At 66.2% G+C, this 45,608-nt stretch carries 49 protein-coding genes, 1 tRNA gene and 1 pseudogene; 19 read left to right on the top strand and 32 right to left on the bottom strand.

Annotated elements, in window-relative coordinates; all coding sequences use genetic code 11:
- The 5 genes and pseudogenes from A9X01_RS25530 to A9X01_RS25510 form a co-directional block, all read right to left on the bottom strand.
- Positions 1-413 (bottom strand): annotated as a pseudogene (locus A9X01_RS25530) (oxidoreductase); the annotation flags it as partial.
- Between the two features lie 35 nt (positions 414-448).
- Positions 449-2,089: a dipeptide ABC transporter ATP-binding protein gene (locus tag A9X01_RS25525; RefSeq protein ID WP_065123383.1), complete on the bottom strand. Its 1,641-nt coding sequence runs from the start codon at positions 2,087-2,089 to the stop codon at positions 449-451.
- Positions 2,086-2,934, bottom strand: a complete 849-nt coding sequence (locus A9X01_RS25520) for an ABC transporter permease (RefSeq protein WP_065123377.1) — start codon at positions 2,932-2,934, stop codon at positions 2,086-2,088. The genes A9X01_RS25525 and A9X01_RS25520 overlap by 4 nt, the downstream gene beginning before the upstream one ends.
- A complete protein-coding gene (locus A9X01_RS25515) occupies positions 2,900-3,826 on the bottom strand; it encodes an ABC transporter permease (RefSeq protein ID WP_065123376.1) in 927 nt (308 codons plus the stop codon). The genes A9X01_RS25520 and A9X01_RS25515 overlap by 35 nt, the downstream gene beginning before the upstream one ends.
- 1 nt (position 3,827) lies before the next feature.
- Positions 3,828-5,453, bottom strand: coding sequence for a peptide ABC transporter substrate-binding protein (locus A9X01_RS25510; RefSeq protein WP_065123375.1), 1,626 nt, complete (start codon positions 5,451-5,453; stop codon positions 3,828-3,830).
- 78 nt (positions 5,454-5,531) lie between these two features.
- Between A9X01_RS25510 and acs the strand changes: the two genes are divergently transcribed.
- Positions 5,532-7,484, top strand: a complete 1,953-nt coding sequence (gene acs, locus A9X01_RS25505) for an acetate--CoA ligase (protein ID WP_065123374.1) — start codon at positions 5,532-5,534, stop codon at positions 7,482-7,484.
- Positions 7,485-7,491: 7 nt separating this feature from the next.
- Here the strand turns inward: acs and A9X01_RS25500 are convergent, their stop codons facing one another.
- The gene (locus tag A9X01_RS25500; protein ID WP_155772287.1) at positions 7,492-8,163 is read right to left on the bottom strand and encodes a S1 family peptidase; all 672 of its coding nucleotides are present in this window, start codon (positions 8,161-8,163) and stop codon (positions 7,492-7,494) included.
- A gap of 294 nt (positions 8,164-8,457) precedes the next feature.
- On the opposite strand from A9X01_RS25500, the gene A9X01_RS25495 reads away from it, so the two are divergent.
- Together A9X01_RS25495 and A9X01_RS25490 are read left to right on the top strand one after the other, a co-directional pair.
- Entirely contained in the window at positions 8,458-8,973 is a 516-nt protein-coding gene (locus A9X01_RS25495) for a phage holin family protein (RefSeq protein WP_065123373.1), read from the top strand.
- Positions 8,974-9,930 carry an alpha/beta fold hydrolase gene (locus A9X01_RS25490; protein ID WP_065123372.1) on the top strand — a complete coding sequence of 319 codons (957 nt, stop codon included), beginning with the start codon at positions 8,974-8,976 and terminating at the stop codon, positions 9,928-9,930.
- Here the strand turns inward: A9X01_RS25490 and marP are convergent.
- The 4 genes from marP to nth are packed head-to-tail and all read right to left on the bottom strand — an operon-like array spanning position 9,923 to position 13,319.
- Positions 9,923-11,116, bottom strand: coding sequence for an acid resistance serine protease MarP (gene marP / locus A9X01_RS25485; RefSeq protein ID WP_065123381.1), 1,194 nt, complete (start codon positions 11,114-11,116; stop codon positions 9,923-9,925). The genes A9X01_RS25490 and marP overlap by 8 nt on opposite strands.
- 5 nt (positions 11,117-11,121) lie before the next feature.
- Entirely contained in the window at positions 11,122-11,940 is an 819-nt protein-coding gene (locus tag A9X01_RS25480; RefSeq protein WP_065123371.1) for an NUDIX hydrolase, read from the bottom strand.
- A 24-nt stretch (positions 11,941-11,964) separates the two neighbouring features.
- On the bottom strand, positions 11,965-12,615 hold the full coding sequence (locus tag A9X01_RS25475) for a TlpA family protein disulfide reductase (protein ID WP_065123370.1): 651 nt from the start codon (positions 12,613-12,615) through the stop codon (positions 11,965-11,967).
- An 11-nt stretch (positions 12,616-12,626) separates the two neighbouring features.
- On the bottom strand, positions 12,627-13,319 hold the full coding sequence (gene nth / locus A9X01_RS25470; protein ID WP_155772286.1) for an endonuclease III: 693 nt from the start codon (positions 13,317-13,319) through the stop codon (positions 12,627-12,629).
- A 173-nt stretch (positions 13,320-13,492) separates the two neighbouring features.
- On the opposite strand from nth, the gene A9X01_RS25465 reads away from it, so the two are divergent.
- The 4 genes from A9X01_RS25465 (at position 13,493) to A9X01_RS25450 (ending at position 16,741) form a co-directional block, all read left to right on the top strand.
- Positions 13,493-13,888 (top strand): hypothetical protein, encoded by a 396-nt coding sequence (locus A9X01_RS25465; RefSeq protein ID WP_065123368.1) that lies wholly within the window; start codon positions 13,493-13,495, stop codon positions 13,886-13,888.
- Positions 13,889-13,985: 97 nt separating this feature from the next.
- Entirely contained in the window at positions 13,986-14,660 is a 675-nt protein-coding gene (gene crp / locus A9X01_RS25460; RefSeq protein ID WP_036362963.1) for a cAMP-activated global transcriptional regulator CRP, read from the top strand.
- Between the two features lie 209 nt (positions 14,661-14,869).
- Entirely contained in the window at positions 14,870-16,096 is a 1,227-nt protein-coding gene (locus A9X01_RS25455) for a TerC family protein (protein WP_065123367.1), read from the top strand.
- 15 nt (positions 16,097-16,111) lie between these two features.
- On the top strand, positions 16,112-16,741 hold the full coding sequence (locus A9X01_RS25450; protein WP_065123366.1) for a DedA family protein: 630 nt from the start codon (positions 16,112-16,114) through the stop codon (positions 16,739-16,741).
- Between the two features lie 4 nt (positions 16,742-16,745).
- On the opposite strand, the gene A9X01_RS25445 is transcribed toward A9X01_RS25450, so the two are convergent.
- From A9X01_RS25445 to A9X01_RS25410, 8 genes are all read right to left on the bottom strand, one after another.
- Positions 16,746-17,075 (bottom strand): cation:proton antiporter, encoded by a 330-nt coding sequence (locus A9X01_RS25445; protein ID WP_065123365.1) that lies wholly within the window; start codon positions 17,073-17,075, stop codon positions 16,746-16,748.
- The gene (locus tag A9X01_RS25440; RefSeq protein ID WP_216638942.1) at positions 17,072-17,350 is read right to left on the bottom strand and encodes a monovalent cation/H+ antiporter complex subunit F; all 279 of its coding nucleotides are present in this window, start codon (positions 17,348-17,350) and stop codon (positions 17,072-17,074) included. Before A9X01_RS25440 ends, A9X01_RS25445 begins: the two co-directional genes overlap by 4 nt.
- The gene (locus A9X01_RS25435) at positions 17,347-17,847 is read right to left on the bottom strand and encodes a Na+/H+ antiporter subunit E (protein ID WP_065123364.1); all 501 of its coding nucleotides are present in this window, start codon (positions 17,845-17,847) and stop codon (positions 17,347-17,349) included. The genes A9X01_RS25440 and A9X01_RS25435 overlap by 4 nt, the downstream gene beginning before the upstream one ends.
- Positions 17,844-19,235, bottom strand: coding sequence for a complex I subunit 5 family protein (locus tag A9X01_RS25430; RefSeq protein WP_065123363.1), 1,392 nt, complete (start codon positions 19,233-19,235; stop codon positions 17,844-17,846). The genes A9X01_RS25435 and A9X01_RS25430 overlap by 4 nt, the downstream gene beginning before the upstream one ends.
- Positions 19,235-19,621, bottom strand: coding sequence for a sodium:proton antiporter (locus tag A9X01_RS25425; protein WP_065123362.1), 387 nt, complete (start codon positions 19,619-19,621; stop codon positions 19,235-19,237). Before A9X01_RS25425 ends, A9X01_RS25430 begins: the two co-directional genes overlap by 1 nt.
- Positions 19,618-20,112 carry an MnhB domain-containing protein gene (locus tag A9X01_RS25420; RefSeq protein WP_155772285.1) on the bottom strand — a complete coding sequence of 165 codons (495 nt, stop codon included), beginning with the start codon at positions 20,110-20,112 and terminating at the stop codon, positions 19,618-19,620. The genes A9X01_RS25425 and A9X01_RS25420 overlap by 4 nt, the downstream gene beginning before the upstream one ends.
- Entirely contained in the window at positions 20,109-22,412 is a 2,304-nt protein-coding gene (mbhE, locus tag A9X01_RS25415; protein ID WP_065123360.1) for a hydrogen gas-evolving membrane-bound hydrogenase subunit E, read from the bottom strand. The genes A9X01_RS25420 and mbhE overlap by 4 nt, the downstream gene beginning before the upstream one ends.
- Before the next feature lie 64 nt (positions 22,413-22,476).
- Positions 22,477-23,817, bottom strand: a complete 1,341-nt coding sequence (locus A9X01_RS25410; RefSeq protein WP_172832608.1) for a DUF2254 family protein — start codon at positions 23,815-23,817, stop codon at positions 22,477-22,479.
- A 150-nt stretch (positions 23,818-23,967) separates the two neighbouring features.
- Here A9X01_RS25410 and A9X01_RS25405 point away from each other — a divergent pair, with 150 nt between their 5' ends.
- Entirely contained in the window at positions 23,968-24,411 is a 444-nt protein-coding gene (locus tag A9X01_RS25405; protein ID WP_065123359.1) for a GreA/GreB family elongation factor, read from the top strand.
- Here the strand turns inward: A9X01_RS25405 and A9X01_RS25400 are convergent.
- From A9X01_RS25400 to sp36, 3 genes are read right to left on the bottom strand one after another with little or no spacing between them, the layout of a single operon-like run.
- Complete coding sequence (locus A9X01_RS25400; protein ID WP_065123358.1) at positions 24,408-25,199, bottom strand: MBL fold metallo-hydrolase; 792 nt, start codon at positions 25,197-25,199, stop codon at positions 24,408-24,410. The two genes, A9X01_RS25405 and A9X01_RS25400, sit on opposite strands and share 4 nt — an antisense overlap.
- Positions 25,200-25,204: 5 nt before the next feature.
- Positions 25,205-25,660: a RidA family protein gene (locus A9X01_RS25395; protein ID WP_065123357.1), complete on the bottom strand. Its 456-nt coding sequence runs from the start codon at positions 25,658-25,660 to the stop codon at positions 25,205-25,207.
- 11 nt (positions 25,661-25,671) lie between these two features.
- Entirely contained in the window at positions 25,672-25,833 is a 162-nt protein-coding gene (gene sp36 / locus A9X01_RS30195) for a Sp36 family protein (RefSeq protein ID WP_099051178.1), read from the bottom strand.
- Between the two features lie 40 nt (positions 25,834-25,873).
- Here sp36 and bagA point away from each other — a divergent pair, with 40 nt between their 5' ends.
- Positions 25,874-26,896, top strand: coding sequence for an ATPase BagA (gene bagA / locus A9X01_RS25390; RefSeq protein ID WP_065123356.1), 1,023 nt, complete (start codon positions 25,874-25,876; stop codon positions 26,894-26,896).
- Positions 26,893-28,035: an ATPase BagB gene (bagB, locus tag A9X01_RS25385; protein WP_065123355.1), complete on the top strand. Its 1,143-nt coding sequence runs from the start codon at positions 26,893-26,895 to the stop codon at positions 28,033-28,035. The genes bagA and bagB overlap by 4 nt, the downstream gene beginning before the upstream one ends.
- A 497-nt stretch (positions 28,036-28,532) precedes the next feature.
- Here bagB and A9X01_RS25380 read toward each other — a convergent pair whose 3' ends face one another.
- Positions 28,533-28,883 (bottom strand): WhiB family transcriptional regulator, encoded by a 351-nt coding sequence (locus tag A9X01_RS25380; RefSeq protein WP_036362926.1) that lies wholly within the window; start codon positions 28,881-28,883, stop codon positions 28,533-28,535.
- Positions 28,884-29,243: 360 nt separating this feature from the next.
- Here A9X01_RS25380 and ponA2 point away from each other — a divergent pair, with 360 nt between their 5' ends.
- The 5 genes from ponA2 to A9X01_RS25355 all read left to right on the top strand — a co-directional run bounded on the left by ponA2 (position 29,244) and on the right by A9X01_RS25355 (position 36,247).
- Entirely contained in the window at positions 29,244-31,688 is a 2,445-nt protein-coding gene (gene ponA2, locus A9X01_RS25375; RefSeq protein ID WP_065123354.1) for a transglycosylase/D,D-transpeptidase PonA2, read from the top strand.
- 57 nt (positions 31,689-31,745) lie between these two features.
- On the top strand, positions 31,746-32,705 hold the full coding sequence (locus A9X01_RS25370) for a metallophosphoesterase (RefSeq protein WP_065123353.1): 960 nt from the start codon (positions 31,746-31,748) through the stop codon (positions 32,703-32,705).
- Entirely contained in the window at positions 32,702-33,817 is a 1,116-nt protein-coding gene (gene cds1, locus A9X01_RS25365; RefSeq protein WP_065123352.1) for an L-cysteine desulfhydrase Cds1, read from the top strand. The genes A9X01_RS25370 and cds1 overlap by 4 nt, the downstream gene beginning before the upstream one ends.
- Before the next feature lie 61 nt (positions 33,818-33,878).
- Positions 33,879-33,952 (top strand) — tRNA-Pro (locus A9X01_RS25360).
- A gap of 285 nt (positions 33,953-34,237) precedes the next feature.
- On the top strand, positions 34,238-36,247 hold the full coding sequence (locus A9X01_RS25355; protein WP_065123351.1) for a PE domain-containing protein: 2,010 nt from the start codon (positions 34,238-34,240) through the stop codon (positions 36,245-36,247).
- Between the two features lie 14 nt (positions 36,248-36,261).
- Here A9X01_RS25355 and A9X01_RS25350 read toward each other — a convergent pair whose 3' ends face one another.
- The 7 genes from A9X01_RS25350 to A9X01_RS25320 form a co-directional block, all read right to left on the bottom strand.
- On the bottom strand, positions 36,262-37,269 hold the full coding sequence (locus tag A9X01_RS25350; RefSeq protein WP_065123350.1) for a hypothetical protein: 1,008 nt from the start codon (positions 37,267-37,269) through the stop codon (positions 36,262-36,264).
- 10 nt (positions 37,270-37,279) lie between these two features.
- The gene (locus A9X01_RS25345) at positions 37,280-38,596 is read right to left on the bottom strand and encodes a Dyp-type peroxidase (protein ID WP_065123349.1); all 1,317 of its coding nucleotides are present in this window, start codon (positions 38,594-38,596) and stop codon (positions 37,280-37,282) included.
- A gap of 22 nt (positions 38,597-38,618) precedes the next feature.
- Positions 38,619-39,173 (bottom strand): hypothetical protein, encoded by a 555-nt coding sequence (locus A9X01_RS25340; RefSeq protein WP_065123348.1) that lies wholly within the window; start codon positions 39,171-39,173, stop codon positions 38,619-38,621.
- A gap of 140 nt (positions 39,174-39,313) precedes the next feature.
- Positions 39,314-39,469 (bottom strand): hypothetical protein, encoded by a 156-nt coding sequence (locus tag A9X01_RS25335; RefSeq protein ID WP_155772284.1) that lies wholly within the window; start codon positions 39,467-39,469, stop codon positions 39,314-39,316.
- Positions 39,470-39,570: 101 nt separating this feature from the next.
- On the bottom strand, positions 39,571-40,911 hold the full coding sequence (locus A9X01_RS25330) for a cytochrome P450 (RefSeq protein WP_253849392.1): 1,341 nt from the start codon (positions 40,909-40,911) through the stop codon (positions 39,571-39,573).
- 33 nt (positions 40,912-40,944) lie between these two features.
- Positions 40,945-41,244 (bottom strand): DUF4193 domain-containing protein, encoded by a 300-nt coding sequence (locus A9X01_RS25325; RefSeq protein WP_065123345.1) that lies wholly within the window; start codon positions 41,242-41,244, stop codon positions 40,945-40,947.
- Positions 41,245-41,359: 115 nt separating this feature from the next.
- Entirely contained in the window at positions 41,360-41,668 is a 309-nt protein-coding gene (locus A9X01_RS25320; RefSeq protein ID WP_065123344.1) for a hypothetical protein, read from the bottom strand.
- 138 nt (positions 41,669-41,806) lie between these two features.
- Between A9X01_RS25320 and A9X01_RS25315 the strand changes: the two genes are divergently transcribed.
- Both A9X01_RS25315 and A9X01_RS30735 read left to right on the top strand, forming a co-directional pair.
- Positions 41,807-42,346, top strand: a complete 540-nt coding sequence (locus A9X01_RS25315) for a cysteine hydrolase family protein (protein ID WP_065123343.1) — start codon at positions 41,807-41,809, stop codon at positions 42,344-42,346.
- A 37-nt stretch (positions 42,347-42,383) separates the two neighbouring features.
- Positions 42,384-42,554, top strand: a complete 171-nt coding sequence (locus A9X01_RS30735; protein WP_172830481.1) for a hypothetical protein — start codon at positions 42,384-42,386, stop codon at positions 42,552-42,554.
- Position 42,555: 1 nt separating this feature from the next.
- Here A9X01_RS30735 and A9X01_RS25310 read toward each other — a convergent pair whose 3' ends face one another.
- Both A9X01_RS25310 and A9X01_RS25305 read right to left on the bottom strand, forming a co-directional pair.
- Positions 42,556-43,317 carry an endonuclease/exonuclease/phosphatase family protein gene (locus A9X01_RS25310; RefSeq protein WP_065123342.1) on the bottom strand — a complete coding sequence of 254 codons (762 nt, stop codon included), beginning with the start codon at positions 43,315-43,317 and terminating at the stop codon, positions 42,556-42,558.
- Positions 43,314-44,261, bottom strand: coding sequence for an acyl-CoA dehydrogenase family protein (locus A9X01_RS25305; RefSeq protein ID WP_065123341.1), 948 nt, complete (start codon positions 44,259-44,261; stop codon positions 43,314-43,316). The genes A9X01_RS25310 and A9X01_RS25305 overlap by 4 nt, the downstream gene beginning before the upstream one ends.
- A 77-nt stretch (positions 44,262-44,338) precedes the next feature.
- Between A9X01_RS25305 and A9X01_RS25300 the strand changes: the two genes are divergently transcribed.
- Positions 44,339-44,959 carry a nucleotidyltransferase family protein gene (locus tag A9X01_RS25300; RefSeq protein ID WP_436405305.1) on the top strand — a complete coding sequence of 207 codons (621 nt, stop codon included), beginning with the start codon at positions 44,339-44,341 and terminating at the stop codon, positions 44,957-44,959.
- A 31-nt stretch (positions 44,960-44,990) separates the two neighbouring features.
- Complete coding sequence (locus A9X01_RS30730; protein WP_167659595.1) at positions 44,991-45,155, top strand: hypothetical protein; 165 nt, start codon at positions 44,991-44,993, stop codon at positions 45,153-45,155.
- Between the two features lie 7 nt (positions 45,156-45,162).
- Here the strand turns inward: A9X01_RS30730 and A9X01_RS25295 are convergent, their stop codons facing one another.
- Positions 45,163-45,420: a DUF7218 family protein gene (locus A9X01_RS25295; protein WP_065123378.1), complete on the bottom strand. Its 258-nt coding sequence runs from the start codon at positions 45,418-45,420 to the stop codon at positions 45,163-45,165.
- Positions 45,421-45,608: the final 188 nt, after the last annotated feature.

The raw sequence follows: 45,608 nt of genomic DNA, 5'->3' as shown, positions 1-45,608 counted from the left end.
GGCCGGGTCGCTATCTCGGCGAGCAGCTCCAGCCGCGGTGCGATCTGCGGGTCGCTGCGCGGACGGCCCAACCGCTCCTCGTCCACCTGGTCGGTCGCCGCCAGCACATGCAACCGCGCCAGCGCCTGCAGCGGCGCCTTCTGCCACACCGCGACCAACGGGCCGCCGCCACCCTCGAGCGCTTGGGCCACCCGCAGCGCCCCACCGAACACCGGGTCCTGAACACCCGCGGCATCGGCAACATCTTCCAGCCGCACCGGACCGCCGTCGAGCACCGAGGACGCCCGGGCCGCACGCAGCGACGCCTCGGCGGCGGTCACGGGCCAGCCACGCAGGTTGGCGCGATGGCGGTGGGCACGGCCCAGCGCTTCACGGGCCCGGTCGCTGGCTTCGGCCACGCCGGGCAGGTCCATCAGCGGCGCCAACGGGTCAGTCACAGGTTGCCAACCTAGCCGGGTGCCGCCGACGCCCCGGGAATGGCCTCCAGCAGCTGCCGGGTGTACTCGTGTCCGGGGCTGGTGAACACCGCTTCGGTGTCCGCGTGTTCGACCACCCGCCCGGCGCGCATCACCAGCACGTCGTCCGAGATCTGCCGAACCACCGCCAGATCGTGGCTGATGAACAGATACGTCAATCCGAAGGTGGCCTGCAGCTCGCCGAGCAAATCAAGGATCTGCGCCTGAACCAGGACATCAAGCGCGGAAACGGCCTCATCGCACACCAGCACGTCGGGTCGCAGCGCCAACGCTCGAGCGATCGCCACCCGCTGCCGCTGGCCACCCGAGAGCTCGTGCGGCAACCGGTCCAGCACCGACGACGGCAGCGCCACCTGGTCGATCAGGTCACGCACGGCCTGGTGGCGCTGGCGCCGGTCACCGATCCGGTGGATCCGCAGCGGTTCTTCGACGGCGCGCAGCACCGAATACCGGGGATCCAGGCTGCTGTAGGGATTTTGGAAGACTGGTTGAATTCGCCGGCGGAACGTCAGGGTCCGGTGCGTCGCGGCGACCTCCTGCCCGTCGAAAACCACCGAGCCCGAAGTCGGCGCCAGCAAGCCCAACACCATCCGGGCCACCGTCGACTTGCCCGAACCCGACTCCCCTACGATCGCCAGCGTGCTCGCCCGCCGCACCCGAAACGACACCCCGTCGACCGCGCGGAACTCCGAGCGCCGCCATGGCGCGCCGCGGGACTCCCGATAGGCCTTGGTGAGGTCCGTCGCCACCAGGATGTCGTTCGATACGGCGACGTGCTCGGCCGCCTGCGCCGCCACCCGCGACCGGATCTGGGCCGAGCGCTTGTTCCGGGCCACCAGCGACGGAGCCGCGGCGACCAACCGCCGGGTGTACTCGTGCTGTGGGTCGCGCAAGATCGTCTGCGCCGCACCGGATTCCACCACCACCCCGCGATGGACGACGACCACGGATTCGGCCCGTTCCGCCGCCAACGCCAGGTCATGGGTGATCAGCAGCAAGGCGGTCCCGGATTCGTCGGTGAGCCGTTGCAGATGGTTGAGGACCTGGCGTTGCACGGTGACGTCCAATGCCGAGGTGAGTTCGTCGGCGATCAGCAACCGCGGCCGTCCCGCCAGCCCGATCGCGATCAGCGCCCGCTGACACATGCCGCCGGAAAGCTCATGCGGGTACCGGCCGACCTGAGCTGCCGGGTCGGGCATGCCGACCTCGGCGAGCAACTCCAGCGTCCGTCGCCGCGCATCGCGCCCATCAGTGTTGACCCGCAACGCTTCCCGGATCTGAAAGCCGACCTTCCACACAGGATTGAGGTTGGTCATCGGGTCCTGAGGTACGTAGCCGATCTCCCGGCCCCGAAGCGACCGCAGTAGCCGCGCGTCCGCGGCGGCGATGTCACGACCGTCGAATACGACGCGGCCGCCGGTGATTCGACCGCCGGGCGACAGCAGCCCGAGAATCGCGGCCGCGGTGGTGGACTTCCCCGATCCGGATTCGCCGACGATGGCCACGGTCTGACCGGGAAGGACGGTCAGGTCCACCCCGCGTACCGCGGGCTCGTCGTTGCCGAACCTGACTTCCAAACCCTCGACCGACAGCAGCGGCCCCGAGCCGCTCATGCCCGCCACGCCCGCGATGCCGCATCCAGTCGGTCCCGCAGCGCGTCTCCCAGCATCATGAAGGCCAGCACCGTAATCGCCAGTGCGCCCGCGGGATAGAACAAGATCGGCGAGCCGGCCCGCAACCTCATCTGCGCGACGTTGATGTCCCCGCCCCAGGACACCACCGACGTCGGCAGCCCCACCCCGAGGTAGGACAGTGTCGCCTCGGTGACGATGAAGACACCCAGCGCGATGGTGGCCACCGCGATCACCGGACCGATGGCGTTGGGTAGCGCGTGGCGGATCAGGATCTGGAACGGACGCATCCCCAACGCCCGGGCCGCCAGGACATAGTCGCTGCCCCGCACCTCGAGCACCGAGCTGCGGGCGATCCTGGCCAGTTGGGGCCAGCCGAACAGCGCCAGGATGGCGATCACCGTCCACACCGTGCGGTGGCGCAGGACCTGCATCAGCACGATCGCGGCGAGCAGCAACGGCAGGCCGAAGAAGACGTCGGTGACTCGGGATACCAGCGCGTCGATCCAGCCTCCGTAGAAGCCGGCCAGGGCGCCCAGCACCCCGCCGACCACGAAGACGATCAGCGTCGCGTCGACCCCGACGACGACCGAAGCCCGGGCTCCGTAGATGGTCCGGGCATAGATGTCGTGGCCCTGCAGGTCGGTGCCGAACCAGTGCGCTGCCGACGGCGGCAGCAGGCTTTGCGCCGGGTCCGCATAGGTGGGGTCGACGCCGGTGAACAGTCCCGGGAACGCCGCGACAAGCAGGATCAGCAGGATCAACGCGCCGGCCACCAGGAATTTCAGACGTTCACGCATAACGGATCCGGGGGTCCAGCGCGGCATAGAGCAGGTCCACCAGGAGATTGGTCACCAGATAGATCAGCACGAGCACCGTCACGATCGATACCACCGTCGGCGCCTCCTGCCGTGTGACCGCTTGATAGAGCACGCCGCCGACACCGTGGATGTTGAAGATTCCTTCGGTCACGATCGCACCGCCCATCAGTGCCCCGAGATCGGCGCCGAGGAAGGTCACCACCGGTATCAGCGAGTTGCGCAGGATGTGCACCGTCACCACGCGCGGGCGCGACAACCCCTTTGCGGTCGCGGTGCGCACATAGTCGGCGTGCGCGTTGGCGGCCACCGCCGACCGGGTCAGCCGCACCACATAAGCAAATGACACCAGCCCCAACACAATCCCGGGCAGCAGCAGCCGCCCGAGCGTTGCCCGACCGCCGACCGTGACCGGTGCCAGCCCCAACCGGACCCCGAAAACGAATTGCGCCAGGAAACCGAGCACGAAGATCGGGATGGCGATGATGACCAATCCGGTGACCAGCACCGTCGCGTCGAAGATGCCGCCCTGGCGTAGCCCGGCGATCACACCGAACCCGATGCCCAGCACCGCTTCCACCACCAACGCGATCAGTGCCAGCCGGATAGTCACCGGAAAGGCATGGGCCAGAACGGCGCTGACCGGTAGACCCGAATACGCGCGTCCCAAGTCCCCGTGCAACAGGCCGCCCAGGTAGCGCAGATACTGCACCAGGAACGGGTCGTCGAGATGGTACTGAGCCCGCAGTTGCGCGGTCACCGCCGGGCTCAGCGGCCGGTCACCGGCGATCGCGGCCACCGGGTCCCCGGGCAACAGAAACACCATGGCGTAGATCAGCAGCGTGGCGCCCAGGAACACCGGCAACATCAGCGCGACCCGACGCAACACGTACCAGCCCATCTCAGACCTTCTCACCCTTGACGAGGTTCTCGTAGTCAGGAAGTCCGTTCCAGGTGGGCTTGACGTTGCTGACCGAAGTAGACCATCCGATCACGCTGATGTAGTACCACAACGGCACGGTAGGCATGTCGCGCAACAGGATTCGCTGGGCAACGTTGACCAGCACATCGGCCTCGCGCAGATTGGGCGCCGCCTCGGCCGCCGCCAGTGCGGCGTCGAATTCCGGGCTGGAGTAGCCCACATCGTTGGATCCGGCCCCGGTGACGTAGAGCGGCGCGAGAAACTCGATCATCGACGGATAGTCACCGATCCACCCCGCGCGGAATGCGGTGTCGATGGTGCGATTGGTGATCTGGGTGCGAAACCCTGCGAAGGTGGGATGCGGTGCCCCGACCGCGTCGATGCTCAGGACGTTCTTGATGCTGTTGGCAACCGCGTCCACCCACTCCTGGTGGCCGCTGTCTGCGTTGTAGGCAATGGCGTATCGTCCGGTCCACGGCGAGATCGCGTTGGCCTGCGCCCAAAGCTGCTGCGCCCGAGCCGGATTGAAGTCCAGCGCTGCGCTGCCCGGGATATTCGGGTCGAAGCCGGGCAGGGAGCTGGCGGTGAAGTCGCGGGCGGGAGTGCGGGTCTTGTTGAAGATCTGCTGACAAATCTGCGGCCGGTTGATGGCGGCGGAGATGGCCAGCCGGCGCAGCCGTCCCTCCTCGCCACCGAAATGCGGCAGCCGCAGCGGTGTGTCGAGCGATTGACTGACGGCGACGGGTGCGCTCAGGGCATTCTCACCGAGGTCGCGTTTGTAGATGGTCAGCGCGCTCGACGGAATCGTGTCCAGCACATCGAGATTGCCGGACAGCAGGTCGGCGTAGGCCGTGTCTAGGTTGCCGTAGAACTCGAAGCGAAGCCCTTTGTTGCGCGGTTGGCGGTTGCCGCGGTAGTCGGGATTGGTCACCAGGTCGATCTTGACGTTGTGTTCCCACGCCGGGCCGTCCGGGCCATCGGACAATTTGTAAGGGCCGTTGCCGATCGGGTGTTGACCGAACGCCGCCATGTCGCGAAATGCCGAGGGCGGCAGCGGATAGAACGCGCTGTGCCCCAGGCTCATCACGAAGTCGACGGTCGGCGCCTTGAGCCGGACGGTGAACTCGAGGTCGTTCACGACGTGCAGTCCGGACATTGTGGTCGGCTTGCCGTCGCCGGGTGGGCCGGCTACCTCGTCGAACCCGGCGATCGGGCTGAAGAAATTCTGCTGCAGCTGGGCATTGGCGCTGTCCGCCCCGTAATTCCAGGCGTCGACGAAGGAATGCGCGGTGACCGGGGAACCATCGGTGAACTTCCATCCCGGTTTGAGCACAACCCGGTAGTTGACGTTATCGGTGGTTTCGATGGCTTTCGCCAACTCCGGTGAGGGCTGGCCGGATGCGTCGTAGGACATCAGCCCGGCGAACACCCGGTCGAGGATGCGGCCGCCGTTGCTGTCGTTGGTACCGGTCGGGATCAGCGGATTGGGCGGTTCGGCCGCGTTGACCACCACTACGTCCGGGGTGAGCATGCCGCCGCCGCAGCCGGCCACCGGCACGACGGCCAGCGAGGCGGCCAACAGCAGGGCGGCCCACATCCGACGCATGACAGCGACCTTAATGTCGCGGACCGTCCGGTCGGCCTAACTCACACGGGCGGACGCCGACGCTTTAGTCTCGACAATGTGACTGACGCCACCGCCGAACAGCCGTCGTCCTACCCCCCGCCGGACCAGTTCGCCGAGCAGGCGAACGCCCGCCCCGAGTTGTATGAGCAGGCCGAGAAAGACCGGTTGGCATTCTGGGCCGAGCAGGCCGAGCTGCTGTCCTGGGAGACGCCGCATACCGAGGTGCTGGACTGGTCTGATGCGCCATTCGCCAAATGGTTCGTCGGCGGCAAACTCAACATCGCCTACAACTGCGTGGATCGGCACGTCGAAGCCGGCCACGGCGGCCGGGTGGCCATCCACTGGGAAGGCGAGCCTGAAGGGCACCAGCGCACCTTCACCTACGCCGACTTGCAGAAGGAGGTCAGCAAGGCGGCCAACGCGCTGACCGACCTCGGCCTGGTCGCCGGGGACCGGGTGGCCATCTACCTGCCGCTGATCCCCGAGGCGGTGATCGCGATGCTGGCGTGCGCGCGGTTGGGCGTGATGCACAGCGTGGTGTTCGGCGGTTTCACGGCGCACGCCCTGCAGTCCCGGATCGCGGATGCCCAGGCCAAGCTGCTGATCACCGCCGACGGCCAGTTCCGGCGGGGCAAGCCCGCCCCGCTGAAGGAGGCCGCCGACGAAGCGGTGTCGGTTCCGGACAGCCCGATCGAGCATGTGCTGGTGGTCCGGCGCACCGGTGTCGACGTGTCGTGGAACGACGACCGCGACCTGTGGTGGCACGAGGTGGTGGACTCGGCCTCGCCCGAGCACACCCCCGAGGCGTTCGACTCCGAGCACCCGCTGTTCCTGCTGTACACATCCGGCACCACCGGCAAGCCCAAGGGCATCGTGCACACCAGCGGCGGCTACCTGACGCAGTGCGTGTACACCATGCACACGATCTTCGACGTCAAGCCCGACAGCGACGTCTTCTGGTGCACCGCGGACATCGGTTGGGTCACCGGGCACACCTACGGCGTCTATGCCCCGCTTGCCAGCGGCATCACCGAAGTGCTCTACGAGGGCACCCCTAATACTCCGAGCGAGCACCGGCATTTCGAGATCATCGAAAGATACGGCGTGACAATCTATTACACGGCGCCGACGATGATCCGGACGTTCATGAAGTGGGGCCGGGAGATCCCGGACGCCCATGACCTGTCCAGCTTGCGACTGCTGGGTTCGGTCGGCGAGATCATCAACCCCGAGGCGTGGCGCTGGTACCGCGATGTCATCGGCGGCGGCAAAGTGCCCGTCGTCGACACCTGGTGGCAGACCGAGACCGGCGCCGCGATGATCTCGCCCCTGCCCGGCGTCAGCGCCGTCAAGCCCGGGTCGGCCATGGCGGCGCTGCCGGGCATCTCGGCCAAGATCGTTGACGACCACGGCGACCCGCTGCCACCCGACGAAGAGGGCGAAACCCACGTCACCGGCTACCTCGTGCTGGACCAGCCGTGGCCGGCGATGCTGCGCGGAATCTGGGGCGACCCGGAGCGGTACCGCAAGACGTACTGGTCGAAGTACTCGGAGAAGGGCTACTACTTCGCCGGGGACGGCGCGCGTTTCGATCCCGAGGGCGACATCTGGGTGTTGGGCCGCATCGACGACGTGATGAACGTGTCCGGGCACCGGATCTCGACCGCCGAGGTCGAGTCGGCGCTGGTCGGGCATTCCGGGGTCGCCGAGGCCGCCGTCGTCGGCGCCACCGACGAAACCACCGGGCAGGCCATTTGCGCGTTCGTCGTGCTGCGCAGCGACCACGACGCGACCGAGGGGACCGTCGACGAATTACGCTCCCAGGTCGCCCACGAGATCTCGCCCATCGCCAAGCCGCGGGAGATCCATATCGTGCCCGAACTGCCCAAGACCCGAAGCGGCAAGATCATGCGCCGGTTGTTGCGCGACGTCGCCGAGAACCGCGACTTGGGCGACACGTCGACGCTGCTGGATCCCAACGTCTTCGACGCGATCCGAGAGTCGAAGTAGCCGTCCGCTAAATCGGGACGAACCCCGACCCGGGGCGGTTCTTGCCGTTGATGTCGGCCAGCGCGGCGTTGATGGACATCACCACGGCCGGGGTGTGCAGCGGAATGTACTTGGTAATGCACGACGGCAGGCTGTCGCTGAAGGCTCCGTGGATCATCCCCACCAGCAGGTTGTCAACCGTCACGGGTGCCCCGGAGTCACCCGGGCCCCCGCAGACCTGCATCAGGATGCTGCCCGGGTCCTGGCCCGGCCCCCAGGTGACGCCGCACGAGTTGCCGGTGGTGCGGCCCTGCTTGCACGCCACCTGCCCGAAGGCCGGCTCCGGCCCGATGCCGTTGATGGCGAAGTTGTTGAAGTTGGCCACCGGCGTCACCTTGGCTGGATCGAACTTGATGACGGCGTAGTCCAGGCCGTCGTTGCCCGCGACCATGGTTCCCACCTGGCCCCGGTTCTCAGCGCCCTCGGCAGCGACGGGGGCACCCGGCCCCCCGCAGTGCGCGGAGCTGAAACCCACCAGGTCGCCGAACTTGTCGTGCCCTATCGCGGTCAGCGTGCACAGGGTGCCGGTGTTGACGACGATCCCGGCGCCGCCACCCAGCGGGATCTTGTCGTCCGCGGCAGCGGTGTTTGCGGGGAAGAACAGAAGACCCAGTAGTGCGGTGATGATGGCCGCACCTATGCCGCGATTGAGGCCGCGAAGCGCCTTCTGCAAAGTGGTACTCCCGTCAGATGGTCGAACCCCGAGCGGGGATCGAAAGGACGATGGGCCAGTCTAAAGGATCGCGGCCTGACATCCGCTGCCCGTTTCAAATGGCCGTGCACGTCAATTAACAGGTTGGTTCGGTGCCGTCGGGCCATGGTTCGGCTGGCCTCGTACAGCAACGGGTCACATGGCAACATGAACCGCGACGACGCGCACCAGTTGGGTTTGAAAGGGCGCTGAACGATGGCGCGAAACGGAGAGGGACCGTCTGTGAGCAAACCTGATCGGAAGAACGGTGTGCCGAGCACGCTGACTTCGATTCCGTTGGCCGATCCGCACGCCAGGGCTGGCGACCCGTCGGTCGGCGAGCTGATCAAGGACGTGACGGCGCAGATGTCGACGCTGGTGCGCGCCGAGGTCGAACTCGCTCGCGCCGAGATCACCCGCGACGTCAAGAAGGGACTCACCGGCAGCGTCTTCTTCATCTCCGCGCTGGTAGTGCTCTTCTACTCGACGTTCTTCCTCTTCTTCTTCCTCGCCGAATTGCTCGACAACTGGCTGTGGCGCTGGGCCGCGTTCCTGATCGTGTTCGGGATCATGGTGGTGGTGACCGTGCTGCTAGCGCTATTCGGCTTCTTGAAGGTGCGCCGGATCCGGGGGCCGCAGAAGACGATCGAGTCGGTCAAAGAGGCACGCACGGCCTTCACTCCGGGCCACGACAAGTCCGGCTCTCCCAAGGCGCTGCCCGCCGACACCAAGCCGGCCACCGACCCCTCGGGTTGGTAAATGCCGGCTCCAGATCCGTCGGTGGTCCGCATCGACGGGCCGTGGCGCCATCTGGATGTGCACGCCAATGGCATCCGCTTCCATGTCGTTGAGGCCTTGGCGGACGACGCCGGACCGGGGACCGGTCGGCCACTGGTCATGCTGCTGCACGGGTTCGGTTCGTTCTGGTGGTCCTGGCGGCATCAACTACAAGCCCTGACCGGAGCCAGGGTGGTCGCGGTCGACCTGCGCGGCTACGGCGGCACCGACAAACCGCCCCGCGGCTACGACGGTTGGACACTGGCCGGTGATACAGCGGGACTCATTCGCGCACTGGGACATTCATCCGCGACGCTGATCGGGCACGCGGACGGCGGGCTGGCCTGCTGGGCCACCGCGTTGCTGCATTCCCGACTCGTGCGTGCCATTGCCGTCATCAGCTCACCCCACCCCGCGGCGCTGCGACGATCCACCCTCAGCCGTCGTGACCAGAGCCGCGCACTCTTACCGACCCTGTTGCGCTATCAGGCGCCGCTGTGGCCGGAGCGGTTGCTTACCCGCAACGACGGCGCCGAGATCGAGCGTCTGGTCCGCGCCCGTAGTAGCGCCAAATGGTGTGCCACCGAGGACTTTTCACAAACCGTCAGCCATCTGCGGCGGGCCATCCGGATCCCCGGGGCGGCGCACTGCGCACTCGAGTATCAGCGGTGGGCGGTGCGCAGCCAGCTGCGCTCCGAGGGGCACCGGTTCATCAAATCGACGACTCAGCAACTCGGCGTGCCGCTGCTTCACATTCGTGGCGACGTCGACCCGTACGTGCTGGCCGCGCCGGTCGAACGCACGCAGCGCTACGCGCCGCACGGCCGCTACATATCCGTCTCCGGCGCAGGGCATTTCAGCCACGAAGAGGCACCGCAGGAAATCAACCGGCACCTGACGCGGTTCCTCGATCAGGTGCACAGGCCGCGGATCAGCTGACGCAGGCCCCGGTGTTCACCTGTTGGGTGGCACCGATCCGGGAGAGCTGGCCGGCCACCTCCTCGGCGGTCAACACGAAGCCGGTGTCCGCGTCGTCGACGGCGGCGCCGAAGACCACACCGAGCACACGGCCGTCGAGGTCGATCAAGGGTCCGCCCGAATCGCCTTGTTCCACATTGGCTCTGATGGTGTAGACGTCGCGGGTGACCGGCTGCGGGCTGCGGTAGATGTCAGGACCGCTGAGCTTGATGGCTTCGCGAATCCGGGCCGGGGTGGCCGTGAAATTACCCCCACCCGGATAACCCAGCACCACCACGTCGGTGCCTGTCTTTGCCGGGCTGTCGTCGAACACCAGCGGCGCCGAGGGCAACCCGGGCACCGCCAGGATCGCGATGTCCACCGCGGGGTCGTAGGACACCACGGTGGCGTCGAACTGCTTGCCGCTGGACTGGATTGACACACTGCTGGAACCCGCGACCACGTGCGCGTTGGTCATCACCCGCTCGGGCGAGATCACGAAGCCGCTGCCTTCGAGCACTTTCTGGCAGCTCGGCGCCAGGCTGCGGATCTTGACGACGCTGGGCGCGGCGGCGGCGACCACGGGGTTGTTGGCCAGCGCCGGGTCCGGCGAGGCGACCGGAATGACCGGGGTACGGCTGAACGGCTCCAGCACCGCCGGCAGGCCGGAGGTGTTCAGCAGCGCCGAGAGCCGTTTGGGCACCGACTTCAGCCAGGTGGGTGCCACCTCGTTCACCTCGGCCAGCACCCGTGAGCCGCGGACGGCGGCGGCCAACTCGGGCTGGTCCTTGGACTGGGTCAGTGGCGTCGCCAGCAACCACGCGGCGGTCAGCACCACCATCAGTTGTACGCCGACGCCGATGATCGAGTCGATCATGCGGATCGGGCGGTTACGGATCGCCCCACGTACCGCCCGCCCCAGCACTACGCCGGCGACCTCGCCGACCACCACCAGCGCGAGGATCAAAAACAACGCCGCGAACAGCTTGGCCCGGGGCGCGGCGATCTGGCTGACGATGTGCGGGGCCAGCAGCACCCCGGCAACCGCGCCGAGTAGCACACCGGCGAACGACAGCATCGAGCCCAGGGCGCCGGAACGCCAGCCGGAGATCGCGGCGATGAAGGCAACCGCCAATACGGCGATGTCCAGCCACTGCGACGGGGTCATCGAGTTCACAGCCCGCCCCGCAATCCGTCCGCGCTGCCCACCAGCACCATCGCGTCGTCCAGTTCACGGATGTCGTCGGTGTCCCAGGGCTGCGCCCAGCCGGCGACGTCGAGAACCGCGGAGATCACCTGGCCAGTGAAGCCCCATACCAGCATCTGGTTCAACAGAAACGCCGGTCCGGCCCAGCGGCGCCCCAGGGTGCCGCGGTACACCATCAGCCGATTGGCCGGGTTGATGAACGCGCGAACCGGAACGCGCGCCACCAGCGCAGTTTCGGCATCGTTGACGACGTCCACCGGTCCGGGATCCGGCGAGTAGGCCAACACCGGCACCACGTGGAAGCGCGACGGCGCGATGAAGGTGCGTTCCATGGTCGCCAGCGGATGCAACCTGGTCACGTCGATACCGGTTTCCTCGCGCGCTTCGCGAAGGGCCGTCGCGACGGGGCCGGCGTCGCCCGGATCGGAGGCGCCACCAGGGAAGGCGGCCTGGCCGGCGTGGTGGCGCAGGGTGGAGGCTCGCACCGTGAGCAGCAGGTCGGCGTCGTCGGGGACGCCGTCGCCGGCCGGCCCGGATTGTGGACCCGAGAAAAGCACCAGCACCGCGGCCTCGCGGCCGCCCTTGCTCAGGGACGACACCGATTTCGCGGCGGTCACCATCGCCAGCACATCCGCCGGAAGTCGGCGCCGGTACGCATCAGGAATCTGGTCGAGGTTGTCGACGAGCGGGCGCAACCAGGCCGGGCCGGCGTCAGGCGTCAGCGCGAACGTGTCCCGTTCGCGCGCGGTGCCCCCAGCACTCACCGGTACCTCACTTGCATGCATCGGCCCAACGACCGCCCCGATCGCTCACCCCGCCCCGTTTCCGACCGCCTCGGCGATCTCGTCGGCGCTGCCGAAGGCCCGCGGCAGGGTCTGCGCAACGCTACCGTCCGGCCGCAGTACCACCGTCGCGGGCATCACGTTAACCACTCGCAGGGCGCCGGCGATTCGACGCCGGCCGTCCTGCAGGGTGGGTAGCCGGACGCCCAGGTCGGCCAACCGCAGCAGTGCGGCCGTCTCGTTCTCGTCCTGATGCACCGTCACCACCATCACGTCGGATCCCACCCGACGTTGATACTCGGCCATCGCCGGCAGTTCGGCAGCGCACGGCGCGCACCAATACGCCCAGAAGTTGAGGAGGACCCTGCGTCCGGCCAGCGCCTTGGCCACGTCGACCGGCGTGCCGTCCGCCGCGCATTCCACCACGACCCCGTGCAGGGCCGCCGCGCCCGGCAGCGTTCCCGCACCGGGGCAGGGCGCCAGGTCGGCCCGCTGCCGGGGTTCGGCCAGCGCCTGGGGGGTGTCAGCGTCGCGGTGCTCGCGCGGCAATGGCGACTGGTTCGTCGCCTGGGGTGCCGCGTCGTCGTCACGCAGTTGTGCCACCAGCGCGACGATCAGCGCGACCACCACCGCCAGGACCGCAATGGTCCAGCGGGCCGGGCCGGAGAGCGCCTTCATCGCCGGCGCGGCTAGGCCTGTGGTTCGAGGCCGGCCAGCGCGAGCAGGTGATCGGTTTCCGGGCCTTGGACCAGGGCGGCGGCCAGCATCGGTTCGGTTGGGCCCAGACCAAAGGATGGGCAGTCTTTGGCTAGCACGCAGACCCCGCAGGCCGGCTTGCGGGCGTGGCAGACCCGGCGGCCGTGGAAGATCACCCGGTGGCTGAGCAGCGTCCACTCCTTGCGCTCGATCAGTTCGCCGACGGCGTGCTCGACCTTGACCGGGTCCTCCTCGGCCGTCCACCGCCAGCGTCGCACCAGCCGCCCGAAATGGGTGTCGACGGTGATGCCGGGGATGTCGAAGGCGTTGCCCAGGATGACGTTGGCGGTCTTCCGGCCGACGCCGGGCAGCGTCACCAGTTCGTCCATGGTTTTCGGCACCTGGCCGTCGAACCGCTCGACCAGCGCCTGCCCGAGGCCGATCAGCGAGGATGCCTTGTTGCGGTAGAAGCCGGTGGGCCGGATCAGGGCTTCCAGCTCTTCACGATCGGCCTGCGCGTAATCCAGTGCCGTGCGGTATTTCACGAACAGCGCCGGCGTGGTCAGATTCACCCGTTTGTCGGTGCTCTGCGCCGACAGGATCGTGGCGACCGCGAGTTCGAGCGGCGTGGTGAAGTCCAGTTCGCAGTAGACGTGCGGAAACGCCTGCGCCAGTAAGCGGTTCATTCTGCGCGCCCGACGCACCAGACCGGTGCGGGTCTCGCCGGCGAAACGCTTGGCGACGGCACTTGCGACAGTGGTTTCAGCTGGTACCGGCTTCGATTTCGCACGTCCGGACGACTTGGCCGCTGTCACCTACGACAGAGTACTGATTTCGTGATCTGGCTGAGACCTTGTCCATGTTTACTCTTTCTGTGTTGTGGTTGCTGGTGGCCTGCATTCCCGGGTTGCTGATGCTGGCGACGCTCGGGCTCGGGCGGCTGGAAACGGCGCTCGCCTACGACAGGGTGACGGCCAGCGACGTCGCGGAGTTTTTGGAGCAGGCCGAGCCGGTCGACGTCCGCACGCTGGCCCGCGAGGGCATGCCCGAGGCGCTCGAATATCTGCACCGTCGCCAGGCCCAGGAGTTGGCGGCCACCCCGCCGCCCAAGGAACTGACCGGTCGGCACCACGCCGACACGGTCTTTGCCACTGACGTGGTCGGCCGAATGGAAAAAGGTTTGCCGACTCGCGTCCGAATGCGGGCCCGCTCGAACACGCAATTTACGGTGAGTCGACACGTCAATCGTGTGTAGCGTTGGCAGGTCGTACCGATTGGCCTACCTTTAGACTCGTGTCGGCCGTCACACCTGACTGCCGGTAATCCTTCTTTTGGAAAGTTGAAGAGGCAACGTGGACGAGATCCTGGCAAGGGCAGGAATCTTCCAAGGGGTTGAGCCTAGTGCCGTCGCCGCGCTGACCAAGCAATTACAGCCCGTCGATTTCCCCCGCGGTCATACAGTTTTTGCCGAAGGTGAACCGGGTGACCGGCTATACATCATCGTCGCCGGCAAGGTGAAGATCGGCCGCCGGTCCCCGGACGGCCGGGAGAACCTGCTGACGATCATGGGTCCGTCGGACATGTTCGGCGAGCTGTCGATCTTCGACCCGGGGCCGCGCACCTCCAGCGCGACCACGATCACCGAGGTCAGGGCGGTTTCGATGGACCGCGACGCGCTGCGTGCGTGGATCGCCGACCGCCCGGAGATCGCCGAACAGCTGCTGCGGGTGCTCGCCCGACGACTGCGCCGCACCAACAACAACCTGGCCGACCTGATCTTCACCGACGTGCCAGGCCGGGTGGCCAAGCAGCTGCTTCAGCTCGCCCAGCGGTTCGGCACCCAGGAGGGCGGGGCGATGCGGGTCACGCACGACCTGACCCAGGAAGAGATCGCCCAGCTGGTCGGCGCGTCCCGGGAGACGGTGAACAAGGCCCTGGCCGACTTCGCACACCGCGGCTGGATCCGGCTCGAGGGCAAGAGTGTGCTGATCTCGGACTCCGAACGCCTGGCCCGCCGAGCGAGGTAACCAGCCGCTTCCCTCACGAACCGAACCTGGTTGCGGTTTTTGGCCCGCGATCACGCGGTGTGGTTTGGTTCGCGGAAATTGAGCGGAGCGAGCGAGGTAACGCTTCCAAGATCTGAGTTCGCCAAGCGCACGCCTACTGTGGCTGCAGAGCGGGTACCGACAGGTTAAGACCGCGCATGCAGCAGCACAGAAGGTGGCATACGTAGCGAATGAATGTCCCCACCTGGGTTTGGGCCCTCACCATGCTCGCCATCGCGGGTCTGCTGGCATTCGACTTCTTCTTCCATGTCCGTAAGGCGCACGTACCCAAGCTGCGCGAGGCCGCGGTCTGGTCCGCGCTGTATGTGGGCATTGCCGTGCTGTTCGGCGTCGGGGTGCTTGTTTTCGCCGGTAGCGACGCCGGCTCGGAGTACTTCGCCGGATACGTCACCGAGAAGGCGCTCTCCGTCGACAACCTGTTCGTCTTCCTGGTGATCATCGCCAGTTTCCGGGTGCCCCGCGAGGACCAGCAGAAAGTGCTGCTGTTCGGGATCGCGTTCGCCCTGATCGCCCGCACCGGCTTCATCTTCCTGGGCGCGGCCCTGATCAACGCCTTTGCCTGGATCTTCTACCTGTTCGGATTGATCTTGTTGCTCACCGCCGGGAGCATCCTCAAGAAGGACGACGATGACTCCCGCAAAGCCGACAACTTCGTGATCCGGGGGGCGAAGAAGGTCATCCGCACCACCGAGCACTACGACGGGGACAAGCTGTTCACCAGGGTGGATGGCAAGCGTGCGATGACACCGATGCTGTTGGTCATGGTCGCGCTCGGCGGGACCGACATCCTGTTCGCGCTCGACTCGATCCCCGCGATCTTCGGTCTCACCCAGCACGTCTACATCGTCTTCACCGCCACGGCGTTCTCGTTGCTGGGCCTGCGGCAGCTGTACTTCCTGATCGACGGTTTGCTGGACCGGCTCGTCTTCCTGTCCTACGGACTGGCAACCATTCTGGGCTTCATCGGTGTGAAGCTGATCCTGCACGCCCTGCACGAGAACAACGTCCCGTTCGTCAACGACGGCGAACCGGTGCGGGTGGCCGAGATCAGCACGACGCTCTCGCTGGTGGTGATCATCGGTGTGCTGCTGGTGACGGTCATCGCGTCGTTGCTAAGCAAGCGGGGCAAAGCCGAGACGGCGATCGCCAACGCGCGCCGACACGCGACCGCCTACCTGGACTCCGAGTACACCCACGATCCCGAGGAACGGGAGCGCATCTTCAAGAAGCTGCTCGCCGAACGCGACCAGATCATGGCGCTCGGCCCGAAATACCAGCAGCAGGTCCGCGGCGAACCGGCCCTGATCGAGTTGCTCGAACGCGCGGCGTCAAGCCACGACGAGGCCGTTGACCGCGGCGAAGCCGAGCAGTTCACCCGCAAGGGGCTGACTTCGTGATGCCGGTGGTGCGACATGTTTGACGCGCTGCTCGACGCTCTCGGGCATTCCTGGTGGGCGTACCCGCTGATATTCGGCTTCTGCACCCTCGATGCCATCCTGCCGATGTTGCCGAGCGAGACGGTGCTACTCACCGGCGGCATCCTGGCCGCCGACCACTCGATGATCCTGGCCTGGGTGATTGCGATGGGCGCGCTCGGCGGGTTCGTCGGCGACAACATCGCCTACCGCATCGGTCACTCCGCCGAGGGCTGGGCCCGACGTTGGATCACCCGGGGCGAGCGGGGTAAGCGTGGCCTGGCGTGGGCGGAGCGACAGTTGGAGCGTCACGGCGGCCCCGTGGTGGTGGTGGCGAGGTTTCTGCCCGGCGGACGCACGGCAACCACCATCGCCTGCGGAGTGCTGGAATTTCCGTATCGCCAGTTCGTGCTGTACGACGCGATCGGCGCCCTGCTGTGGGCGACGGTCAACACGCTGATCGGGTTCGTCGGCGGGCACGCCTTCGACGACCGACCGCTGCTGGCGTTCGCGGTCTCTTTCCTGGTGGCGCTGGCAATGGGCGGCGGGATCGAACTGGTCCGCTGGCTGCGCAGACGGACACGGGCAACGGAGCCGCAACAACCCGCAGAAACTCCGGTCGGTTAGCGGCCTACCGTTCGGAGTCCTCCGCCGTGTCGTCCGGTGGACGAACGTCCCCGCTTCGCCGCCGCACCGATTTGGCGATGGCGTGCCCCGACGACGGTGAACTCAGCACCATGAAAACGATGCCCAGCGCAGCGAAGGTGATGATGGTCGCGTTCTCGGTGGCGATCGAGGAAGCGAGCACGGCGATCACTCCAGGGCCGGTGGCCAGCCCCTGGGCGTGCAGCTGGCTGTTGGTGTCGGGCAAGCGCAGGACACCGTAGACGCTGATCGTGAACAGCACCAGGCCCGTCACCAGCAGAAGACCACCCAGGACGTCGAGCACCACAGAAATCATTCGAACGGCCCTCCCGAGCCCAGATAGCGGGCGGCTGCGACCGTGGCAACAAAGGAGAGCAGCGCCAGCGCCACCGCCGCATCCAGGTAGTAGGGCTGGTGGTGGTAGTAGCTCAGCAACGCCAGCAACGACACCACCAGGGCGGCCAGCAGGTCCAGGGCGAGGACGCGCTGGACCACGTCGCGGGCGCGCAGCAGCACCAATCCGCCGGCCACCAGCAGCAGCGTGTTCCACATCAGGCCGGCGACGAACAGGAAATTCAGCACGCCGGTCACGGGAACACGCTCCGCTGCGCGCGCCGGTAGGAGGCGGCTTGGGCGCGTCGGACGGCGTCCGGGTCGCGTGCGTCGAGCACGTGCAGGAGCAGTTCACCGGTCTTGTCGTCGACGGCGACGACGACGCTGTCCGGCGACAGACCGACCCGGATCGCCCACGCCGCAGCCGAGCTGGGGATATTCGGCTCAATCGGTACATTCACCAGGCCGGGCGTCATTGGCCGCAGACCAAGGCAGAATTGGGCCACGTGCCAACTCCCCTGGCACATGTCGACGGTGGTGAAGAAGATGAGCCCGGGCAGCCCCGCGAGCCGGCGGAGTGCGGATGTGCCCGGCGGGCGACCCGGGGGCGCATCGCGGCCTCGGATGGCGCCGCCGAACCCGACGATCAGCGACGCCAGCACCAGTCCGACGACGATGTCACCCGGCTTCAGGCTCGTCAGTGCCAGTAAATACACCGAGGTGAGCGTGGCCACGCGGGCCAGTGCGCCGGTCATCCCAACCTCCCGTTGAGCGCGTTGGCGGCGTCCTGGCTGAGCACCAGCAATGGCTCGGCCCACACCCCGATAGACAGGACCAGCACCGCCAGGGCGCCCACGAACAGTCGCGGCGGCAGCGGGCTGACACCGGCAACCCCGTCGCCGTCCGTCCGGACTTCGGAGACCCAGAACTTGCGCTGATAGATCTGGAACATATAGATCAGCGACAACACGCTGCCCACCACCAGCACCACCAGCAACGCAGGGTTGTGGACGGCGATGGCGGCCCGGAACAGCTCCAGTTTGGCGATGAAACCTACGGCCGGCGGCACGCCGGCGACGCTGAACGCCCCGATCACGAAGGCCGCGGCCACCAGGGGTCCACGCAGCCCCGCGGCCAGGAACAGCAATCCCTTGTTCAACGCATTGACCACGCTGTAGACCACCGCCGCGGACAGCCCGATCGGGCCGCCGACGCTAAGGGCGACGAGCACATAGCCGACCTGTCCGATGGCCGAGTACGCCAGCGTCTCGGCATCGTCGCCGCGGGACACCGCGAGCACCCCGCCGTACAGGATCGACGCCACCCCCAACAGCACCAAAGCGGTTGCAGCAAAACGCAATTCGTCAGAGAACAGTCCGGCACCGAAACGCAGCAGGCCGTAACTGCCGATGTTGGCCACCGCGCCGCTGAGGATCGCGGCCACGGCGGGACGGGTTCCGGCGTAGACCGTCGGCAACCAGAAGTGGAACGGGAACAGCCCGAGTTTGACGCTGAACGCGACGAAGAATCCGACCGCGACCAGCATCGCCGCATTGGCACCGACCGCGTTGATCCGCTCTGCGACATCGGCCATCGCCAGAGCGCCGGTGATCCGGTAGGTGCCGGCCACGGACAGCAGGAAGACGAACGAACCGAGCAGGTTGACCGAGGCGAAGATCAGCGCCGCGCGCAGTTGTCGGGGCTGTTGACCGTAGGTGGTCAGCGCATAGGAAGCGGTCATCGCTATCTCGAAGAAGACGTAGAAATTGAACACGTCACCGGTCAAGAACAGCCCGTTCAGTCCCGCGGCGAGCAGCACCACCAGGCCGGGGAAGGTGCGGGTATGCGCCCCGCACACGGCCTCGTTGGCCAGGGCCGCGATGAGCACCACCAGCGATACCAGCGCGAAAACTCCGCCCAGCGCGTCGGCGTGCAGCACGATGCCGATCCCGGCCGGCCAGCCACCGGTCACCACCTGCTGCGGGCCGTCGTGCACCACCTGGATCGTGAGGACCAGCAACACCACCAGGGTCGCGATCAGCGCTGTCACACCCAGCCAGGCGACCCCTCGCCGCCGGCCGTCGAGGGCGATCAGCACCGTGCCGGCAGCCCAGGGCACCAGCAGCGCCAGCGACAGTGCCATCACGTCATCTCGTTTCGGTCCAGCTGCTCGTCGTGCTTGAGGCTCTCCTCGTGCTCGGCCTCCTGCGCGGCCAATTCATCGCGTTGCACGGTCCCGAACACCACGACCACCCGATGCACCAGGGCAAGCAACAACGCCAGCGTGGCCAGGCCGATGACCAGCGCGGTCAGAACCAGCGCCTGGGGGACCGGGTCGCTGACCGGACCGCCCGTCCCCGGGCCGATCGGCGCTTTCCCTCGCGTCATGCTGGCCCCGATCAGCGCCACGACCGCGCACTGCGAGATCAGTGCGACACCGACCACGATGCGGATCAGGTCGTGCTGCAGCAGCAAATAGGCACCGGCACCGAACAATACGGCCGCCGTGACCGCGAAGGCGAGGTTCACCGCGCCTCCCCATTCTCGGTGCGGTCGACGTCCAGCTCCTCGATGTCTCGGTCGGAGTCGGGGTCTGGATCGGCGAGTTGATGCAGCAGCATGGTCAGCACGCCGATGACCAGCAGGAAAATCCCGATGTCGAACAGCAGCGGAGTGAACAGCTCCAGCGATCCGAAGTGCGCGACCGGCTGGCCGGCCGCGGGGCGGTGGCTGAACAACGGCTGGTTCCACAGCAACGGGAAGAACCCCACCGCCAACGACAGCAGCAAACCGCCGACCGCCAGCCATGGCGAATACCGCAGAATCGGCAGGGTCCGCTCGGCAGTCCGGGCCCCGAGGCCGATGTAGCGCAGCGCGATAGCGAGGGCAACGACCACGCCCGCCCCGAAGCCGTCCCCGGTGTCCCGATAGCCCTTGACGATCAGCGCCGCCGCCACCATCAGGCTCGGGCCCAACAACACCTGGGAGACGACCCGCAACACCAGGTCGCGACGCCTCACCACAGCTTGCCCTTCCGTAGCAGTGCGGCCACCCCGACGACCGCGACCAGCAGCACGGTGATCTCGGCGAGGGTGTCGAGGCCGCGGAAGTCGGTGATGATCACCGTGACCGCGTCCTGGCCGTGCGCGCTCGGGGTACGGCGTAGGTATTCCTCGGACACGCTGGGCGTCGCGCTCGGGGCCGACAGGAACCCCCACACCGAGACGAACGCCGCCAGCCCGGCCAGGCCGCCGGCGGCGAGGTTGCGCTGATGGCGCCGCGGCCTACCCGGCTCCGGGCCGCCCGCGCGGACTTCGAGCTCCCCAGCCGGGCCGGGCCGGGGCAGTCTTGCCAGCGCGCCGATGAAGACCAGGGTGATCATCGTCTCGACCACCACGGCCACCAGCGCAATGTCCGGCGCACCGAACAGCGCATACACCGCAGCCAGACCGAAGCCGACCACCGAGAGCGCCAGCACCATGCCCACCCGCGCAGAGGCCCGGGCAACGGCCAGTGTCGCGATGATGACCAAGCCCAGCAACGGCAGAATCAGCCAATCGACGTCGCCGATCGAGCCGATGGAATACGCCCCCCGAATCGGCGTGAGGACGAACACCAGCCCGGTCAGCAGCCCGGCCGGAACCAACACCGCGGCGACACTGCTCCGCAGGTCACGTACCTCGCGGTCGTGGATCGCCGCCGACAGCCGGGACAGTGCCCGCAAGCTCCTGGTATAGATCCGCAGCGGCCCGAACCGACCGCCCACCCGCAGCCACGCCTGGGACAGGCCGTCGCGCACCCGCGGCATCGCAAGCAGCGCCGCACCCAGTGTCCACGCGCACAACGCCATCAGGTTGCCGGCGCGCGCGTCGAAGTGATAACCGGGCGTCAGACTCAACGGTGAGGCGTTGGTGACGCTGCCCGCGTCGGCTGCGAGCCGGCTGAACAGCTGCGGCGCCAGACCGCCTGCGACGCCGATTCCGGCCAGCACCACCACGGGCCAGGTCAGAACGCGAGGTATCTGATGCGGCTCGGTGCGCGTCGGCCCCAAAAACAGCAGCGCCCAGAAGCGTCCGATGTACGCCAGGGTCAGGGCGGCAGCCACCACCGCACCCACGGTGAGCAGCCGACCGGCACCGGCCGCCGCTTCGAAGTAGAGCTCGTCCTTGAAGAATCCGACCGTCAGCGGCAATCCGGCGAGGTTGGCCGCGGCAAACAATGCGGCCACCGCCAGCACCGGTCGGCGCCGGCCCAGGCCACCGAGGCGGGACAACCGGTCCTCACCGGTTGCCATGGTGGCGGCCCCCGCCGTCATGAACAGCGCGCTCTTCGCCACCCCGTGCGCCAGGACGTAGAACGCTGCCGCACCCGCCGCCAGCCGTCCGCCGATGCCGTAGAGCATCACCACGTAGCCGTACTGGGAGATCGTCGAGTAGGCGAGCACCTGTTTCAGCACGTCCTGGCCCAGCGCGCCGATGCCGCCGACGACCACCGAAGCCGCTCCGATGACCAGCACCGCGGTCAGCACGGGCCGACTGTGCATCAACAACGGATGTACCCGGCCGAGGACCAGCACGCCCGCGGCGACCATGGCCGCCGAGTGCAGGTACGCCGAGACCGGGGTCGGCGCCGCCATCGCCTTGGGCAACCAGAAGTGCAACGGCACCTGCGCGCTCTTGGCCAGCGCTGCCACCGCGATCAGTGCCGCCGCGGCCGTCGTCGTGGGGCCCGAATCGACCCGCTCGATCAGCAGCGGCAGCGAGAACGTGTGGTAGCGCGCGTACAGCAACAGGGCCCCGATGAGCAGGGCGACAGCGCTGGCCACCGTGATCAGCAACGCCATCAGCGCCGCCCGGCGCGCGGGTGCCTCGTCCTTGTCGAAGGCGATCAGGAAGTACGAGCAGATCGCGGTGACGTCGAAGAAGACGAAAAGCAGGACCAGGTCCTGTGCCGTCGCCAGCCCCACCATCGACACCGCGAACAGCACCATCCACGGCCAGAACCGCCACCGTTGCCGCGCCGGCCGGTGCTGATGCGCGAGGTGCAGCGACAGGTAGCCGGTGCCGTACGCGAAGACCAGCGCGCCTATGCCACACGCCAGCATCGAGTACAGAGCGGCCAGCCCGTCGTAGGTGAACCGCAGGTGCATGTCCAGGCTGGGCACCCAGGGCAACGTCGCGCTGCCACCTCCGCTGCGCCAGCCCGCCCAACACACCCCGAAGCCGACCAGCGCAAACGCCGCCGACGACCAGCCCGGCAAGTCCGCGGGCAGCCGTCGGCTCGGCTCGCCGGTCGCGTCGGCGTCGGGGATTTTGGCCACGAAGACTCCTCGTCGGGATGCGGTGTCCGCCCGATCCAACGTATGTGGTGCTACCGCGGTCGGTTTAGCTGGTGGGGTGTTCGGCCGGGTCGGGGGCCGACTCGTCGGCGATGGCCAGCAACCGATCCAGGTCGGCCGAATGCAGGTCCGGTACGGTCGCCATGGTCTCCTTCAACAGTTCGATCTGATGGCGCAGAGCGGGCAGATGCTCTTCGCGGCCGATCGCCTGTGAGTGATCGATAAGCATGCGCAGCACCCGCAACAGGGTGGCGACGACGTGCGGTTGCGACGTACCGGCCTGGCGGATCTGTTCGAAGGCGTGCGCGATGTAGTCGTCGTGGGTCAGGTCCCACGGGCGCAACAGAACCCGCCCATCCGATCCCGCTACCGCCGAGGACGGGAGGTCCGATTTCAGCAAGGTCCGCATCATGCTGCCGAGACGCAGCACCACTTCGCTCGCCGTGGTGGGGTCGTTGACCGCCGAGCTGAGTGCCCGCAGTGCGACGTCGACCAGCTGCCGGATGCCGAAATCGATGTCCTGCTGCATGGTCCGTACATCGGCGATCTCAACCCTGGACAAGAGTTTCTTCTGCACGCGATCTGCGTTATGGGACACCGGCCAAACGGTCATCAGGATCTCGCCGCGGTGGATGTATGCGCCCGTGCGTGTCTCCAATCGCACCACCGTCGAGGGCGGAACGGCACCGAGAATGAGCTTGCTCGGCGCCTGGGTGACCCAACCGTCGGTCAGTGCCCGCACCGCCACCAAATCGTCCACTTGGGGCAGGTCCGGAGAGTGCAGGCGCGTCTCGGTCCGGGTCTGACGCATGATGGCTTCGATGATGTCGTCGGCCTCGGCCGCGATGGTTCGGACCACTTCGCCGACCTGCAGGCCGTGGGCCAGCCGGTCCAGATAGGCGATGATCAACAGCACCGTGGTCACGGTCAGCACGATCGCGACCGTCATCGATATCCGCGGCGCGCTGGCGGCTGTATCGCCGCTGATATGGCGCAGCACCAGCACGCAGAACACAAACGTCGCGACCAGCGTGCCGATCACCGTCTGACTCAGGCGGTTCCTGATGAACGAGCGCATGACTCGCGGCGAGAACTGACTGCTCGCCAACTGCAGGCTCACCACGGTCAACGAGAACACCACCCCGGCGGTAGTGATCATGGCCCCGGCAACCGTGCTCAGCAGCCAGGTGGCCGCATTGGTGTTTATCTCCACGGTCAGGGGCACCCGGGTGCCCACGCCCACCACCGAGTCGATATATGCGGTCGTTTCGGCCAGGACGGCCCCGGCCAACACCACCAGGGTGGGCAACGCAAAGAGGCTTTCCCGAAAGTGGTAGAGCCAGGTAGCGATCCGCAGAGCCGGCATGGGTTCGACTCGTCGCTCCATGGCAGAACCCTATTGGTGTTGCAGGAGTTGTCCAAGCACCACAATCGGCCGTCGCGACGTTGTCACGTCAGCGCAATCGCGCGCACTCCCGTTGACCGACAATGGAATCAACGGCCGCAGAGTCGGCCAAAACCAGGAGGTAGTACGAAAATGACTGCAGTTGACCACATTCCGATGGCCCGCCCCAAGTACAACCGCCTGCAGAACGAACTCATGGCGTTGCGGTCCCGACCCAGCGTCGAGGTCGCCGACGACTTGGTGGACACCGGCGAAGATCTGCTCGGGTACCGAGCGCGGCGCGCGCGCATCCGCCACCTCGAGCGTCTGCTGGCTCGGGCGAAACACCCGCGACGAGGCGCTGTCGCCGAACCGGGGAAGTTGGTCACCGTTCGCTATGACGACAGCGGCCGTACCGAGACGTTCATGCTGGGCGGCTACGGTGCCTGCGACACCGACAAGAAGATTTACCCCCTTCGGTCCCCGATCGGTCGGGCGGTTGTCGGGGCACGTGTCGGCGAACGACGGCAGGTGCTCAAGCCGGACGGTGCGGTTGTCCCCGTAACGCTGATCGACATCGACGCGGGAGGCCGCTAGCCGCGCAGATAATCGAGTTGCACCTGCACCGACCACTCGGCGGCGTCCCAGAGCTTCTCATCGACATCGGTGTATACGTGCTCGACGATCTGCCGTGCACCGGCATCCTCACCGAGTTCACGCAGCGCGGCGCGCACCTGCTCCAACCGCTCCTGCCGGTGGACGAGGTATCCCTGGGCCACACTTTCCAGATCGCCGAGGTCGGGCCCGTGGCCGGGCAACACCGTGCGGCGTCCGAGCCCTCGGAGCCGTTGCAGCGACTCCATGTAGTCGGTGAGTTTGCCGTCTTCCTTGTCCATCACGGTGGTGCCGCGACCGAGCACTGTGTCGGCGGTCAATACCGCGTCGTCGAGCACGAAGCTCAGCGAGTCGGCGGTGTGGCCGGGCGTGGCCATCACCTTGATTCTCAGGCCGGCGGCCTCGATGACCTCGCCGTCGAGGAGGTGGCCACCGAAGCCGCGCAGGAAGCCGCTGCCGGCGGACCGGACGGTGGCCCCGGTCAGTTCGACCAGCTTGTCGATGCCATCGGTGTGATCCGAGTGCCGGTGACTGATCAACACCAGGGTGATGCGGCCCAGCGCGGCCACCCGTGCGATGTGCTCGTCGTCGTCCGGCCCGGGGTCGACGATCACCAGCTCGTCGCTGCGCGGGGCGCGCAACACCCAGGTGTTGGTGCCTTCCAGCGTCATCAAACCGGGGTTGTCGGCGAGCAGTACCGATGCCGTGTCGGTGACCGGCCGCAGCTGACCGTAGGCGGGATGCGTCAGCGTCTCGACTGCCTCGGCCACAGCCGCTAACCGACCTCGACGATCAGCTCGACCTCCACCGGCGCGTCCAGCGGGAGCTCGGAGACCCCGACGGCGGAACGCGCGTGCGCACCGCTGTCCCCGAACACCTCGGCGAGCAAGTTGGACGCGCCGTTGACGACGCCCGGCTGCCCGTGGAATCCGGGGGCCGAGGCGACGAAGCCGACGACCTTGACCACTTGGGTTACCGAGTCAAGCCCTACCAGCGAGTCCACCGCGGCCAACGCGTTGAGCGCACAGATACGCGCCAGCGCTTTGCCTTGTTCCGGGGTGACGTCGCCACCGACCTTTCCGGTGTGCGTCAGTTTGCCGGCCTCGAACGGCAGCTGCCCGGCGGTGTATACGAGATTGCCGGTGCGCACCGCGGGCACGTAGGCGGCCAGCGGCGCCGTCACCTCCGGCAGTGCGATGCCGAGCTGCTGGAGGCGAGCTTTCGCGCTCATCGTCCGCGGCCTTACTTGGGGCGCTTCAGGTAGGCGACGTGCTGCTCACCGGTGGGCCCGGGCAACACCGAGACCAGCTCCCAGCCGTCAGCGCCCCACTGGTCGAGGATCTGCTTGGTCGCGTGGGTGAGTAGCGGAACCGTCGCGTACTCCCATGTGGTGGGTTGGGTCATGCCGCGAGCTTATCGGCCAAACCGCAACGGCTAGCATGCGATGGTGGCAAACACTTCTAGCGGCGGTAGTTCCGTCGGGTGGCCGTCGCGTCTGTCGAAGGCCCGCCTGCACTTCGTCACCGGAAAAGGCGGTACCGGCAAGTCGACCATCGCCGCGGCCCTGGCGCTGACCCTGGCCGCCGGCGGGCGGAAAGTCCTGCTCGTCGAAGTCGAAGGGCGGCAAGGGATTGCGCAGCTCTTCGATGTCCCGCCACTGCCCTACCAGGAAGTCAAGATCGCGACGGCCGAACGCGGCGGCCAGGTCAATGCCCTGGCCATCGACATCGAGGCCGCATTCCTGGAATACCTCGACATGTTCTACAACCTCGGCATCGCGGGCCGGGCAATGCGGCGCATCGGCGCGATCGAGTTCGCCACCACGATCGCGCCGGGCCTACGCGACGTGCTGCTCACCGGCAAGATCAAGGAGACGGTGATCCGGGTCGACAAGAACCGGCTACCGCTTTACGACGCGATCGTGGTCGACGCTCCCCCGACCGGTCGCATCGCCCGCTTCCTGGACGTCACCAAGGCGGTCTCGGATCTGGCCAAGGGCGGACCGGTGCACTCCCAGGCAGAGGGTGTGGTGAAGCTACTGCATTCCGATCAGACCGCCATTCACCTCGTCACGCTGCTTGAAGCGTTGCCGGTTCAGGAAACGATGGAAGCCATCGAGGAACTGGCTGAGATGCAATTGCCGATCGGCAGCGTGATCGTCAATCGCAATATCCCGGCGTACCTCGAGCCCGGAGATCTCACCAAGGCCGCCGAGGGTGTGGTCGACGCCGACTCGGTGCGCTCCGGTTTGGCGATGGCCGGGGTCGAACTGGACGAGGCGGATTTCGCCGGACTGCTCACCGAGACCATCCAGCACGCCACCCGGATCGCGGCCCGTTCCGAGACGGCTCAGCAACTCGACGCGCTGCACGTTCCACGACTCGAGTTACCCACCATCTCCGACGGCGTGGACCTGGGCAGTCTGTATGAGCTCTCGGAAGCACTTGCACAGCAGGGGGTTCGATGACCACGCCGCCGTCACACAAGCCGACGCCCCTGGACATGGCGGCCATCTTGGCCGACACCAGCAACCGCGTCGTGGTCTGCTGCGGGGCGGGCGGGGTCGGCAAAACCACCACCGCCGCGGCGATTGCGCTGCGCGCCGCCGAATATGGGCGCACCGTAGTGGTTTTGACCATCGACCCCGCCAAGCGACTCGCACAAGCGTTGGGCGTCAACGACCTTGGCAACACGCCACAGCGCGTACCGCTGGCACCCGAGGTGCCCGGTGAGCTGCACGCGATGATGCTGGACATGCGGCGCACCTTCGACGAGATGGTGGTGCAGTACTCGGGATCGGCTCGCGCACAGTCGATTCTGGACAACCAGTTCTATCAGACCGTCGCCACGTCGCTGGCCGGCACGCAAGAGTACATGGCCATGGAGAAGCTCGGGCAGTTGCTGGCGCAGGACCGTTGGGACCTGATCGTGGTCGACACCCCGCCCTCGCGCAACGCACTGGATTTCCTGGACGCGCCCAAACGGCTGGGCAGTTTCATGGACAGTCGCCTCTGGCGGTTGTTGTTGGCGCCCGGGCGCGGGATCGGCAGGCTGGTGACCGGAGCGATGGGCCTGGCCATGAAGGCGATGTCGACGATCCTCGGTTCCCAAATGCTGGGCGACGCCGCAGCGTTCGTGCAGTCACTGGACGCGACGTTCGGCGGCTTCCGGGAGAAGGCCGACCGCACCTATGCGTTGCTCAAGCGGCGCGGCACCCAGTTCGTCGTCGTGTCGGCCGCCGAACCCGACGCGTTGCGGGAGGCGTCGTTCTTCGTCGACCGGTTATCCCAGGAGGGGATGCCGCTCGCGGGTCTGGTGCTCAACCGCACCCACCCGATGTTGTGCTCGTTGCCCGTCGAGCGGGCCATCGACGCGGCCGAAAAGCTCGACACCGAGGGGGCCGATTCCGAAGCGGCGGCGCTGGCGTCGGCGGTCCTGCACATCCATGCGGATCGCGCGCAGACGGCCAAGCGGGAGATCCGGTTGCTGTCCCGCTTCACCGGGGCCAACCCGCACGTGCCGGTAGTTGGAGTGCCGTCGCTGCCGTTCGACGTCTCGGACCTGGAAGCGCTGCGCGCCCTCGCCGACCAGATCACCGCCACCTAGTGCGTTGACCTGCGGTTATGCGGGGTCATCCCGGCGATATTCGACGGCGATTCAAGATCACATTGAGCGCTTAATCACCGAATTGACTTTGAAAATCGCTTTGAGCAGGGCATATAGGCCGCCGATGGTATTACGGCCAGCTAAGCTGTAACAGTACAGTAATGATATAGCTGCCCAGCAGCGCCGCTCCCCCGCCCCTGTCCCGCCCGCGAACCAGGGCCGATCCGGTTCCGTGCGGGCGCCACCGGTAATACACAACGATTGCGGCCGGCGATCGGGCTGCCACCAGCGACGATGCCGTTCACACGGCGGCTTATTCAACGCCGATCTAACGGCGATTCGATCTGGACAGCTGTCCGGCAATCCAAAAACATCCTCTGAGCTGCGAGAACAGCTCATCTGTGATGATACGGCCGGCTAACTTGTAACACACTCGCAATGACAAGCGACCGCCCCCGCCGGTTCGGCAGGGGCGTTCGGAGGGGACCAGAAAGGGATCAGATGATGTTGCGGCGCTTGCGCTTGTCCAGGTAGTCGGACCAGGAAACCACCTCGGGATGCTGCTTGAGCAGGGCGCGACGCTGGCGCTCCGTCATGCCGCCCCACACGCCGAACTCGACCTTGTTGTCCAGGGCGTCTGCGGCACATTCCTGCATTACCGGGCAGTGGCGGCAGATCACGGCGGCCTTGCGCTGGGCGGCGCCACGTACGAAGAGTTCGTCGGGATCGGTTGCCCGGCAGAGCGCCTGCGATACCCAGGTGATGCGCTCCTCAGCCTCGACGCTGCGGAGAAGGTTACCCGTGGACGTGAGGTTGGTCCTCCGTGCGCCCGGACGTGTTCCTGACACGAGCTGTTCCCTTCCTCCCGGCCGCTGTCGCGACCGCCCAACCCGGTTCCAGCCGATGGAGCGATTTGGCCCACACTGCGCGCATCGGTGTTACCTGAATCTCACTGCAGATATAAGTTAGGTGGTCAGGTGGCAATTGCGCAACAGTCCGATAACGCTTTTTCTGGGACGATCGTCCCGTCTCGCACCGGGCGGCCGGGGAAAACAGGGTCCGCCTGTCCCATTTTGGGGCTCTGACCAGTGACGTCGCCGTAAGTTTAGCCCCAAACAGGGGTAGCGGAACAAGCCGACACCTGCTAAAGAATTTTTTCCCACCCGCGCGGCGCGGCACCGTCACAGGGGGTCGCTACTGTAGTACGCATGTCCGAGCGTCCCCCGGTCGCACTCACGCTGTTGAAGTTGGCCGGCTTCTGCTTGCTGGCCAGCGTCGTGGCCACTGCGTTGATGTTCCCCTTCGCCGGCGGCATCGGACTGATGTCCAACCGCGCCTCGGAAGTTGTGGCCAACGGCTCGGCGCAGCTGCTAGAGGGACAAGTCCCCGCGGTGTCGACGATGGTCGACGCGAAGGGCAACACGATCGCGTGGCTTTACTCTCAGCGCCGCTTCGAGGTTCCCTCCGACAAGATCGCCAACACCATGAAGCTGGCGATCGTCTCCATCGAGGACAAGCGGTTCGCCGATCACAACGGCGTCGACTGGAAGGGCACTCTGACCGGCCTGGCCGGTTACGCCTCGGGTGACATCGACACCCGCGGCGGCTCGACCATCGAACAGCAGTACGTCAAGAACTACCAGCTGCTGGTCACCGCCCAGACCGACGCGGAGAAGCGTGCCGCCGTGGAAACCACCCCGGCACGCAAGCTGCGTGAAATCCGCATGGCCCTCACGCTGGACAAGACCTTCACCAAGCCCGAGATCCTGACCCGCTACCTGAACCTGGTGTCGTTCGGGAACAACTCCTTCGGGGTGCAGGACGCCGCACAGACCTATTTCGGCGTAAACGCGATCGACCTGAACTGGCAGCAGGCGGCGCTGCTGGCCGGCATGGTGCAGTCGACCAGCGCGCTGAACCCCTACACCAATCCCGAAGGTGCGCTGGCCCGTCGGAACCTGGTGCTGGACACCATGATCGAGAACATCCCGTCCGAGGCGGAAGCGCTGCGGGCGGCCAAGGCCCAGCCGCTGGGCATCCTGCCGCAGCCCAACGAGTTGCCGCGGGGCTGCATCGCCGCCGGCGACCGGGCTTTCTTCTGCGACTACGTCCAGGAATACCTCTCGCGGGCCGGTATAAGTAAGGAACAGGTGGCCAGGGGTGGCTACCTGATCCGCACCACGCTGGACCCTGACGTGCAGATCCCGGTGAAGGCGGCCATCGATAAGTTCGCTCCCCCGACCCTGTCCGGCATCTCGAGCGTGATGAGCGTGATTTTGCCGGGCAAGACAACTCACAAAGTCGTGGCAATGGCCAGCAACCGTAAGTACGGGCTGGACACCGAGGCCGGCGAGACCATGCGCCCGCAACCGTTCTCCCTGGTCGGCGACGGCGCCGGGTCGATCTTCAAGCTCTTCACCACTGCCGCCGCCATGGACATGGGCATGGGGATCAACGCCAACCTGGACGTGCCGCCCCGCTTCCAAGCCAAGGGCTTGGGCAGCGGCGGCGCGAAAGGCTGCCCGAAGGACACCTGGTGTGTCGTCAACGCCGGGAACTACCGCGGATCGATGAACGTGACCGACGCGCTGGCCACCTCACCCAACACCGCATTCGCCAAGCTGATCTCGCAGATCGGTGTCTCCCGCGCGGTCGACATGGCCATCAAGCTCGGTCTGCGGTCCTACGCCAACCCGGGCACCGCCCGGGACTACAACCCGGACAGCAACGAAAGCCTGGCCGACTTCGTCAAGCGGCAGAACATCGGCTCGTTCACGCTGGGCCCGATCGAGGTCAACGCGCTGGAGTTGTCCAACGTAGCGGCCACGCTCGCCTCGGGCGGCATGTGGTGCCCGCCGAACCCGATCGACAAGCTGATCGACCGCAACGGCAACGAGGTCTCGGTCACCACCGAGACGTGCGAGCAGGTGGTCCCCGAGGGACTGGCCAACACCCTGGCCAACGCGATGAGCAAGGACGCGGTAGGCAGTGGCACAGCGGCGGGTTCGGCCGGGGCGGCAGGCTGGAACCTGCCGGTGTCCGGTAAGACCGGTACCACGGAAGCGCACCGGTCCTCCGGTTTCGTGGGCTTCACCAACCGCTACGCCGCGGCCAATTACATCTACGACGACTCGCCGTCCCCGACCGACCTGTGTTCGGCTCCGCTTCGGCACTGCGGCAGCGGCGACCTCTACGGCGGTAACGAGCCTGCCCGCACCTGGTTCACCGCGCTGCAGCCGATCGCGAACAACTTCGGCGAGGTGCACCTGCCGCCCACTGATCCGCGTTATGTAGACGGTTCGCCGGCCGGGCGGGTGCCCAGCGTGGCCGGTCTCGACATCGATCAGGCCCGACAGCGTCTGCGCGACGCCGGGTTCCAGGTCGCCGATCAGCCCAACTCGGTCAACAGTTCCGCCAAGTACGGCGAGGTGGTCGGAACTTCGCCCACCGGCCAGACGATTCCGGGTTCGATCGTGACTATCCAGATCAGTAACGGCATCCCGCCGCCACCTCCGCCGCCGCCGGACGGTGGTCTGCCGCCGGAGGTCGTCGGATCCCAGGTGGTCGAGATACCTGGGCTGCCGCCGATCACGATTCCGCTGCTGGCACCACCACCTCCACCGCCACCGGGAGGGCCGCCGCCACCCCCGTAGGCGTGGTTCGCGCAAGACACGCGCGTCAAGCGACATACCGGCAGTAAACTTGCCGACATGCCTGAAGTGTTGCCCGTGTTGCTACGCACCGGCGCCGCCGCGTTGGGCTCGGCGGTCGCGGGGGTGGGTTACGCCGCGTTAGTGGAGCGGAACGCGTTCGTGCTGCGCGAGGTGACGATTCCCGTCCTGAGTCCGGGTTCCACACCCCTGCGGGTGCTGCACATCAGTGACCTGCACATGACGCCCAACCAGCGGCGCAAACAGGCCTGGCTGCGCGAGCTGGCCAGCTGGGATCCCGATCTCGTGGTCAACACCGGCGACAACCTGGCTCACCCCAAGGCCGTGCCGGCCGTAGTCCAGTCGCTGGGCGACTTGCTGTCCCGGCCCGGGGTTTTCGTCTTCGGCAGCAACGACTATTTCGGTCCTCGCCCCAAGAACCCGCTGAACTATCTGAGCAACCCGGGCCACCGCGTGCGCGGTGAGCCGCTGCCCTGGCAGGATCTGCGGGCGGCCTTCACCGAACGCGGCTGGCTGGACATGACCCACACCCGCCGCGAGTTCGAGGTGGCCGGTCTGCACGTCGCCGCCGCGGGCGTCGACGACCCGCACATCGACCGGGACCGCTACGACACCATCGCCGGGCCGGCCAGCCCGGCGGCCAACCTGCGGCTGGGCCTGACGCACTCGCCCGAACCGCGGGTGCTGGACCGCTTCGCCGCCGACGGATACCAACTGGTGATGGCCGGACACACGCACGGTGGCCAGCTGTGCCTGCCGCTGTATGGCGCGATCGTGACCAATTGCGGTCTGGACCGCTCCCGGGCCAAGGGAATGTCCCGGTGGGGCGCGAACACGCTGCTGCACGTCTCGGCGGGTATCGGGACCTCACCGTTCGCGCCGGTGCGGTTCTGCTGCCGGCCCGAAGCCACCCTGCTGACCTTGATCGCCACCCCGATGGGCGACCGGGACGCGACCAGCAACCTCGGTCGCTCGCAGCCAACCGTTTCGGTGCGTTGACAGAGCGGACCCGCATCGCGGTCCGCAGTCAGCCCCGTGCCTGGGCCGACAACGCCATCCGGCTGATCGAGGCCGATGCACGTCGCAGCGCCGACACGCATCTACTGCGCTATCCTCTGCCGTCGGCCTGGTCGGGTGAGGGCCCCGGAGCCCGGGTGGCGCTCTACCTCAAGGACGAGACGACGCACATCACCGGAAGCCTCAAGCACCGGTTGGCCCGCTCGCTGTTTCTGTACGCGCTGTGCAACGGATGGATCGACGAGGGAACCACGGTGGTCGAGGCCTCGTCGGGCTCCACGGCGGTATCCGAGGCCTACTTCGCCGCGCTGCTGAGGTTACCCTTCATTGCCGTCATGCCCGCGGCCACCAGTGCGGCCAAGATCGCGTTGATCGAATCACACGGTGGCCGTTGCCATTTCGTCGAAAGATCCAGTGAGGTCTACGCCGAGGCGGCGCGGGTGGCCGCGGAGACGGGCGGCCACTACCTGGATCAGTTCACCAACGCGGAGCGGGCCACCGATTGGCGGGGCAACAACAACATCGCGGAGTCCATCTATCAGCAGATGGCCGACGAATCACACCCGATACCCAGCTGGATCGTGGTGGGCGCCGGCACTGGCGGCACCAGCGCGACGATCGGCCGCTACATCCGGTACCGGCGGCACGCTACCCGCTTGTGCGTCGTCGACCCGCAGAATTCCGCTTTCTTCCCCGCCTACGCCGAAGGCCGCCTAGACGTCACGACGGGCGCGTCGTCGCGGATCGAGGGCATCGGCAGACCGCGTGTGGAACCGTCGTTTCTGCCCTCGGTGGTCGACCGGATGGTGTCGGTGCCCGACGCGGCGTCGATCGCTGCTGCTCGTCACGTAAGCACCGTGTTAGGCCGCCGGGTGGGGCCCTCGACGGGCACCAACCTGTGGGGCGCCTTCGGACTGCTGGCCGAGATGGTCGCCGAGGGGCGCGGCGGTTCGGTGGTCACCCTGCTCGCCGACAGCGGCGACCGCTATTCGGACACCTACTTCAGTGACGAGTGGGTGGCCGCGCAGGGACTGGATCCGAGCGGGCCCGCCCAGGCCCTGATCGAATTCGAGCGGAGCTGTCGATGGAACTGAGGCGCCGACCTGCCGTTTGGGAGGTCGCTGCCTGGGTGCGATAGGCTGTCGAGGCTTCATGCGGGGTGTGGCGCAGCTTGGTAGCGCGCTTCGTTCGGGACGAAGAGGCCGTGGGTTCGAATCCCGCCACCCCGACTTGTGATGTCTGAAGACATCGGATAGATCCGAACCTTGAAACAGGGTTCGGATTTCTTCTTTTCTGCGCCAGTAGGGACGTTGCAGGCTGACAGTCCCGGCTCCCGTCGAGGTTAGCTGGCGTGGGTCCCGATGATGATTCGGATGCCGTGGGGCTGGGCGGGAGCAAACACTCCAAAATCATTCGTACTCATATTTTTTTCTCGATCACAAGCGTCGGGAATCGTGCCATGATGGGCATCGCCACATCGTCTGTTGGCATAGTTGCCAGGCAGGAGGACCACGATGCCGTACCTGATCGCTACCCCGGACGTGATGACCACGGCAGCGGCGCAGGCCGCAGGCATAGCCAACTGGACCAAGGCGGCTAACCTGGCGGCCTTGGCTCCGACCAGCACGCTGATGGCCGCCGCGAGCGACGAGGTATCGACGGCGATCGCATCTTTGTTCTCCGGTTACGCCCAGGAATATCAGGCGCTCAGCGCTCAGGTGGCCGGCCTGCAAGAGCAATTCGCCCAGGCGCTGCGAGCCGCTAGCGGGGCTTATGCGGCCGCCGAGACAGCCAACCTCGGCGCGCTGCAGCCTGTCGCCGACCAGATTCTGGGCGCGATCAACGCTCCGACGAACCTGTTGTTGGGGCGTCCCCTGATCGGTAACGGCGCCGATGGCGTCGCAGGGACTGGGCAAGCCGGGGGTGACGGCGGGATTCTGTGGGGCAACGGCGGCATGGGTGGGTCGGGCGCTGCGGGTCAGGCCGGTGGGCGCGGCGGTAATGCCGGTTTGATCGGCAACGGCGGCATCGGTGGTACCGGTGGCATCAACCGCGGAATCGGTGGCAACGGCGGCACCGGCGGGCTGCTGTGGGGTAACGGCGGGGCCGGCGGCACTGGCGGTGTCGGCACGATTACCTACGGGTTCGGTGGGCTGGGCGGTAGCGCCCTGTCCCCGTTCGGTACCGCGGGCGCCAACGGCGCCGGCGGGTTTGGCATAAATAACACGCTGTTCGTGCCCTCCGACGCAAATGCCCTCGCGGCTCTCCTGGCCACTGCGCCGGACGAAAACTTCTTGTTGATCGGCACGGACGGCACGAATCTGAGCAGAATCCTCGCGCTCGGAGATGGCCCCGACGGCACCCCCAACTTCCACCAGTTCATGCTGCAGAGCACTACCGCCGCCTCGACGATCGTCGGCCACACCAGCGTCTCAAACCCCTCGTGGACCACCATCCAGACCGGTGTGTGGAGCGAGACGGCCGGCGTGACGAACAATGTCTTCACCCCGTGGACGTACGACAATTGGCCGACGGTGTACAACCACCTCGAGGGCACCTACGGCGACAACATCAGCACGACGGTAATCGGGAACTGGCCCGTCATCACCGACATCGCCGGCGCCGGCGCGTTCCCCGCCGACAACGTCCATTTCGTCGGGCATTCCGTGGATGACCCGTATTGGTTTGCATCCCAAGCCCAGGTCACTCAGTTGACCCGGGAAGCGATCCTGAATGCGAGTCCCGATAAAGGCAACCTCATCTTCTCCTACTTCGTCGGTGTCGACGAAATGGGCCATGCATACGGCGGCGCCTCCCCCGAATACGCTGCGGCCCTACGCAATATGGATGCGCAGTTAGGTCAGCAAACAGTAGGTGGCAGCGGGGTTTTGGGAGCGGTAGCCGACTGGGAGCAGATGTGGCAGCCCACCCATCCGGGCGAGGAGTGGACCACCCTCATCGTCACCGACCATGGCCACATCGACCCCAACCAGTTCGGCCGCGGTCACGGCTTCCAATCTCCGCTCGAGACAGCGACATTCCTCATGTGGGATCCGGCCGGCAACGACGCCTTCGACGGTTGGATCAACAACTCGTGGCAGATCGTCGATACGACGCCGACCATTCTGGATCAATTCGGCCTGCAGACGCCGGGCTACATGCAAGGTGCGCCACTGACCGACCCCAGCTTCGCCGGCACCTACGTCAACCCCGCGTTCCCGCCACCTGCCACCGGCACCAACCTTTACAGCGTGCTGAGCGCCGACTTCGCCGCCCAGGGTTACCCCGACATTGCAACGAACTTGATCCTGGATTCGCGCACGGTCGCCGCCACGATTCCGTACCTGGTCTACTCGCCGATCCAAGGCATCGTCGACGCGGTGCCCAGCTTCCTGCAGCTACCGGTGTCTTGGCTCGGCGCCGGCGTCTACCAGGCCCTCAACATCCCCGCGCAGATCTTTGTCCGCTTCACCGGCGTGACCGGCAACCAGATCATCCCGCCGGTACTGAACCCGTTCATCTGACGCCGAAGACGCGACTAGCGCATGGTGGCGAAGTTGCGCCACAAATTGCGCAGGCTTTCGGTGCCGCCGAACAGCGTGGTGAAGTGGGTCGAGTCGATCAGCACGATGTCTCCCGCGCGCGTCCCCTCGGGCGGGAGCCAGATAAGCGCGTTGAACTCGGTGTTGCCCGGAGCAGTGAAGGGGTGCGGCCGCACCTGATCAATCATTTGCCGGCCCAGCACTCGCAACGAGGCATCCTCCGGCCGGGTCAACTGATAATGCGGGAGGTGCTGATGAAAATTCAGCGTCGTCACATCCCGCAATAGGCCGAGATCATCGAGATCTCGAAATCCGTTGAGCGGCATAATTTCCCGTGTCCCAGTGGTCAGCGCTGGCCGCAGGCCCCAGATGTTGTGTACCGGTACCTCTAAGGCCGCCATCAGCGATCGCGTGTACGCGGTGAATCGTTGTTGGCGCGGCACCAGCCGGTCACCGTGATGTTCGTATTCCATCTGCCGCTGGGCCAGGTCGTCGGTGAAACCGACATCGTGATGAGGCGCCAGCACGAGGCAGGTGCCTTCCCGTTGCAGCCAACGATCAATGGCATCGACTTCAGCGGAGTCGGCGCTTTGAGCAGACACCAGATGATCAAGACCGAACACCATGAGTGTGTCGGTGTCGGCCAATATCCGGTCATCGATGGGTAGCGAGTAGCCGGCTTGGTCTACGCGCTGAAAAACGGCCACCGGGTGCCCGGTTAGTTCGCCGACCAATTGCTGGAAGTCAAGTGTGGAGCGGTGGAACAGTTCGAGCGTGCCGGCGATCCCTTGCAGGAAATTCGCCGCGTCGTACTCCGGAGTCTCGTAGGCCGGCCACGCGACGGTCCGTACTTCGGTGATGGTGGAGAACCGGTTTTCCATTGCCGCCGGGTCACGTTGGGCTTCCCACGGGTAGCTCCAGGTCCAGTAGATGCTGACGCGGCGACGCCGGTCGCGTGGCCTCAGCACGTGGGTTTGGTTATAGGTGCGTGCGGGTCGGCCCATGCTGCGCCCCTTATTCGGCGAGTTCGGCGAGGTAGCGCAGGGCGCTGAGCCCCGGCAGGAAGAAATAAGCACCGCCGCGCAAGGTGGTGAAAGCCGGAAGTCCTTTGTGCACCTTACGAATCGGGCGCCTAGGCACGGTGAAATCCAGCGTGCCGTCCTGCGTCCCGCAAATCGGATCGTGCTCGTTTCCAAGTTCGTGGAATGTCTTGTCGTTGATCCAGACGTTCTGCGCGAACTCAAACTGGCGCACCAGGTTTGCGCAGATGATGAATGCCGCGATGCCTCGGTCCACCCCGTCGTCCGGTGCGCCGTCGGGGAGGGCTGGTCCGTAGGTGGCGCCGCGGCGAATCATCCGGCGGCGGTTCATATTGTGCGCGGTGTCACGGGGATTGAGCCGGCGCGCGTGCGCACCGAGTGGGCAGGCATATCCGAAGGGGTCCATCTGCCCGTAGTCGAAGTCGTTGTTGCGCATCGGGTCTGCGCCCAACACGGGATCGTCCTCGGTAGGGGCGAGCACCAGTGGAGCACCGCTGCGCCACCGGCCCATGAACTTCGCCGCCAGCAGTTCCTGCTCCTCGGGGGTCGCGGCGTTGGCACCGAGGTATTCCCGGAACAGCCCGACGTGCTCCTGGAGTCTGCGGTAGGCCATGAAGCTGCCGTTGCGCGACAACTCATGCGGCTCAATTAGATTGACGAGACCCTCTTCGTCCGGATAGCCGAGGATGAACTCACCCGGCTCAAGGGGATCGCCAGACCCGGGAGTCGGTTTTTCACCCGAACCCTTGATCACCGGCTGAGAGAGCCGGTCGCGGAACCCGAAATGGTCGTGGGCGTAGTCGAACGGCGGTGTGGCGTTGAGTTCCAGATGCGACAGCGAACGCACGCCGGGGCACCGGGCCAATAACTCTTCGTGTTCGCCAATGCAGCGTCGCGACTCGGCGTCGTCACGGGCGAACAATATGGCAATGGCGTGCAGGTCCGCACCGGCCAATCCGCCGATCCACTGCCCCGGCTGGTTCCCACCGGTGTCGCCGAGGATGTCCGCCCGCGCCGCCATGCCCTCTCGAAACGCAACGGGGAACGTGTCGAGTGCATCCTGCTCAACCCCGAGCGCCCGCAGCCCGGTCCAGGTGAACGCGAGCGTCACCCATCGTTGCGAGTTGTCCACCGTTGCCCGCACGTCGGCCGCCGATTGAACGACGTCAAGCAATTCGGTCAACCACGCCCGTCCTGAGCTCGGGTCGTCGAAGGTGAGGAACTCGTACCGCCCGGTCAGCGCTGGCGTGCGGGTTAACAGTATGTGCTGAATGTCGTCGAGTTCCAGCATGTCCGCTCTTCTCCGGCGTACCTCACTGCATCTGGTCGAGCATGGTGGAGAACGCGTCCTTGAGGCGTAGGGCCTTCTTGATCTCGTCGGCGGTGACGTAGGGATACTCGCCGTACTCCAAGAAGCTAGGGAAGTGATGCTCGCGCACGAAGTTCACGAAGGCCTCGGGATTTTCCTTCCAGTCCTCTGGGAACCCTTCTAAGTTGGTGAAGACGGTGTTGATGCCCGATTGGCCGAACAGCATGACAGCGTCTTCGGTGTATTTGTCGAAATCGGTGTCGAAGATCCCTTGGTACTGGAAATGCAGGCCGCCCCCCACGTCGAAAAGCAGCCAACGCAGGTAATGCAGCCGCAGCGGCGCAAGAAATTCAGGGTTGGCGGTGATCGCTTCTTCGATGGTTTTGCCATGCTGCCGGATGGCGTCCTCGCGGCCCTCTTTCACCTTCGCGATTATGGAAAATCCGTAGCAGGCCGGTGTCCGCGGAAACGTCGGTCCGTACCGCCCCCGCTCGGCCACGAAATATCCGCCCTCGGGGATGGCGAGTGCGGCGGGTTGGTCCCAACGGGCATTCGCCATGTGGCCTCTTCCCTAGTACCGATACGCGCCCAAAATAACACCAGGACAGCGCATCACCTAGCGATTGGCGAACATGCCAGTATCCAGTTGCCGCATCGACCCCGTTGTCACGGCAACTGGATACTGGACGTCTAGTGCAGCTAGAACCAGACCCTTCGACCGCCCACCGGGCGCCCAACGGCACCCAGGATCCACAACACGACGCCGACGAGCACGAGGATGCCGCCAATCGTGTAAAGAATGCTAAGCCCGGTGAAATAGCCGACCAACAACAGGATGATCCCGAGAATAATCATGTCGCGCCCCTTCTGTTGAACGCTGTGCAATAGCGATCCACCCCTGGATTACCCAGCTATTGGGGGGTCCAATCACAAAGCAAAACAACAGTTCTGTAACCCTAACGGGGGCTATACCGGACCCTGGTGCCGTGCCGCGGCGCGAGCATGATGGATCGTCGCACAATCTTCTCGGGCGCCTCGTCGACGGCGGTGAAATCGCCTTCGCGCAACAGCACGTGCAGCACCGTGATCAGCTCGCGCATCGAAAAGGCCGCGCCCAGACACCGTTTGACGCCGCCCCCGAACGGGACCCACGCATACGTCTGCGGACGAACACCCAGAAACCTCTCCGGGCGGAACTCGTTCGGGTGATCGTAGACGGCGGGATTGCGGTTGATCGCGATGATGTGGACGACGATCCGCGTTCCGGCGTCGACCAAATAACCCCCGATGGGGAACGGCTGCGCAGCAACCCGCGCCGTCAACGGCGCCGGCGGACGGACCCGCAATGTCTCGTCGATCACCGCCGTCGTGAACGCCTCCCCGCCCTCGCGGGCTTCTTCCTGCACCCGTCGCAGCGCGTCCGGATGATGCAGCAACAGGTCGAACACCCATGCCAGCGTGGTCGCGGTGGTTTCGTGTCCGGCCAGCATCAAGGTGATCAAGTCGTCCCGAATCTCGCTGTCGGACAACAACTCTCCGCCATCGCCACGCGCGCACATCAGCAGCGCGAGAATGTCGTGTTGCTCGGTCAGTCGCGGATCGCCGCGGCGCGCGGCGATCAACGGCATCACGACGTCGTCGATCTCACGGTTGGCCCGGGCCCGGCTGGGCCACACCCGCAGGGTGCCCAATCGGCGCAGGGCGTAGCGGACGGTCAATTGCTCGGAGACACCGAGATTCAGCAGCCGCTCGAACGGTTGACCCAGCCGGCGCACTTCGTCGGGATCGTCGACGCCAAAGATCACCTTGACGATCACGTCGAGCATCAGGGCACGTGCCGCGTGCAGCATCTCGAAGGGCCGGTCCACCGGCCAGTCGCGCGTCGCCGCTCGGGTGGATGCCTCGATGATCGGCACGTAGCTGTTGAGCGCGGCACCGTGCAACGGCGGGGCCAGCAGCCGGCGGCGGCGCTGATGTTCCGGCTCCTCTTGCACGAACATCGATCCGGCGCCGTAGATGGCCGCGGCGGGACCGACGCCTTCGCCCCCCAGCAAAACGTCGGTCGACGCCGTGAAGACTTCCTTGGCGAGCGCGGGATCAGACACGATCGCAACGTCGCCCAGGCTCAAAATGGGCATCGTCATGATCGGCCCGTAGCGGCGGATCAACCGCAGCATCCGCCGCTCGCCGCCGACGAGATATGCCATTGCGTAGGCTGCCGCTGCGGCGCTTCGTAATCCGCGTGGGGCGGGTAGGCCCGGCGGTGGGCTCAGGGGCGCTGCCACGACTGTCGACACAACACGGTGCCAGCGCCAAGGTCAATGACGACCTCAGATGCAATCGGCGCAGATCTGCCGTCCACCGCTGGACATCCGCAGCCGGTTGCGATGCTGGACCAAGAAGCAACTTGAGCAAGTGAATTCGTCGGAACGCTGCGGAATGACCACCACCGACAGTTCTTCACCCGACAGGTCCGCACCCGGAAGTTCAAAGAAGGGAGCGTCATTGAGGTCGTCGTCGACGACGGCCGTGGTGAGCTTCGGCATCGGGCCCAGCTCGCCCAGCGGGGATCCGTCGGCTGCGTCAGCCTCGGTCACGCGGCGTGCGTCGTAATCGCTGATGGTAGGCATGGCATTCCCTCCTGCTGTGACCGGGCTTCGCGACCCTTGGCGGTCGCCCGTTGGCACAGGCAGTACCCAATTCGAAACCCGCTCACACCCGCGCGCGGGAAAATCTAGGCATCTGCTAATAGCGGCCCGGCCAACCGCCCGCGTAGGGGGCTACCGGCGTCGCTTGCGCCGCACTGCGCTGTCGTTGAAACGCGTTCCGCTGATTGTGAGAGACCCAGCCCAAGCCGACCCAGGGCGACGCGATGGCAAGCACCAGAGCCACGCCGGCCAGCAGGTCGTGCCCGGTGGCCATCGCCATCAGCCCGATGGCCAATCCGACCGTCCACACGCCGGCGGCCAGCACGCCCGGCACGCTGACCGTCCGTTGGTCATCGTCTGCCACCGCGGAGCCCGCAGCCACGACGTCCGTTCCGATGTAAACCATGCCCGCTCCCGGTGATCGCGATAACAAATTATGGCTACTATATCCCATAGATATAGTTGCTGCAGCATCTCTTTTGATCTGTTTTCGCGGGTTTGGTCGATGCTTGTTGAGTTGCCGCAGAGCGGGTACTAGTCGTCTGTGAGTAAAACTGCCGTGCTCGTGATCGACATGTTCAACGACTACGACCACCCCGACGCAGAACCGTTGGCGGACAACGTCGCCGGCATCATCGACCCCCTGGTCGGGCTGATCGACAAGGCGAAATCCCACGACGGCGTCGATCTCATCTATGTCAACGACAACCACGGCGACTTCACCGCCGACCACCGCGCGATCATCAACAGCGCTCTGGAAGGCAAGCGGCCTGAGTTGGTCAAGCCGTTGGTTCCTGAGCCCGGCGCCAGGGTCGTCACGAAGGTGCGGCACAGCGTGTTCTATTCGACCGCGCTGGACTACCTGCTGCACCGGCTCGAGACGGAACGCATCGTGCTGGCGGGCCAAGTCACCGAGCAGTGCATTCTCTATAGCGCCCTCGACGGTTACCTCCGCCATTACGACGTCGTGGTACCGCGCGACGCGGTCGCCCATATCGACGAGGAGTTGGGTGCGGCGGCGCTGAGAATGATGGAAAGCAACATGAGTGCCGAGCTGTTGCCCGCCGACCGCTGCCTGTCGTAACACACAGCCAAACGACCTGATCCAGGGAAGGTATCCAATGAGTGGCCCCAACGCCGAAAAAGCCGAGTCCGACGTCGAATCCGAGGACCACGAGTCCAAATCGCGCGCCGGACGCGAGTCTGACGGCAACTATGTTGGGCGCACCGCCTCCGATGACGACTTCGATGCCGGAGAGACCGGCGCGGAAGCGCGCAGCCAGGACGGCTGAGTCACCGGTGCAGATCGACCGCCAGCGGCCGGTGGTCGGAAATGGGCATCAGTTCCGCCATTGCGGCACCCGCGTGGAGTTCACGGTCGTCGGTGAGGATGTGGTCGAGCTGACGATCGGGCTCGGGCGCGGGAAACGTCGTCGCTGACGCCAGTGGTCGCATGCCCGACCAGCGGTGTACGACTGCCGGCGGAAGATTGAGATCGCCCATCAGCAGCCGTGGACCAGGGAGGCCACGCAGGTCTCGAACAAGCCGCCGTAGTTGCCGACGGTTCCACCCGGGCACGAACGACAGATGGGTGTTGGCGACAGTCATCACGCCCAGCGGGGTCCGCAACCGAGCGATGACCGCGGCGCGCGGCTCCTCGTTGACGACCATCACCTTATTGGGTCCCGGCAGATACATCGGGAAGCGCACCGGAATGCGGGGGAACCGCACCACCTGCCAGCTCGTCGCCGGATACCGCGACAGCAGCGCGATTCCGTACGCGGCGGTGCCGGGTTGTTCCCGTCCGGTGGCGGCCATCCACGTCGCGCCGGGCGTTCCGGCGATGGCCGCTACGAACCGGTGCTCGACGGCGTTCATCGCTTCGGCCGCCGCGGCGGTGAGATCGGCCCTTCCGGATCGGGGCTGGTCGAAATCCACTTCTTGCAGGGCCAGCACGTCGGGATCGAGGCGACGCACGCACTCCCGCAGCTTCTCCAAGTCCACGCCATCGCCGACCGTGCGGCCGTGCAGGATGTTGAAGGTAGCGACCCTCAAGTGCTGCGCCGCCCGGCCAGCCGTCCGAGTTCAGCCAGGTCACGCTCGGCGTGACTTTGTCGTATGTAGATGGTCAGATCGGCGACCCGCTGGGCGTGCCGCCCATCCTCGCACAGTGGCCCCGGTCCCAGCGCGCGGCCGGTGCGGGTGATCGCTTCGTCGACCGCGTGTTCCACCACCGCCCGCACCCGCCGGGCCAGCAGTTGAGCGGTACCCGCTCGGTCGAACGGGTCCGCGTCGACGTGCGCCGCCGCAACGGCCAGCATCGCGTCGCCGGCGGCCAGCGCGGCATCCACCGCACCCAGGTGCGCCAGCGCGTACGCGTCAGCCGATTCACTACTGGCGCAGCGATACAGCGGATCGGCGACCCTGCGGGCACCGCCCAACCAACAGGCGGCCACGCCGATCGCGCCGTGCCAGAAGCCGGCGCGGGTCAGGTAGTCACCCGGCTCGCCGACCAGGATGGAGTGCACGTTGTTGAACTGCACCGAGCGGGTGTCGCTGCCGGCCATGCCGGGGTTCCACCACGTGCTGGGCAGTGGTTTCACCCCGGGATCGGTCAGGGTGACCGCGAACAATCCGACTTCGCCGTCTTCGATGACGGCTGTCACCAAAGCGTTCGAGCAGAAGCCAGCGCCGGAACACCACAGTTTGACGCCGTTGAGGACGAATTCGTCACCGGCGATGTTGACCGCGTTGAGCACCGCGTCCGGGGCCTCGGCCGCCCAGACGCTCCACAATTGATTGGGCTCCGGTGGCTTGCCACCCAGCTCGTGCAGGATCGCGACCGCATCGACGTGCGCCTCGGCGATGCGGGCGGCCGCGATGTCGTCCTCAGCCAAGCGCGCAAGGAGCTGCCAGCGTTCGGCGGTGTAGCCGGACGCCGGCAACGGCAATTCCAGCCGCCCTGACTCCAGCCAGTGCTGCACCAGTCCAGCAGTCATCGTCGCGGCCTCGCGTTACGCGACGTTACGGTTGACATACCTGAAAAATTTCCCGTTGAACCTCCGCTTAAACGGTTGTGGAGGACACAGCGGTCGACAGGTTGCACCCCGGATCAGTGGGGTATGCCCTAGCAACCATGACCTCTACGACGGATCCGCACTGCACCGAGCTGCGCGAAGCGTTGCGCTCGGCGGCGTCGGCCCTCAAGGAGCACGGCCCGCCGTTCGCTCTCGCCGGCAGCTACGCCCTGTGGGCCTACGGAGCGCCGGAGCCCACCCACGACGTCGATTTCGTTGTCGCCGAGTCCGATGTGGCGGCCGCCGCTACCGTGCTGGCTAAGGCCGGTTTCACCATTGAGCGGCCTCCCGAGGACTGGCTGTTCAAGGCTCACATCGGCGAAACCGTGGTCGACGTGTTGCATCGAGTCAATGGCGAGGTGGTCAAGCCGGCGGCGCTGGACGTCGCCGAAGAGCGCGTGGTGCTCGCCGTGCCGATGCCGGTGCTGCCCCCGACGACGGTGTTCATCCAGAAGCTGCGCGCACTCACCGAGCACTACTGCGACTTCACGAAGCTGATTCCGCCCGCGCGCGCGATCCGTGAGCAACTGGACTGGGACCAGATCGAGGATGACACCGCGGACAACGACTTCGCGGCCGCGTTCTTGGTGTTGGCTGGTCGCTTGGGTTTGCGCGAGTAAAACCGGTCGACCAGGGGTACCTCAGAGAACCATGGATTCCCTGCCAAGCCGCGACGACGACCTCGAAGAGGTCGTTGACCAGATGCAGAAAAACGTCACCGACGAACGTCGGGAGGAGAACGTGCCCGGCAACGCCACCGAGCGTGAGCAGGCTCCGGTTCGCGACCCCGAACCGGAGCAGGAACCGCCCGACTGAGTCTGGACTAGTGGTTGCGCAACTTGGCGACCAACTTGTCCTTGGTCAGGCTCGAATAGCCGGACATACCAAGTTCTTTGGCGCGCTTTTTCAGGTCGGCGACCGTCCAGTCGTCGTATGACCCAGACTTGCCACCCTTGCGGCCGACCTTTGATTTGCCCTGCCCCGCGGCCGCGTTGGAGATTCGGGCGGCCTTCTCTTTGGAGTCACCCTTTTTTCGCAGGTCCTGGTAGAGCTTTTCGTTCTTGATCGACGAATTTGGCACGAGGGCCACCTCCTATGCGTGATTGACGCTGGGACTTGAGTGCCCCGACGGACGCACGTCAAACGCGCGAGCAGACGCAAAAGCCCCTGTTTTGCTACGCAAAAGGGGGCTTTTGGGTGGGGGCGCGCGCACCTAAACGGCCTCGCCCGTGGGTGAAACGATCTGACGGACAGGCCCTTTGATGGGCG

Source organism: Mycobacterium asiaticum, assembly GCF_001668675.1.
Lineage (GTDB): Bacteria > Actinomycetota > Actinomycetes > Mycobacteriales > Mycobacteriaceae > Mycobacterium > Mycobacterium asiaticum_D.
The sequence above is the reverse complement of the archived record's forward strand: the minus strand, read 5'-3'. Positions and strand labels throughout refer to the sequence as shown.

Excerpts from the sequence above, each read along its gene's own strand:
- A9X01_RS25395 (WP_065123357.1), bottom strand. The coding sequence starts at position 25,660 with ATGAGCGCGAAAGCTCGCCTCCAGCAGCTCGGCATCGCACTGCCGGAG.
- A9X01_RS25430 (WP_065123363.1), bottom strand. The coding sequence starts at position 19,235 with ATGGCACTGTCGCTGGCGCTGCTGGTGCCCTGGGCTGCCGGCACGGTG.
- A9X01_RS25465 (WP_065123368.1), top strand. The coding sequence starts at position 13,493 with ATGTTTACTCTTTCTGTGTTGTGGTTGCTGGTGGCCTGCATTCCCGGG.
- A9X01_RS25305 (WP_065123341.1), bottom strand. The coding sequence starts at position 44,261 with ATGACTGCTGGACTGGTGCAGCACTGGCTGGAGTCAGGGCGGCTGGAA.
- A9X01_RS25405 (WP_065123359.1), top strand. The coding sequence starts at position 23,968 with ATGACTGCAGTTGACCACATTCCGATGGCCCGCCCCAAGTACAACCGC.
- A9X01_RS25520 (WP_065123377.1), bottom strand. The coding sequence starts at position 2,934 with ATGCCGCGCTGGACCCCCGGATCCGTTATGCGTGAACGTCTGAAATTC.
- A9X01_RS25370 (WP_065123353.1), top strand. The coding sequence starts at position 31,746 with ATGCCTGAAGTGTTGCCCGTGTTGCTACGCACCGGCGCCGCCGCGTTG.
- A9X01_RS25435 (WP_065123364.1), bottom strand. The coding sequence starts at position 17,847 with ATGACCGGCGCACTGGCCCGCGTGGCCACGCTCACCTCGGTGTATTTA.
- nth (WP_155772286.1), bottom strand. The coding sequence starts at position 13,319 with ATGAACCGCTTACTGGCGCAGGCGTTTCCGCACGTCTACTGCGAACTG.
- A9X01_RS25475 (WP_065123370.1), bottom strand. The coding sequence starts at position 12,615 with ATGAAGGCGCTCTCCGGCCCGGCCCGCTGGACCATTGCGGTCCTGGCG.
- A9X01_RS30735 (WP_172830481.1), top strand. The coding sequence starts at position 42,384 with ATGAGTGGCCCCAACGCCGAAAAAGCCGAGTCCGACGTCGAATCCGAG.
- A9X01_RS25510 (WP_065123375.1), bottom strand. The coding sequence starts at position 5,453 with ATGCGTCGGATGTGGGCCGCCCTGCTGTTGGCCGCCTCGCTGGCCGTC.
- A9X01_RS25455 (WP_065123367.1), top strand. The coding sequence starts at position 14,870 with ATGAATGTCCCCACCTGGGTTTGGGCCCTCACCATGCTCGCCATCGCG.
- A9X01_RS25320 (WP_065123344.1), bottom strand. The coding sequence starts at position 41,668 with ATGGTTTACATCGGAACGGACGTCGTGGCTGCGGGCTCCGCGGTGGCA.
- A9X01_RS25410 (WP_172832608.1), bottom strand. The coding sequence starts at position 23,817 with ATGGAGCGACGAGTCGAACCCATGCCGGCTCTGCGGATCGCTACCTGG.
- A9X01_RS25325 (WP_065123345.1), bottom strand. The coding sequence starts at position 41,244 with ATGCCTACCATCAGCGATTACGACGCACGCCGCGTGACCGAGGCTGAC.
- bagA (WP_065123356.1), top strand. The coding sequence starts at position 25,874 with ATGGTGGCAAACACTTCTAGCGGCGGTAGTTCCGTCGGGTGGCCGTCG.
- A9X01_RS25340 (WP_065123348.1), bottom strand. The coding sequence starts at position 39,173 with ATGGCGAATGCCCGTTGGGACCAACCCGCCGCACTCGCCATCCCCGAG.
- A9X01_RS25445 (WP_065123365.1), bottom strand. The coding sequence starts at position 17,075 with ATGATTTCTGTGGTGCTCGACGTCCTGGGTGGTCTTCTGCTGGTGACG.
- sp36 (WP_099051178.1), bottom strand. The coding sequence starts at position 25,833 with ATGACCCAACCCACCACATGGGAGTACGCGACGGTTCCGCTACTCACC.
- bagB (WP_065123355.1), top strand. The coding sequence starts at position 26,893 with ATGACCACGCCGCCGTCACACAAGCCGACGCCCCTGGACATGGCGGCC.
- A9X01_RS25335 (WP_155772284.1), bottom strand. The coding sequence starts at position 39,469 with ATGATTATTCTCGGGATCATCCTGTTGTTGGTCGGCTATTTCACCGGG.
- A9X01_RS25345 (WP_065123349.1), bottom strand. The coding sequence starts at position 38,596 with ATGCTGGAACTCGACGACATTCAGCACATACTGTTAACCCGCACGCCA.
- A9X01_RS25480 (WP_065123371.1), bottom strand. The coding sequence starts at position 11,940 with ATGCATGCAAGTGAGGTACCGGTGAGTGCTGGGGGCACCGCGCGCGAA.
- A9X01_RS25515 (WP_065123376.1), bottom strand. The coding sequence starts at position 3,826 with ATGGGCTGGTACGTGTTGCGTCGGGTCGCGCTGATGTTGCCGGTGTTC.
- ponA2 (WP_065123354.1), top strand. The coding sequence starts at position 29,244 with ATGTCCGAGCGTCCCCCGGTCGCACTCACGCTGTTGAAGTTGGCCGGC.
- A9X01_RS25355 (WP_065123351.1), top strand. The coding sequence starts at position 34,238 with ATGCCGTACCTGATCGCTACCCCGGACGTGATGACCACGGCAGCGGCG.
- A9X01_RS25450 (WP_065123366.1), top strand. The coding sequence starts at position 16,112 with ATGTTTGACGCGCTGCTCGACGCTCTCGGGCATTCCTGGTGGGCGTAC.
- A9X01_RS30730 (WP_167659595.1), top strand. The coding sequence starts at position 44,991 with ATGGATTCCCTGCCAAGCCGCGACGACGACCTCGAAGAGGTCGTTGAC.
- A9X01_RS25525 (WP_065123383.1), bottom strand. The coding sequence starts at position 2,089 with ATGAGCGGCTCGGGGCCGCTGCTGTCGGTCGAGGGTTTGGAAGTCAGG.
- A9X01_RS25490 (WP_065123372.1), top strand. The coding sequence starts at position 8,974 with ATGCCGGCTCCAGATCCGTCGGTGGTCCGCATCGACGGGCCGTGGCGC.
- marP (WP_065123381.1), bottom strand. The coding sequence starts at position 11,116 with ATGACCCCGTCGCAGTGGCTGGACATCGCCGTATTGGCGGTTGCCTTC.
- A9X01_RS25350 (WP_065123350.1), bottom strand. The coding sequence starts at position 37,269 with ATGGGCCGACCCGCACGCACCTATAACCAAACCCACGTGCTGAGGCCA.